This is a genomic window from Aeromonas media (assembly GCF_000819985.1).
Classification (GTDB): domain Bacteria; phylum Pseudomonadota; class Gammaproteobacteria; order Enterobacterales; family Aeromonadaceae; genus Aeromonas; species Aeromonas media.
Map to the genome: position 1 here is coordinate 1 of NZ_CDBZ01000220.1, position 56411 is coordinate 56411.

The window sequence follows — 56411 nt, forward strand, 5'->3', positions numbered from 1 at the left end:
ACGGAGGGTTGCATGGGGTTGCTGGCCGGAAGCGGCTAACAGGAGCTGGCTATCGGGGGAGGGGTATACCGGCGTGGGGCGCTGACAAGCCAGGAGGAGGGATCCTCCCCCTGGGGGCAGTATCAGTGATGTTGCTGACCACCATACCATTGGCACAGGTAGGCGGGCACCAGCATCTGTGGGGCCTGGTCAACATGGCACACCACCAGCGGCATGGCGGGAGCACCCTGGGCCTGAACCAGAGCCGGGACCATGGGTAGAACCAGGGCGACGAGCAGAAACAGCGATTTGATCTTCATGGTTATCTCCTTGGTGATAGAAAAACAGCGTGATCCTGATCACTTTCTGAGTTAAGGCGAACCGGGGAGCTGCGCAAGGTGGCGCAATAAATTCAACTAATGAAAAAACTTTAAAACCTGGATGCAATGGGCCTGGTGAGAAAAGCATCGTCAGGATGCGATCAGAATGCATATCCATATAAAGGAGATGTGATGAGGACCCTGATACGGAGGGCTGTCCGTGCGGGTTGGGGCCGATGCCATGATCTGGGACAAGAGATGGATTATTCAGGCGAAGGGATGCAGATGACTATTTATGTGGTGAGGGAAGGGAGCATTTATGAGGATAAATGCATGGATGAACGCATAAAATTCAAACAAAAAATAACACAAGCCCATGCATTTGATTTTATTGGTTATTTTTAATCTCTCATATCCATTTATAGATATCACACATGAATGAAAACGCTATCTTGATGAAATAAATACTGCCTTTGTTGCGTAATAATGCGGCTGGCATTAATGGGTAAATGTCATTTATGTAAACTCCATCATAAATTAACTCCTGATTTTATTCAGTCTCGAGTGAATGTGATCAATGTCCAAGTTTACGTTGATTGCTAGTTCTAACCTCTGTCACGAAAGGCAAGGGCAGGATAGAACACAAGCTGAGTACCCTACATAAAGAATATCCCGCCTTAGCCACGAGCCAGAATAGAAGGAATCTATTCAATCACTCGCAGGGACCACTGCTAGACGGAATATAATCATGAGCAAATTTTATGTAGGTTCTGAAGTTGGCCAATTGCGTCGTGTCATGTTGCATCGCCCCAACCTCAGTCTGAAGCGTCTGACCCCCTCCAACTGCCAGGATCTGCTGTTTGATGATGTCCTGTCGGTTGAACGTGCCGGTCAGGAGCACGACAAATTCGCTCAGGTACTGCGCGATCAGAATGTCGAAGTCTTCCTGCTGACCAACCTGCTGGCCGAGACCCTGGATGTACCGGAAGCCAAAACCTGGCTGCTGCAACATCAGGTGTCCGATTATCGCCTCGGTTCTTCCCTTGCCAATGACGTGCGCTGCTTCCTGGCTGACATGCCGCACCGCGAACTGGCCCGCATCCTCTCCGGTGGCCTGACCTACTCAGAGATGCCCTACAGTGGCGTCAACATGGTGGTCGGCATGCACGCCCCGACCGATTTCATCATAGAGCCGCTGCCCAACCACCTCTTCACCCGTGACACCTCCTGCTGGGTTTATGGCGGCGTCTCCATCAACCCCATGGCCAAGGCTGCCCGTCGCCGCGAGACCAACCATGTGAAGGCCATCTACCGCTGGCACCCGCAGTTTGCCGGTCAGGACTTCATCAAGTACTTCGGTGACGAGGATCGTGACTACGACAACTCCACCATCGAAGGGGGCGACGTTCTGGTCATCGGCCGTGGCGCCGTGCTGATCGGCATGTCCGAGCGCACCACGCCGCAAGGTGTCGAGCACCTGGCCCGCGGCCTGTTCAAGCACGGCCAGGCCAAGCAGGTCATCGCCATGCAACTGCCGAAACACCGTAGCTGCATGCACCTGGACACCGTTATGACCCACATGGACATAGACACCTTCTCCGTCTATCCGGAGGTCATCCGCAAGGATGTGAACTGCTGGAGCCTGACCCCGGGCGGCGCTACCGGCATGAACATCAAGGAAGAGGGCTACTTCGTGACCGCCATCGAGAAGGCGCTGGGGGTGGATCAGCTCAAGCTCATCACCACCGGCGGCGACACCTTCGAGGCCGAGCGCGAGCAGTGGAACGATGCGAACAACGTGCTGACCGTGCGCCCCGGCGTGGTCGTGGGTTACGAGCGCAACACCTACACCAACGAGAAATACGACAAGGCCGGTATCACAGTGCTGCCCATCCCGGGTGAAGAGCTGGGACGTGGCCGCGGCGGCGCCCGCTGCATGAGTTGCCCGATGGAACGTGACGGCATCTGACAAGACGGCGTGGCGCCGGCAGAGGCTGGCGCCACACACACCAAGACTCGAGAGTAACACTCATGAAAAAACCAACTGTCGTCGTCGCCCTGGGTGGCAATGCTCTGCTCCGTCGTGGAGAGCCGCTCGAAGCTGACATCCAGCGCAAGAACATCGCCACCGCCGCCAAGACCATCGCCCTGATCGCCGAGGAGTACAACGTGGTGCTGGTGCACGGCAACGGCCCGCAAGTCGGCCTGCTGGCCCTGCAAAACAGCGCCTACACCAAGGTCGCGCCCTATCCCCTGGATGTGCTGGGTGCCGAGTCCCAGGGCATGATCGGCTACATGCTGATCCAGGAGCTGAAAAACCTGATGCCGAGCCGCAACGTCACCGCGCTGCTGACTCAGGTACAGGTCGATCCCAAGGATCCCGCCTTCGCCAATCCGACCAAGTTCATCGGCCCCGTCTATGAGGAAGCGGAAGCCCGCATCCTGGCCGAAGAGAAGCACTGGGTGGTCAAGGCTGATGGCAAGTTCTTCCGCCGCGTGGTGCCGTCCCCGCTGCCCCAGCGCATCGTCGAAGGCGATGCCATCGAAACCCTGATCGCCCAGGGACACCTCATCATCTGTACCGGTGGTGGTGGCATTCCTGTGACCTGGGATGGCCAGTGCCTGACCGGCATCGAAGCCGTCATCGACAAGGACATGTCTGCCGCCTACCTGGCCAAGCAGATCAAGGCCGATGCCCTGCTGATCCTGACCGACGCCGATGCCGTCTACCTGGATTGGGGCAAGCCGACCCAGCACCCGCTGCGGGTGACCAGCCCGACCGAACTGGCTGGCGTCAAGTTCGATGCCGGCTCCATGGGACCGAAAGTCGAAGCCTCCTGTGAATTCGTCAAGGCGACCGGCGGCATGGTTGGCATCGGCTCTCTGGAAGATGGCCTCGCCATCCTCAAGGGTGAAGCCGGCACCAATATCGTCGCCACCCATACCGTGAATGCCTGAGTAACCGAACAACTTTGTAATGTGTACTGCGTAGTCAATGACACTGCCCAAATTGGTCTGAACAAATATAGAGAGAACTCATCATGGCTTTTAATCTGCGTAACCGTAACTTCCTGAAACTGCTGGACTTCACCCCGCGCGAAATCCAATACATGATCGATCTGGCCATCGACCTGAAGAAAGCCAAATACGGTGGCTATGAGCGTAAACACCTGACCGGCAAAAACATTGCCCTGATCTTCGAGAAGACCTCCACCCGTACCCGCTGCGCGTTTGAAGTGGCGGCCTTCGACCAAGGCGCCCAGGTCTCCTACCTCGGCCCAAGCGGTTCCCAGATCGGCCACAAGGAGTCCATGAAGGACACCGCCCGGGTGCTGGGCCGCATGTATGACGGCATCGAGTACCGTGGTTTCGGTCAGGAGATCGTCGAAGAGCTGGGCGCCCATGCCGGTGTACCGGTCTGGAACGGTCTGACCAACGAATTCCACCCGACCCAGATCCTGGCCGACTTCATGACCATGCTGGAGCACGGCAAGGGCAAGCGCCTGGATCAAATCAAGTTCGCCTACCTGGGTGATGCTCGCAACAACATGGGCAACTCCCTGATGGTCGGTGCCGCCAAGATGGGCATGGACATCCGCCTGGTTGCGCCGAAGGCCTTCTGGCCGGAAGAAGAGCTGGTCGCCAAGTGCCGCCAAATCGCCGAAGAGACCGGTGCGCGCATCCATCTGACCGAAGACGTGAAGGAGGGGGTGCTGGGTACCGACTTCCTCTACACCGACGTCTGGGTTTCCATGGGGGAAGCGAAAGAAGCCTGGGATCAGCGCGTCAAACTGATGACCCCCTATCAGATCAACATGGACGTCATCAACGCCACCAAGAACCCGGACGTGAAGTTCATGCACTGCCTGCCGGCGTTCCACAACGACGAGACCACCATGGGCAAGGAAGTGGCTGACAAATACGGCATGAAGGGTCTGGAAGTGACCGAGGACGTGTTCGAATCCGAGCACAGCATAGTATTCGACGAGGCCGAAAACCGGATGCACACCATCAAGGCAGTGATGGTTGCTACGCTGGGCGACTAAGGTCGCAGTAGTGGTGCCGGGGGGTAACCCCCGGCTTTTCGACCATGTGACAGCGGCATAATACCTCTAACCCTACGACCCGCAGATACATGGATACCGCACCACAGAAGGAAGCTGGACCATGACCAAATTCAAGTTCCCGTCAGCCTACACCATATTGTTTGTGCTGATCGCCCTGGTGGCCGCCCTGAGCTGGATAGTGCCGGCCGGCAAATACGACATGGTAATGAATGAAGCCCTCGGCAAGGAAGTGCCGGTGGCCGGTACCTACAAGCTGGTGGATGCCAATCCCCAGGGGATAGTCGACGTGCTGCTGGCACCCATCGACGGCCTCTACAACCACGACACCTATGAGGCAGGCGCCATCGACGTCTCCCTCTTCATCCTGATCATCGGCGGCTTCCTTGGCATTGTGACCAAGACAGGTGCCATCGATGCCGGTATCGAGCGCGTCACCGATCGTCTGCGTGGCCGCGAGGAGTGGATGATCCCGATCCTGATGGCGTTGTTCGCCGCAGGGGGCACCATCTACGGCATGGCGGAAGAGTCGCTGCCCTTCTACACCCTGCTGGTGCCCGTGATGATGGCCGCCCGCTTCGACCCTGTGGTCGCCGCCGCGACCGTATTGCTGGGTGCCGGTATCGGTACTCTGGGTTCTACCATCAACCCGTTCGCCACCGTGATTGCCGCCAACGCGGCCGGCATCTCCTTCACCGACGGCATCTGGCTGCGGGTCGCCATGCTGGTCGCCGGCTGGCTGCTGTGCGTCGCCTATGTCATGCGTTACGCCAAGATGGTGCGCAACAACCCCAGCAAGTCTCTGGTGGCCGACAAGTGGGAAGAGAACCGTGCCCACTTCCTCGGCAACAAGAGCGATCAGATGCTGGAGTTCACTCTTACCCGCAAGATAGTGCTGGGTATCTTCGTCGCCGCCTTCGCCGTGATGATCTACGGGGTGGCCGTGCTCGGCTGGTGGATGGCGCAGATCTCCGGCGTCTTCCTGGCCGCCGCCATCATCGTCGGCATCATCTCCCGCATGAGCGAGGAGGAGCTGACCTCCAACTTCATCGACGGTGCCCGTGACCTGCTCGGCGTGGCCCTCATCATCGGTATCGCTCGCGGTATCGTGGTGGTGATGGACAATGGCATGATCACCCACACCATCTTGAACAGTGCGGAAGGGATCGTCACCGGCCTCTCCACCGTGGTGTTCATCAACGTGATGTTCGTGCTGGAAGTGGTGCTCTCCTTCCTGGTGCCGTCCTCCTCCGGTCTGGCGGTGCTGACCATGCCGATCATGGCGCCGCTTGCCGACTTCGCCAACGTGGGCCGCGAGCTGGTGGTGACCGCTTACCAGTCCGCCTCCGGTCTGGTGAACCTGGTGACCCCGACCTCCGCCGTGGTCATGGGTGGCCTGGCGATTGCCAAGGTGCCCTATGTGCGCTGGCTGAAGTGGGTGGCGCCTCTGCTCGGCCTGCTGACCGTGCTGATCGTGGCCTGCCTGAGCCTGGGGGCCATGCTCTCCTGAGGATGGCAAGCAAGATGAAACGGGAGCCTGAAGGCTCCCGTTTTTTTATGGCCACAGGATGACAGGCAACAAAAAGGCGACCCAGGGGTCGCCTTGCTGCATGCGGGCTTGGCTTAGCGCGCCTGCTCCAGGGTGCGCACCACGGCGGCGTGGGCCTGACGGGTGCGGCTGATATGGCGCGGGGCTATCAGCACCACGTCGTTGCCGGCGACGGCCCCCAGGATCTCGGGATCGGCGTGGCGATCCAGCAGGCGGGCTACCACAGTCGCGGCCCCCGGGGTGGTGTGCACCAGCACCATCTGCTGGTTGTGCACCACGGCGCGCACCATGTCGTGCACGGATCGGGTGCTGCCGGCGGGCTCCAGCTGATCATCCACTAGCGTGTAGACCTTCTTGCCATTGGCATTCTGGGCCTTGGCGACGCCGAGACGGCGCAGCAGACGGGAGATGGTGGACTGGCTGATGTCGGCGAAGCCGCGCTCCGCCAGCTCGCGGCGGATCTCTTCCTGGGTGCTGTAGCAGTGCTGGCCGATGATCTGGCGGCAGGCATCGAGCTGGGCCAGGTCGGACTCCTGTTCCGGGGGGCGACTGAGGGTCTTGACCATGGCGACTTCCTTTGACGATGACAGATGGCTATGGCGCTCAGTCTGTCATGCTTGTTTTTCATAGCGAAAAACACTGATGACGAGCATTTCGGTAGGTGATGAGCGATGTCTAGCCGTTGCGAGATGGCAAATTATAACCAAAGGGGGAATAAGTGATGTGACAGGGGTCAAAAATGGGCCCCGCAGGGCCCGACAGAGTATCAATAGCGTTCGCTGACGATGTCCTGGGTGAAGGATTTCTCGCAGTATTTGCACTTCATGCGCACCGCGCCCTTCACTTCGCGCACCCGGAAGTAGCTGTCCACCGGCTCGTTGTGGGAGATGCAGTTGGAGTTGGGGCAGTGGAAGACCCCGGCGATGAACTCCGGCAGCTTCAGCTGGTGCTTCTTCACCACGGCGAAGTCTTCGATGATGTTGACGGTCGCGGTCGGGGCAAACAGCGCAAGCTGGTTGGCCTGCTGCTCGGTCAGCCGGGTGTTCTCTATCTTGATGAGATCCTTCTTGCCCAGGGCGCCGGATTTCAGGTTGAAGCCGACGGTGATCCGCTCCTGGGTCTCGATCAGCTGGAATAGCTTGAGGATCTTGATGCCCTGGCCGGCGGGGACGTGGTCGATGACGGAGCCGTGACGGATGGCTTCGACTTGCAGTTGGTTCTTCTCGGACATGATGTTCCCCTTTTCCCTTAGACGGTTTCGTTCAGTACCAGTGCCAGCAGCGCCTGGCGTGCATAGACTCCGTTCTCTGCCTGCTGGAAGTAGTAGGCGTGGGGAGTCTTGTCGACGGCGACCTCGATCTCGTCGACCCGGGGCAGGGGATGCAGGATCTTCATGGTGGGCTTGGCCCCTTCCAGAGTCGCCAGCTCCAGCACGAACTTGGCGGCCATGTGCTTGTACTCCGTCTCGTCGAAGCGCTCTTTCTGGACCCGGGTCATGTAGAGGATGTCCAGCTCCGGCATCACCTCTTCCATGGTCTCGTGGACGCTGAACTGAATGCCCTTCTCTTCCAGCTCTTCGCAGAGGTAGTCCGGCATCGCCAGGGCTTCCGGAGAGATGAAGAAGAAGCGGCAGTTGAACAGGCTCAGGGCCTGGGCCAGGGAGTGGACGGTGCGGCCATATTTCAGGTCACCGACGAAGGCCACGTTGAGACCGTCCAGCTTGCCTTGGGTCTCGTGGATGGAGAACAGGTCGAGCAGGGTCTGGGTCGGATGCTGGTTGGAGCCGTCACCGCCGTTGATGACAGGCACCCGGGAGAGCTCGGAGGCCAGACGGGCGGCGCCCTCCTTCGGGTGGCGCATCACCACGGCATCGGCATAGGAGCCGATGATCTTGATGGAGTCGGCCAGGGTCTCGCCCTTCTTGGCGCTGGTGTTGCCGCCGTCGGCGAAGCCGATGATGTTGCCGCCAAGGCGCTGTACCGCGGTCTCGAAGGAGAGACGAGTGCGGGTGGAGGCCTCGAAGAAGCAGCTGGCGACCAGCTTGTCTTTCAGCAGGCGGGTGTCGGGTTCGGCCTTCAACCGCTGTGCGGTGGCGACCACCAGTTCCATGTCGGACCGGGTCAGGTCCGAGATGGAGATGACGTGTTTGTTATAGAGTGGATTGGTCATCGTCTGCATTCCCTTTGACATCAATGAAGGTTTTTCTGGCACAAAAAAAAGCCCCTGAAACAGGGGCTCTTTTTAAAAACAACTGGGGATCTGTGGGTCGGAAACCGGAAACAACGGGGCCGCTCTGGTGCGCTCCACCCGTCTGCAAGGCTGCTTTTTTCATCAAAAACGGCATCGTCCTGTCCCGACCTTTTTCAAAACCGGACAGATTATAGGGCTGGTTTTTGAATTGTCAAAAATTTATTTCAGAGGCAGGATTTGCCGGTAAAAACGTTTGAGTGTCGCGAACGGGTCGACAAATCCAGACCTGGTGCTCAGGCTGCAGCGGCAGTCCATCCGTGGCCATGCTGCGCAGATAACCGAGTCGGTGGTGCCCCTCCAGCAGACAATATGGCTGCGGCAGGGGTTGGCCATCTGGGTAGCAGGCACCGGGCTCGGGGGCGAGCACTATGATGGGCTCGGACCAGGTGCCCCGGCTCAGCATGTCTTCACCGAGCCAGGAACGACGCACATAGCGGTTGCTGCGCAGCATCTCGCCCCAACGCTCGATCACCTCCATGTGGCGGGAGCCTATCTGGCTCACGACCTGGGTCGTCTCCCAGGCTTCGCACTCGAACCGGTGGCGGGCGAGGTCGATAAAGCTCCAGTTGGACTCAAAACCGCGCCAATGGCGGTAAATCCATTGTGTCAGCACATTTTGGGGGATGAAGGGCACCAGGGGGGAGACCCGCTCGAGATAGTCTGGCAGAGACTCGGTTTTGCGCTCATCCCGGAAGTTGAGGGGCGCAAGTTGTTGAAGCAGTCGGTAATTGAGCATGAGCGACCTCCCTGTTGCTGGTTTCACCCTACCCCCATTTATGCCCCATTCCTACCCCGGCGGGACTGCAAATACAGCAAGTTACCCCGGCTGGTTGCGGGAATTGCCATGATTTGCTCGTGAATTGTTCGATCGCATCGAAAGTGAGAAAAAAAGCCTTTACCTTTGATCCCGGCTTTGTATAATTCGCCTCGTTGTTGCAGGGGCGTAGTTCCAATTGGTAGAACAGCGGTCTCCAAAACCGATGGTTGCGGGTTCGAGTCCTGCCGCCCCTGCCATTTTCAGAAAGGCCAGCTCATTGAGCTGGCCTTTCGCATTTCTGTCATCCTCTTTACCCATCCTGGTGGCAGCGGCTGACTGCCCTCGCTGAGCTGCCTTCCCGTATATCCCTTGAGCCTCAACGGTTCGGCCCGATTGCGCTTCGCTAGCCGCTATTGCCGCTTTTTGCCCTGTTGTTTCTGGCAATCGTGCTGTCTGGCGCCCTGTGCTACACCACATGAGCTGCGCCTCACTGGCGCGCGTGCAAGCAACCGGGCGTTCCGACCGGCAACGGGGAACGCGAAGCGAGAGTGAGGAGAGGCATGATGAACAAGGCCGTTGAAACCCGCATGAACAGAGCCCGCCCCGGTGGCTGGGTGCCACAGGATCAGGCCCACATCCGGCGTTGGATAGCGCGACTGAAACACTATGTGACGCAGCAATCGGGACCGCTGGCCGCACCCATCGCCGAGTTGCGGGATCTGGTCAACGGCGATCCCCTGTTGCACGCCCAGGCCAATGCCATGTTCAGGGAGGCCTGGCGCCATGAGCACCTGACCCCGCTCGGCCAGATCGAGGTACAGAGCTTCGACGAGTTCCTGGCCTTGCTCAACGGCATCATGACCACGGCCCCCGAGGCCTATCAGGACATCCCCACTCACGAGCCCTCCGGCCTCATCGGCTTTCCCATCAACGCCCTGCTCGACTGGCCCATGGCGACCCGCTCCGGCTATCACTTCTTCGCCAACGCCCTGGTGAACCAGCAGTTCAAGAAGATCCTCGATTACTGGGCGCAGTTTCTGCAAAGTCCGGCCTCCCGCTATGTGCTGACCGAGCCGGTCAGTCGGCTGGACAGGGAGACCCTGATCGTCCCCTGGCTCGGCGAGGTGGCCAAGGCCGAGATGGTGCAGGTGGCCAGAGGGGCGTTCGGGGAGGGGTCTGACCCCACACCCGCTCGTTTCGAGCAGATCTTCCAGTGCGATCCGGCGGCCGAATACCAGGGTTTTGGCTGCTGGGATGACTTCTTCACCCGCACCTTCCGTCCCGGCGTGCGGCCGGTGTCGGCGCCGGAGGACGACGGCGTCATCGTCAGCGCCTGCGAGTCGGCGCCGCTGCAGGTGACGGGGGATGTGAGTCTCAGCGATCGCTTCTGGCTCAAGGGCCAACCCTACTCGCTGGACAACATGCTCGACTTTGACGAGAGCGCCCCCCTGTTCGACGGCTGCACTGTGTATCAGGCCTTTCTCAGCGCCTTGAGTTATCACCGCTGGCACAGCCCGGTGAGCGGGATCATTCGCAAGGTGCGCGTGGTCAATGGCACCTACTACCTGGAGAATCAGTTCGAGGGCTTCCTCGACAGTGACGGCGCCGATCCCAGCGCACCGAACAACTCCCAGCCGTTCCTCACCTCGGTAGCCACCCGGGCGCTGATCTTCATCGAGGCCGACAACCCCAAAATCGGCCTGATGTGCGTGGTGCCGGTGGGGATGGCGGAGGTGTCGAGTTGCGACGTCACGGTGAGGGTGGGGGACAGAGTGAAGAAGGGGGATCCGCTCGGCATGTTCCACTTCGGTGGCTCCACCCATTGCCTGCTGTTCCGCCCCGGGGTCGAGCTGGCATTTGACTTCCACGGCCAGCGGCCGGGGCTGGATGCCACCAACCTGAGGGTCAACACCGCCATCGCGCGGGTGAAATAGGAGTCCCCGTGCCGTAGCTGAAAGGAAGAGGCCGCCTCTGGGCGGCCTCCTTGCATTCAGGCCCGCTGCCGGAGCAGCAGATCCAGGTATGCGCCCTCGATCAGCTGGGAGTGCTCCACCCCGAGGCGTGCCATGATGTCGTGGGCCTCCCGCATCCCCGCCTCGAGCGGTTCGCATTCCTCCAGCACCACCTCCAGCTCGAGGAAGTGACCCAGCCCCTCCACCCGATCGAGGTGGATCCGGGTCCTGCCGACCAGGAAAAGGGTGCGCATCTTCCGTACCCTGCCGATCTGACCGCAGGCCAGACTGAGGGTCTCCCGCAGCCGGTCCGGCTCGCTGGTCGGGGTCAGGTGATAGAAGCTCTCCTTGGGCCCCTGCAGATCGGCACGGCGGTAGAAGATGAGCTCACCGCTGCAGGGGGAGAGGGTGCGCAGCTTGAGGCGGCCGGCGTCGCAGCGAAAGAAGGTGTCATCCTGCGCTATCTCGATGGGGCCACAGTCGGCGATGGCGGTCGCCTTGGGATGAAGGAGATCGATCCGCTCGATCCTGGCCTTGATCTCGATATTTCGGGGCATGGGGGTCTCCATTGGGGGCAAAAAAGAGTCCCAACCTATCACAAGCGTCACCCCGGGATAGCCTCCGCCGATGTCGGTTGGGGATCTCGTGATTTTCGTGACTTGCAGCACAACCCGTTGTCGAGGCACGAGAAATCAATCAGATTCACTAAAGTCCAGCGTGGATACCGCCGATACCTACTACCAAGATGGGGGTATTTTCAACCCCCTGCTACCACAAGGATTCGTTGTCATGACTCTCTCGTTGCGCGGCAAGTTGCTCGCGGCCAGCCTGGGGGTAGTGCTGCTGATGGCAGCCCTGCTCGGTATCGTCGCCTTCCACACCCTCAAATCACGCACTCTTGGCGCCATCCAGAGCGAGGCGGTCAACTACGGCCACGCCCACTCGGTGGCCATCGGCAACTGGTTGGCAGATCGTCGGCATGCGGTCAATGGCCTGACCGCGGTGATTGCCGACAATCCCGAGGCAACCCTGGTGCCACACCTGCTGCAGACCCGTACCTCCGGTGGCTTTGGCCTCACCTATTTTGGTTCGGTGCAGGGGGCCATGACTCGCCACGATCCCTCCCTCAACACCGCCAACTACGATCCCAGGGTGCGTCCCTGGTATCAGAATGCCACCAAGGCGGGCAAGCTCATCGTCACCGCGCCCTACGTCAGCGTGACCATGCAGCAGATGGTGGTGACCCTGGCCGAGCCGGTGAGCCATCAGGGTCAGGTGATCGGGGTGGCCGGTGCGGACCTCTCCCTGGATGACCTCATCGATGAGGTGCTGGCCATGAAGGTGCAAGGGGAGGGGTACGCCATGCTGCTCGACCGCTCCGGCCTGATCGTCGGTCACCCGCAGAAGGCGCTGGCCCTCAAGCAGGTGGCCGAGCTGGCCCCCGGCCTCACCGGGGCGACCCTGGATGGCTGGAGCCGGGACGGTGAGCTGCACGGCGCCACCATAGCGGGGCGCGACGTGCTGCTGTCGGTGCAGGGGGTGCCAGGCACCGACTGGCTGCTCGCCATGGTGATGTACAAGGATGTGCTGGAAGCGCCCTTCGCCAGTCTGCTGTGGCAGCTGGTGGGGCTGACTCTGGTGCTGCTGCTGGTGTTCAGCGCCCTGCTCATCGCCATCTTCAATTACCTGTTTGCCGATCTCGGCCGGGTGTCGAAGGCACTTGCCGACATCGCTCACGGCGAGGGGGATCTCACGGTGCAGATCGTGGCCCAAAGCAGGGACGAGGTGGGGCTGCTGGCCCAGAACTTCAACCTGTTCGTGGCCCGGTTGCACGGTATCGTCAGCCGGTTGCGGGACGTCACCGTCGAGCTGGCGGCCCAGTCCAGAACCCAGGCGGCGGGGGCAGAGGAGCGCAGCCAGCGAGTGCGCCAGCAGCAGGACGAGATCGTCATGGTGGCGACCGCGGTGACCGAGATGGCATCCGCCACTCAGGAGATCGCCGGCAACGCCGAGTTTGCCGCCACCACCTCGGGGGATGCGGTCAGGCTGGCCGTCGCCGGTCAGTCCCAGGTCGGTCAGAGCCAACGCAGCATCAGCGGCCTGGCAGGGGAGGTGGCTGATGCAAGCCAGACCATTCATGAGCTGGATGGACACGCCCATAAGATCAGCGGCATCCTGGCCACCATCAGCGGCATCGCCGAGCAGACCAATCTGCTGGCGCTGAACGCTGCCATCGAGGCGGCCCGGGCCGGTGAGCAGGGCCGCGGCTTTGCCGTGGTGGCGGACGAGGTGCGGGTGCTGTCGCGTCGTACTCACGACTCTACCGCCGAGATCCAGCAGATGATCGAGGCCCTGCAGCAGACCACCCGCCGCGCCGTGGGCGGCATGGAGACCAGTCGCCAGCTGGCAGGCACCAGCGTGGAGGATGCGGAGGCTGCCAACCAGAGTCTGGCGCGGATCAACGAGGCCATCGGTGCCATCAGCGACATGGCGACCCAGATAGCGGCGGCGGCGGAGGAGCAGACCTCGGTCACCGGCGAGATCAGCCGCAACACCGAGAACATCCGCCATGTCTCCCAGACGCTGGCAGAGCAGGCGAAAGTGGAGGCTGCTCAGGCCGCCGAGCTCAAGTCCCTGACCGAGCGGCTGGAGCAGGAGATAGGCCGCTTCCGGCTCTGATCCTCCCGACAAAAAAGGGCAGCCCGTGGGCTGCCCTTTTGCATTCTCGTGGGGTCAGGGGGTCTGCTTGACCCAGATCAGCCGGTCGGTGGCAAAACCCAGCCCCTTGGCCTTGGCGATCAACGCATCCACCTTCTCCTTTGGCGGGTTGGGGGAGCGGGAGAGGATCCACAGATAGTCATGGTTGTAGCTGGTCACCAGGGAGAGCTGGTAATCGGGGTCGAGGTCGATGACGTTGTAGCCGCCGTAGAAGGGGCCGAAGAAGCTCACCTTGAGCCGCGCCTCGTCAGGACTACCGACGAAGTAGGCTTTGCCCTCGGCCTCGCGCCAGCTGCCATCGCTCTGCAGGCCGCGGTTGAGCACCTTGACGCCGCCGTCGTCACGCAGGCTGTAGGTGGCGCTCACCCGCTCCAGCCCCCGCTCGAAGCTGTGGTCGAGACGGGCGATTTCGTACCAGGTGCCGAGGTAGCGATCGAGCTGGAAGCCGGTGACGGGGCGGATGCCGTCGGCGAGGCCGGTGCAGGCCGTCAGTAGCCAGGCGGTGAGCAGACAAAGCAGTGAACGCATGGGGGATCCCTCTCTTTTAGCCTTCGATGATGTGCAACTGGCCTTCCCGGAAGCGGGAGGCCTGATCCGTCGGCGTGCTGCCGAAGAAGCGCTTGTACTCCCGGCTGAACTGGGAGTTGCTCTCGTAGCCGACCCTGGCCGCCGCCGCCCCCGCCTTGATGCCGTCGTGCAGCATCATCATGCGCGCCTTGTGCAGGCGAAACGACTTGATGTATTGCAGGGGCGAGGTGGCGGTGACCGCCTTGAAGTGGTGGTGGAAGGCGGAGACGCTCATGTTCACCTCCCGGGCCAGCTCCTCCATGGTCAGGGTGTCGGCGTAGCGCGCCTCTATCATACGAAGCACCCGGGCTATCTGGCCCACATGGTTGTGACGATTGGCCAGCGCCTGCAGCGCCGGGCCGCCCCCCTCGTGCAGGGCGTAGAACAGCATCTCCCGCACCGTCTGCGGCCCCAGCACCCGGGCGTGGTGGGGCTTGTCCATCAGATCGATCAATCGCTCGGCGGCACAGAACATTTCTTCGGACAGGGGGACAGAGTGCACACCGCTCTTTTGCACAGCCGGGGCGGGCAGGGCATCCCCCAGTTCCAGCAGCAGTTCCTGCAGGGTGGCGACGTTGATCTCCAGGGAGAAGCCGATGAGGGGCTGCTCGGGGGAGGCGAAGCACTCGCACTCGCAGGGCAGCGGCAGTGTCATCAGCAGGTAGTGGCTGGGGTCGTAGCGAAACACCTGATCCGCCAGATAGCCCACCTTGTGTCCCTGCAGTATGACGATCATCCGGGGCTGGTAGAGCACAGGCGTGCGGCCGTGATACTCGGTGGTGTAGATAAGGTTCACCTGCTCAACCGGAGAAGCTGTGATGCCCGGGGTGGTGACGTGGCGGGCCAGCCTGGCGGCGAGATCGGCGTAACGGTTGGACATGGTCGCTCCGGGTGGATTCTGATGATTTGTAGAAATAGGCAAGCAATGTGCAGAATATTGCCTTGATGGTAGATGGTGTCTGTAGAAAAATGCAATCAACATTTTGCGGCCAGGCCGCCGGACTATCAGAAGAAGGCAATGTCGATGAACAACTTTACTCTCCATACCCCCACCAAGGTGCTGTTCGGCAAGGGCCAGGTGGCCCAGCTGCGCGGCCAGATCCCGGCCGACGCCCGTGTCCTCATCACCTATGGTGGCGGCAGCGTGGTGCGTAGCGGCCTGCTGGCGCAGATCCGCAGCGAACTGGCGGGCCTGACCCTGTTCGAGTTCGGCGGCATAGAGCCCAACCCGGCTTACGAGACCCTGATGGGGGCGGTCGAGCTGGCCCGTGCCGAGCAGATCGACTTCCTGCTCGCAGTCGGCGGTGGCTCCGTGCTCGATGGCACCAAGTTTATCGCCGCTGCCGCTCACTACGATCTGGCCAAAGAGCCCTGGCACATCCTCGAGACGGTCGGTGGCGAGGTGGCTTCCGCCATTCCCCTCGGCGCCGTGCTGACCCTGCCGGCCACCGGCTCCGAGATGAACATGGGGGCCGTCATCACCCGCAGGAGCAGCGGCGACAAGCAGCACTTCTTCTCCCCCTTCGTGATGCCGCGCTTCGCCGTGCTGGATCCCGTGCTCACCTATACACTGCCGGCCCGCCAGGTGGCGAACGGCGTGGTGGATGCCTTCATCCACACCCTGGAGCAGTACCTCACCTACCCGGTCAACGCCAAGGTGCAGGATCGCTTCGCCGAAGGCCTGCTGCTGACCCTGATCGAGGAGGGCCCCAAGGCGCTGGTGGAGCGGGAAAATTACGACATGCGCGCCAACATCATGTGGAGTGCCACCCTGGCGCTGAACGGCCTGATCGGGGCCGGTGTGCCCCAGGACTGGGCCACCCACATGCTGGGCCACGAGCTGACCGCCCTGCACGGCCTCGACCACGCCCAGACCCTGGCAGTGGTGCTGCCCGCCTTGCTCGATGCCAAGCGTGAGCAGAAACGCGCCAAGCTGCTGCAATACGCCGAGCGGGTCTGGGATCTGCGCAGCGGCAGCGAAGGGGAGCGCATCGACGGTGCCATCGCCGCCACCCGCGACTTCTTCGAGCGTATGGGGGTCAAGACCCGGCTGCGGGACTACGGTCTGGCCGACGCCAATATCGACACCCTGCTGGCCAAGCTCGAAGAGCACGGCATGACGGCGCTCGGGGAGCACGGCGACATCGACCTGGTGCAGAGCCGGCATATTTATGAAGCCGCCTGGTAAGAGGCTAGAGACCAGCTCCGGCCTTGTCCGGGGTTGAATCAGGGGGCCCGCTCCCGCCTTATGGCGGCGGCGCGGCCCCCGAGTCGTTACAAAACGGTTACTTTTTCCCCTTTCATCTCATCAGATGAGCCAACGGCATATTTCATAAGAACAAAAAACGCTAAGGTAGAGGCCCGGCAAAACATTTTTTTTGACTGGTTGGATCACTTTTTCCAGCGCATTTTGCTGGTATAAGCCACTAATTTGGTTTGTTTTTTTTAATCATGGTCCGGGATGGGCTGAATTCTGTACCCGCCCGCTCGGGGTCGTGGTTGTAATAAAACTCCAAAATTTGATACTAATCACCTTCGCGCCTGAAAAGCGGGGGCCTGACCATGACAGGAGGTTGAGGTAAAGCCTGCTGATTTTCATAACAAAGGGCCCGTGACCTGCACTTTGATCATGCCTTGTCCCCTCAGACATGAGAGACTGGGCAATGATTGTTTATTAACCATCAGGGAATAGTCATGCAGATTGGAATACCGAGAGAGAGTCTCGCCGGTGAGACCCGGGTCGCAGCGACCCCGGCCACCGTCGAGCAGCTGAAAAAGCTCGGCTTCGAGGTCGCCATCGAGGCCGGTGCCGGCCAGCTGGCCAGCTTCGATGATGCCGCCTTCGAGGCTGCCGGTGCCAGCGTGGTGCCGAGCGTCTGGCAAGCCGACCTTATCTTCAAGGTCAACGCGCCGACCGATGCCGAGATCGCACAAATTAAGGATGGTGCCACTCTGGTGAGCTTCATCTGGCCTGCCCAGAACCCCGAGCTGGTCAAGAAGCTGTCCGAGCGCAACATCAATGTGATGGCGATGGACATGGTGCCGCGGATCTCCCGTGCCCAGTCCCTCGACGCCCTCTCCTCCATGGCCAACATCGGTGGTTATCGCGCCGTGGTCGAAGCCGCCCACCAGTTCGGTCGCTTCTTCACCGGTCAGATCACCGCCGCCGGCAAAGTACCGCCCGCCAAGGTCTTGGTGATCGGTGCCGGTGTGGCCGGTCTGGCTGCCATCGGGACCGCCGGTTCCCTCGGCGCCATCGTGCGTGCATTCGACACCCGCCTGGAAGTTGCCGAGCAGATCGAGTCCATGGGTGGGGAATTCCTCAAGCTGGACTTCGGCGGCGAAGACGGCGCCTCCAGCGACGGTTATGCCAAGGTCATGTCCGATGAGTTCATCAAGGCCGAGATGGAGCTGTTTGCCCAGCAGGCCAAGGAAGTGGACATCATCATCACCACGGCCCTGATCCCCGGTCGCCCGGCGCCCAAGCTGATCACCAAGGAGATGGTCGACAGCATGAAGCCGGGTTCCGTCATCGTGGATCTGGCTGCCGCCACCGGCGGAAACTGTGAATATACCAAGCCGACCGAGCTGTTCGTGACCCCGAACGGTGTCAAGGTGATAGGTTACACCGATCTGCCTGGCCGTCTGCCCGCCCAATCCTCCCAGCTCTACGGTACCAACCTGGTCAACCTGATGAAGCTGATGTGCAAGGAGAAGGACGGCAACGTCGCCATCGACTTCGAAGACGTGGTACAGCGCAACATGACGGTGATCCAGGCCGGTGAAGTGACCTTCCCGCCCCCCGCCATCGCCGTGTCCGCCGCGCCGCAGAAGCCGGCCGCCGCCAAACCGGCAGCGAAGAAGGAAGAAGCCAAGCCCTCCAACAAGAAGTTCGTGTTCGGTGCCCTCGGCATCGCCGCCTTCGGTTGGGTAGCCGCGGTGGCACCTGCCGCCTTCCTCTCCCACTTCACCGTCTTCATCCTGGCCTGTGTGGTCGGTTACTACGTGGTGTGGAACGTCTCTCACGCCCTGCACACGCCGCTGATGTCGGTCACCAATGCCATCTCCGGCATTATCGTGGTCGGTGCCCTGCTGCAGATTGGGCAAGGGTCGACCCTGGTCACCGTATTGGCCTTTATCGCCGTGCTGATTGCCAGTATCAACATCTTCGGTGGCTTCACCGTCACTCAGCGCATGCTGAAGATGTTCCGTAAGGATTAAGGGGGTTTAACGTGTCTCAAGGACTGGTAACAGCATCCTATATCGTTGCCGCCGTGCTCTTCATCCTCAGTCTCGCGGGACTGTCGAAGCAAGAAACGGCCAAGCATGGCAACCTGTTCGGTATCGCGGGGATGGCCATCGCCCTGCTCGCGACCGTGTTCAACCCGGAAACCAGTGGTGTGCACTGGATCATCCTGGCCATGGTCATCGGTGGCGCCATCGGCGTGCGCCTGGCGCTCAAGGTCGAGATGACCGAGATGCCCGAGCTGGTGGCCGTGCTGCACAGCTTCGTGGGCATGGCGGCGGTGCTGGTCGGCTTCAACAGCTTCATCGACTTGCACCCCTCCGCACCGGCTGAGGTCGTCGTCTCCGTCGGCTCCAACCTGGATGCGACCCTGGCTGCGGCCCGGGCGGCGTTCGAGCAGGCGGCCAGCGTCGCCCAGGTCGAGCACCTGTCCGGCGCCATGTTGAACATCCACCTGGTGGAAGTCTTCCTGGGCGTCTTCATCGGTGCCGTGACCTTTACCGGTTCCGTGGTGGCGTTCGGCAAGCTGCGTGGCCTGATCTCTTCCAAGCCGCTGCAACTGCCGCACCGCCACAAGCTGAACCTGCTGGCTGTGGTCGTGTCGCTGGCGCTGATGATCCACTTCGTCAACGCCGGTGGCTCTACCTTCGCCCTGCTGCTGATGACTCTGATCGCCTTCGCCTTCGGTTGGCATCTGGTCGCCTCCATCGGCGGCGCCGACATGCCGGTGGTGGTCTCCATGCTGAACTCCTACTCCGGTTGGGCGGCAGCGGCGGCGGGCTTCATGCTCTCCAACGACCTGCTGATCGTGGTGGGTGCTCTGGTGGGTTCCTCCGGTGCCATCCTCTCTTACATCATGTGTAAAGCGATGAACCGCTCCTTCATCTCCGTCATCGCCGGTGGCTTCGGCTCCGACGGTGTGGCCTCCACGGCCGATCAGGAGATGGGCGAGTACCGCGAGACCAACGCCGAAGACGTGGCCGACATGCTGAAGAACGCCAGCTCCGTCATCATCACCCCGGGCTACGGCATGGCGGTGGCGCAGGCCCAGTACCCGGTTGCCGAGATCACCCACAAGCTGCGCGAGCGCGGCGTCAAGGTGCGCTTCGGTATCCACCCGGTGGCCGGTCGTCTGCCTGGTCACATGAACGTGCTGCTGGCGGAAGCCAAGGTCCCCTACGACATCGTGCTGGAAATGGACGAGATCAACGAGGACTTCAGCGATACCGACGTGGTGCTGGTGATTGGTGCGAACGACACCGTCAACCCGGCCGCCATGGAAGATCCGGGCAGTCCCATCGCCGGCATGCCGGTGCTGGAAGTGTGGAAGGCGCAGAACGTCATCGGCTTCAAGCGCTCCATGAACACTGGCTACGCCGGTGTCCAGAACCCGCTGTTCTTCAAGGAGAACACTCAGATGCTGTTTGGCGATGCCAAGGCCAGCGTCGAGGCCATCCTGAAGGCGCTCTAAGCGTCGATGGGATGAGACAAGAGGAGGCTTCGGCCTCCTTTTTTATTGCCCGCTTTTCACGGAGTAGGGCAAGACATTGATGGCAAAGGGCCTTGGCAGGATGGGGGGATCCGTTGCCGGCGGCAGGGCAGCAATCCGGTGACGTTACCCCCGCTGGAAGGCATAATGGCGGCAAAAGGCGAGGGGGCTCAATTTTATTTGAGGCTCGCGCCACTAGAATCAAATAAAGTGACATGGACGGGGTGGCCCGGCGGGCGGCCCTCCAGATAGCACCCATACCCCTATACGATGCCTGCGGCACAGTGAACCAGAGAAACCACAGATGAAAGCACAATGGACCGACTTTATTACTCTGCTCAAGCGTGAAGTGGTGCCGGCCCTGGGCTGCACCGAACCCATGTCGGTGGCGCTGGCCGCCGCCAACTGCCGCAAGCTGCTGGGGCAGGATCCGACCCGTATCAGCGTCTGGGTCAGCGGCAACCTGTTCAAGAACGGCATGGGGGTCGGGGTGCCCGGCACCGGCATGATTGGCCTGCCGGTCGCCGCCGCCGTCGGCATCACCGGGGGCAACCCGGATGCGGGTCTGGAGGTGCTCAAAACGCTCACCCCGCAGCAGGTGGAGGCTGCCAAGGCGCTGTTGCCCATCATCAAAGTGGATGTGAAGGACGTGCCTGACGTGCTCTACGCCGAGGTGCTGGCCGAGGCCGACGGCCACAGCGCCCGGGTGGTGATCTGCACGGATCACACCCGCATCGTACTGCTGGAAAAGGATGGCGAGGTGCTGATGGAGCAGGACAGTGCCCCCGGGGTGCAGATCCAGCCCGCGAAATCCGACAAGCCCGCCATGACGCTGCGGGAGATCGTGGCGTTTGCCCTTGAGGTGCCGCTGACCGAGATCGCGTTCATCCGCGAGGCGGCCAGCATGAACCAGGCGCTGGCGGATGAGGGCCTGCAGGGCTATGGCCTGCGCATCGGCAAGATCCTCACCGAACAGGTGGAGCGCAAGCTGCTCTCGGACGATCTGATGACCCTGGCCATGCGGTTGTCCTCCGCCGCCTCCGATGCGCGCATGGACGGTGCCATGCTGCCCGCCATGTCCAACTCGGGCTCGGGCAACCAGGGCATAGCCGCCACCATGCCGGTGGTGGCCGCCGCCCGCTTCCTCAAGGCCGACGACGAACAGCTGGCCCGGGCACTGGTGATGAGCCACCTGGTGGCTATCTACATCAAGGCCTACCAGAACAAGCTGTCGGCCCTGTGCGCTGCCAGCACAGCCGCCATGGGCTCGGGGGCCGCCATCACCTGGCTGCTGGGAGGCCAGTTCGAGCAGATCAGCCACTGCATCAACAACATGATTGGTGACGTCTCCGGCATCATCTGCGACGGTGCCGGCAGCGCCTGCTCTATGAAGGTGTCCACTTCCACCTCGGCGGCGGTCAAGTCGTCGCTGATGGCCATCAACAACCTGCACGTGCCCCAGAGCGAGGGTATCGTCTCCGATGACGTGGACCAGACCATAGCGAACCTGGGCCGGCTCTCGAAACAGGGGATGCTGGATACCGACATAGAGATCATCAACATCATGCGGGCCAAGCAACAGGGCAAGGCCGGATGATGAGGGGGGCGGCACTGGCCGCCCCCGGTTTTTACAGATATTGACGTCACCCCGAACGGGGGGCGTGCCGCCACGATGCGGCCAGTTTCGGGGCGAGGCGCAGGGTGCGCCCGTCCATCCATCTCGGGCCTCGCCCGTTTATTTTTGGGGAATATCATGACTCTTAGCGTTATCGGTAATCTGGCCATCCTGGTCATGTTGCTGCTGTTTCTCTACCGCTTGCAGCAGACCCACGTCAGCTTCACCCGTCGCGTCTTCTCGGGGCTCGGGCTCGGGGTCCTGTTCGGCTGGGCCTTGCAACTGCTGTACGGTGTCGGCTCCGAGGTGCTGGTCCAGACCGGCGACTACCTGGATCTGGTCGGTAGCGGTTACGTGAAACTGCTGCAGATGATCATCATCCCGCTCATCATGGTCTCCATCATAGGCGCCATTCTCAAGCTCTCCGGCGGCAGCGCCCTCGGCAAGATCAGCGCCCTGACCATAGGGGTGCTGATCTTCACCACCATGATCGCCGCCGGGGCGGGCATACTGATGTCCAACCTGTTCGGTCTGAGTGCCGAGGGGCTCACCGCTGGCGCCGCCGAGACGGCCCGTGGTGCGGCCCTGCAGACCAGCCTCGGCAGCGTCGAGAGCATGTCCCTCGCCAAGATGGTGCTGGAGTTCATCCCGGCCAACCCCTTCCTCGACATGACGGGTTCACGCAAGACCTCCACCATAGCCGTGGTGATCTTCTCCATCTTCATCGGCCTCTCTGCCACCGGCATCGCCCGCAAGCAGCCCGAGATCTTTGCCAGCTTCGAGCGCTTCATGCAGGTCGCCCACGCCATCGTCATGCGGATGGTGACCCTGGTGCTGCGCCTCACTCCTTATGGCGTGCTGGCGCTGATGGCCAAGGTGGTGTCCGGCTCCAACTACGCGGACATCATCAACCTGCTGAACTTTGTGCTGGCCTCTTACGGTGCCATCGCCATCATGTTCCTGGTGCATCTGCTGCTGGTGAGCCTGGTGGGCATCAACCCGCTGCGCTTCCTGAAGAAGATCATGCCGGTGCTGGCCTTCGCCTTCACCTCACGCACCAGTGCGGGCTCCATCCCCATGAACGTGCAGACCCAGACCCGGGCCCTCGGCATCCCGGCGGGCATCGCCAACTTCGCCGCCTCCTTCGGCGCCACCATAGGCCAGAACGGCTGTGCCGGCATCTACCCGGCCATGCTGGCGGTGATGATAGCCCCGACCGTGGGGGTCAATCCCCTGGATCCCGGCTTCATCATGACGCTCATCGCCATCATCACCGTCAGCTCCTTCGGGGTGGCCGGTGTGGGGGGCGGCGCCACCTTCGCGGCACTGATCGTGCTCTCCGCCCTGGACTTCCCGGTGGCCCTGGCGGGGCTGCTCATCTCCATCGAGCCCCTCATCGACATGGGCCGCACCGCCCTCAACGTCTCCGGCTCTATCACGGCTGGCACCCTCACCAGCCGGCTGATGGGACAGACCGACATGGCCGTCTTCAACGGCGATGCCGAGGTAAGCTTGGACGGGGAAGAGTCCGCGGTCTGACCGGGCCTCATCTTCTGATTTGTGTATGAAAAGGGGAGGCGAAGCCTCCCCTGTCGTGACTGGAGTCAAGCTATGCGTATTGTGATCATCGGTGGCGAAGCCGCCGGCATGAGTGCGGCGGCCAAGGCGCGCCGTCTGGCCAGGGACGCCGAGATTGTGGTGTATGAAGCCTCAGAGGTGATCTCCTTCGGCGCCTGTGGTCTGCCCTACTTCGTGGGGGACGATTTCCAGGAACCGCGCTACATGGCCGAATTTACCCCGGAGCAATTCGCCGCCAAGGGGATAGAGGTGAAGATTGGCCACAGGGTGCTGAGCGTCGATGCGGCCGCCCAGACCCTGGTCGTCGAGCACAAGGGCGACAGCTTTACCGATCGCTACGATCGGCTGATGATCGCCACCGGTGCCCGCGAACAGATGCCCCCCATCCCCGGCCTGCAGCAGCAGGGGGTGTTCGGCCTGCGCCGCATGAGCGATGGGTTGGCGCTCAAAACTGCTGTGCAGGATCCGCGCAGCAAGAAGGCGGTGGTGATCGGCTCCGGTTTTATCGGGCTGGAAGTGGTCGAGGCCCTGGTCCATCAGGGCAAGGAGGTACGCCTCATCGAGCTGGCCGAGCGGGTCATCCCTGAGGCGTTCGACAGCGAGATCACCCAGCACATCGAGACCGAACTGCGGGAGCAGGGGGTCTCCCTTCATCTCGGCGAGCGGGTCCAGGCCTTGTTGGGGGAGGGCCGGGTCAGCGGCGTGCGCACCGACCAGGGGGAGTACGAGGCCGATATCGTCGTGGTCTGCACCGGGGTCAGGCCCAACACCGAGTTCCTGGCCGACAGCGGCATATCTCGGCTCGGCAACGGCGCCATCAAGGTCGACCGTCAGGGGCGCAGCTCGCTGGCCAATGTCTGGGCGGCGGGGGATTGCGCCAGCGTCTGGCACAGCGTCAAGAAACAGCAGGTCTATGTGCCGCTCGCCACCATAGCCAACAAGCTGGGGCGCATGGTGGGAGAGAACCTGGCGGGGGCCGAACAGGAATTCCCGGGCACGCTGGGCTCGGCGGCACTCAAGGTGTTGGGGCTGGAGGCAGGCCGCACCGGTCTTTCCGAGCAGGAAGCCAAAGCGATGGGCATCGACTATCGCACCGTGGTGATCAAGGACAAGTGCCACACCAACTACTGCCCGGGTCAGTCCGACATCCACGTCAAGCTGGTCTATGAGGCGGGCAGCAAGCGGCTGCTGGGGGGCCAGATTCTGGGTCGCAAGGGGGCTGTCCACCGCATAGATGCGCTGGCGGTCGCCATCACCATGGGGGTGACCACGGATCAGCTCGGCATGCTGGACTTTGCCTACGCACCGCCCTTCTCCCGCACCTGGGACGTGCTCAACGTAGCGGGCAACGTGGCCAAGTAGCTGGGCAGTCATGGCGGCGCTTGCCTATGCGCTCTTTTTCCATGCTTGGGATGCACTCAACGTGGCGGGCAACGTCGCCAAGTAGCTGAATGAAGATGACGGCGCATACAGGGCGCCGCCATGGGGGTCGCACTCTGCAGGGAAATTGCAGCCATAAAAAAACCGATGCCTTGGCATCGGTTTTTTGTCCCCGTCATGCTCAGCCGCGGCCGAGGCGATTGTCCGGGTAGTTCTTGGCCAGCACTTCGCGGGCGTGGCGGGCCAGGGTCGGCATCTTCAGGGTATCGTAGGCGTTGACCATGATCTCCAGTGCCTTCTCTGTCTCCACTGTGTCGGGATAGGTCTCGACTACCAGCTTGGCGCGGTTGGCGGCGGCGATCAGGGCATCACGCTTCACGTAATACTCGGCCACCCCCAGATCGTAGCGGGCGAGGCGGGTCTTCAGACCGACCATGCGGGCACGTGCATCGGCCGCATACTGGCTGTTCGGGTAGTTCTGCAACAGGGTCTTGAAGTCCTGGAAGGCCTGACGGGCGTAGGAAGGATCCTTGTCGTCCCGATCGATGCCCAGAAAGTCCTGGAAGAAGTTGTAATCCGCCGCCATGTTGGTCAGGCCGCGCATGTAGAACACGTAATCGATGTTTTTATGCGCCGGGTTGAGGCGGATGAAGCGGTCGATATTGGCGATCGCCTGGGCGGTATCATCCTGCTTGTAGTAGGCGTAGATGAGATCGAGCTGCACCTGACTTGAGTAGGCACCGAACGGATAACGAGAGTCCAGGGCTTCCAGCAATTCGATGGCATTCAGGTAGTTGCCTGTGTCCAGTTTGAGACGGGCTTTCTGGTACAGGACTTCCGGCGGTTCGTCGGGAACCTTGGGTTTGGTGCTGGAACAGCCAGTGATCAGCGTAGCGACCAAGGCGAGCGACATCAGCAGGCGAGACTTCTTTCCCATCAACAACATCCGGTCCATTTCCACGAAATTGGCAAAGTATCCGTTATGCTTGGCTAAAAGAAAAGCTAGAATACCCGGATTATTTCGAATTGATACCCCCGCTCAAGAGACCATACATGAGCCAGCATATTGAACTGACAGGCGAATTTCAGGATCACCAATTCGGGCAGCGACTCGACCAGGCCCTGGCCGAATTGTTTCCAGACTACTCCCGCACCCGCATCAAGGAGTGGATTTTACAGGACAGAGTGACCCTGGATGGTCAGGTTGCCAATACCCCGCGCGAGAAAGTGGTGGCCGGGCAGCAGGTACATGTAGATGTCGAGTTGGAAGATGATACCCGCTGGGATGCCCAGAACATCGACCTCAACATCGTCTATGAAGATGAACACATTCTGGTGATCGACAAGCCGGCCGGTCTGGTGGTTCACCCGGGCGCCGGTACGCCGGACGGCACCATACTGAACGCCCTGCTGCACCGCTACCCCGGCATCGCCGAGGTACCCCGTGCCGGCATAGTGCACCGTCTGGATAAAGACACCACTGGCCTGATGGTGGTTGCCAAGACGATCCCGGCCCAGACCCATCTGGTGGAGGCGCTGCAGGCGCGTCAGATCACCCGTGAATACGAGGCCGTCGCCATAGGTCACATGACCGCTGGCGGCACTGTGGATGCCCCCATCGGTCGTCACCCGACCCAGCGTACCCACATGGCTGTGGTGCCGAATGGCCGTCCTTCCGTGACTCACTACCGGGTACACGAGAAGTTCCGTGGCCACACCCGTCTGCGTCTGCGTCTGGAAACCGGTCGTACCCACCAGATCCGTGTCCACATGGCGCATATCAAGCATCCGCTGGTGGGTGATCCCGCTTACGGTGGCCGTCTGCGCCTGCTGCGCAATGCGACCCCTGAGCTGACCCAGGCCCTGCGCAATTTCAACCGCCAGGCGCTGCACGCCACCATGCTGAAGCTGGCTCACCCCATCACCGGCGAAGTCATGGAGTGGCACTCTGCCACGCCGCAAGACATGCTGGACCTGATGGAAGTGCTGCGTGCCGATACGCTCGCCAACCCGGACGATTTAGTCTGGAGTTGATGCCAGGTCGGTACCGATGAGAGTGCTGCGTACAGTTATCACCCTGGCCAACCCGGACGATTTGGTCTGGAGTTGATGCAATAGGGCCTGCGTCGGTTTCTGCCGTCGTCTGGTCCGAAGAGATGACAAACGGGGTTCCCTTTCAGGAGCCCCGTTTTTATATCCGTGAATGGAAGGAGTCACAGATGAACTGGATTGAACCCGACTGGCCCGCTCCTGGCAATGTCAGGGCCCTGTCGACCACCCGGGATGGTGGCCTGAGCGAAGGGGTCTTCGCCGGTCTCAACCTGGGGGCCCATGTGTGGGACGAGCCTGCACGGGTCGAGGCCAACCGCGCCCGCCTGCAGCAGGCGGCGCAGATCCCCGGGCCCCTCAACTGGCTCAATCAGGTACACGGTACTGCCGTCCACTCCGTCAGTGACCAGTACGATGTTGCGCCGGATGCCGATGCGGCCTGCGCCCACGAGGCCGGGCAGGCCTGCATAGTGATGACAGCCGACTGCCTGCCGGTGCTGTTCTGCGATCGGGCCGGCACTGTGGTGGCTGCCGCTCATGCCGGCTGGCGTGGGCTGAAGGAGGGGGTACTGGAAGCCAGTATCGCCGCCATGGGCTGCGAACCGGGGGAGATCCTGGCCTGGCTCGGTCCCGCCATCGGCCCCACGGCCTTTGAAGTGGGGGGCGAGGTGCGCGATGCCTTTATGGCGGAACAGTCGGAAGCGGCTACGGCCTTCGTCCCTTCGTCCAATGAGGGGAAATGGTTGGCAGACATCTACCTGCTGGCCCGGCTGCGGCTGGCAAGAGCGGGCGTCACCGCCGTCTATGGCGGTGAATACTGCACCTTTAGCGACGGCGAGCAGTTCTACTCTTATCGTCGCAACGGTCAGACTGGCCGCATGGCCTCGATTATCTGGTTGGCTGAGTAAGTGTCTGGGGACGTTCCCCCATACAGAGAGCAGTTCTACTGCCCATGTCGTCGCGACGGCCAGACCGGCCGCATGGCCTCCATCATCTGGCTGGCGCCTTGACGAATCTCCCGCCCTGCATCTGGCAAGGGCGGGGATCCTGCCAGCGCCCTCGCTGCAGAAAAAATAACCAGGCTCGCCCCTTGAAATAGCCCGCACGGGCCTCATCTTTCATCTCAGAAAGTTATGTTGTTTGCCGCGCAAGCGGCGTGTCTGTTTCAAAGGGGGAGTGCAATGCGCCTCGATCGCCTGACCAGCAAATTCCAAGTCGCTATTTCCGATGCCCAGTCTCTCGCACTGGGTCGTGACCACCAATTCATCGAACCCGTCCATCTGATGACAGCCCTGCTCAATCAGGATGGCGGCTCCATCCGTCCGCTGCTGACCCTGACTGGGATGGACATCAACACCCTGCGCTCCCGTCTCGGCGAGGAGCTCGACCGCCTGCCCAAGGTGAGCGGCGTCGAGGGGGATGTGCAACTTTCCAACGGCCTCGGTCGCCTGCTCAATATTTGCGACAAGCTGGCCCAGCAGCGCAAGGATCAGTTCATCTCGTCCGAGCTGTTCGTGTTGGCGGCCCTCGACGAGAAGGGCAACCTGGGGGAGCTGCTGCGTGCCCAGGGCCTGACCAAGGAAAAACTCGAGCAGGCCATCGACAAGGTGCGTGGCGGCAAGAAGATCGATGATGCCAACGCCGAGGAGAACCGCCAGGCGCTGGAGAAGTACACCATCGATCTGACCGAGCGGGCCGAACTCGGCAAACTCGACCCGGTGATCGGCCGGGATGAAGAGATCCGCCGTACCATCCAGGTGCTGCAACGCCGCACCAAGAATAACCCGGTGCTGATCGGCGCCCCCGGCGTCGGCAAGACCGCCATCGTCGAGGGGCTGGCCCAGCGCATCATCAACGGTGAGGTGCCGGAAGGGCTCAAGAACAAGCGGGTGCTCTCTCTGGACATGGGGGCCCTGGTGGCCGGTGCCAAGTATCGCGGCGAGTTCGAGGAGCGGCTCAAGGCGGTGCTGAGCGATCTGGCCAAGGAGGAGGGCAACGTCATCCTCTTCGTGGACGAGCTGCACACCATGGTCGGCGCCGGCAAGGGCGAGGGGGCCATGGATGCGGGCAACATGCTCAAACCCGCCCTGGCGCGGGGTGAGCTGCACTGCGTCGGCGCCACCACGCTCGATGAATATCGGCAGTATGTGGAGAAGGATGCCGCCCTGGAGCGCCGCTTCCAGAAAGTGCTGGTGGAGGAGCCCTCGGTGGAGGATACCATCGCCATCCTGCGCGGCCTGAAGGAGCGCTATGAGTTGCACCACCATGTGCAGATCACAGACCCGGCGATTGTGGCGGCGGCCCAGCTGTCCCACCGCTACATCGCGGATCGCCAGCTGCCTGACAAGGCCATCGACCTCATCGACGAGGCGGCGGCCAGCATACGCTTGCAGATCGACTCCAAGCCGGAATCCCTGGACCGCCTTGAGCGGCGCATCATCCAGCTCAAGCTGGAGCAGCAGGCGCTGATGAAGGAGGATGACGACGCCAGCCGCAAGCGCCTCGATCTGCTCAATCACGAGCTGGCCGAGAAGGAGCGGGAATACAACGAGCTGGAAGAGGTGTGGAAGGCCGAGAAAGCCGCCCTTGCTGGTACCCAGCACATCAAGGCAGCGCTGGAGCAGGCCCGCCAGGATCTCGAGGTGGCCCGCCGTGCCGGGGATCTCGGTCGCATGTCCGAGCTGCAATATGGCCGCATCCCCGAGCTGGAGAAACAGCTGGATCTCGCCACCCAGGCGGAGATGCAGGAGACCAGCCTGCTGCGCAACCGGGTCACCGACGTGGAGATCGCAGACGTCTTGGCGCGCTGGACCGGCATTCCGGTGGCGCGGATGCTGGAAGGGGAGCGCGACAAGCTGCTGCGGATGGAAGATCAGCTGCACAGCCGGGTGATCGGCCAGGAAGAGGCGGTGGACGCCGTCTCCAATGCCATCCGCCGCTCCCGGGCCGGGTTGTCCGATCCGAACCGCCCCATCGGCTCCTTCCTGTTCCTGGGGCCCACCGGGGTGGGCAAGACAGAGCTGTGCAAGGCGTTGGCGGAGTTCCTGTTCGATACCCAGGACGCCATGGTGCGGATCGACATGTCCGAGTTCATGGAGAAGCACAGCGTGGCTCGTCTGGTGGGGGCGCCTCCGGGATACGTGGGCTACGAGGAGGGGGGTTATCTCACCGAGGCGGTACGCCGTCGCCCCTACTCGGTGATCCTGCTGGACGAGGTTGAGAAGGCGCACCCGGATGTGTTCAACATACTGCTGCAGGTGCTGGACGATGGCCGCCTGACCGATGGTCAGGGCCGCACCGTCGATTTTCGCAACACGGTCGTCATCATGACCTCCAACCTCGGCTCGGATCTGATCCAGGAGCACTACGCCGAGAAGGACTACGAGGAGATGAAGGCTCTGTTGATGGAGTTGCTGACCCGCAGTTTCCGGCCGGAGTTCATCAACCGGATCGACGAGACTGTGGTGTTCCACCCGCTGGGCGAGGATCACATCAAGTCCATCGCCCGCATCCAGCTCAAGAGCCTGATGGGCCGTCTGGAGTCCCAGGGCTTCGAGGTGGAGGTGAGCGAGGAGCTGCTGACCAAGCTGGTCCACGCCGGTTTCGACCCTGTCTACGGGGCGCGCCCCCTCAAGCGGGCCATTCAGCAGAAGGTGGAGAACCCGCTGGCCCAGGCCCTGCTCAGCGGTCGGGTCATCCCCGGCAAGAAGCTGCTGCTGGGAGCCGACAGCAACGGCCTGACCATGACCCAGTAACCGATCTCGTGTCGGTGCCCACAACGCCAGCCCTCGGGCTGGCGTTGTCATATCTGGTGGCGGTGATTCGGAGGCAAAAAAAACGGCAATCCGAAGATTGCCGGGAGGAATGTATTCGATGCGACCTGGCGTGGGTTGAGCGGGTCGCAGGGGCAAGCCCCGGTTTCGCAGCGGATCATCAGGGATGACTACGCGGCTTACAGCCTGTCCGGACTGCGCTCTTTCAGTCCGCATGGCCACACACCTTCTGCATCCGGCATGGGTTGCCGGATGCCATCAATCTGCTTACAGCATGCCCGGAATGGCAGCCTTCATGTCGGATGGCCAGACACCGACTTGTACCTGCCCGATATGCTCTTTTTGCAGCAACAGCATGGCCAGACGGGATTGACCGATGCCGCCGCCTATGGTCTGCGGCATGCGCGCGGCCAGCAGATCCTGGTGCCAGTCATACTGCAGGCGATCCTCGTCACCTGTGATAGCCAGCTGGCGGCGCAGCGCCTCGGCGTCCACCCGGATCCCCATGGAGGAGATCTCGAAGCTGTCTTCCAGCACCGGGTTCCACACCAGGATGTCGCCGTTCAGACCCGCCAGCCCCAGTTCGCTCTCGCTGCTCCAGTCGTCGTAGTCCGGGGCGCGCACGTCGTGGCGTTCGCCGTGGGAGAGGGCACCGCCGATGCCGATGAGGAAGACAGCCCCCAGCTCCTTGGCGATGGCGCGCTCGCGTCCCTTGGCATCGAGATCCGGGTAGCGGGTCAGCAGCTCTTCGCTGTGCAGGAACTGGATCTCGGTCGGCAGGAAGGGGGTCAGCGCGTGTTCGGCGCAGACTGCACGCTCGGTGGCCTTGATGGCGGCCCAGATGCCGCGCACGGTTTCCTGCAGGTAGGCCAGATCGCGGCGCTCGCTCGGCATCACCTTCTCCCAGTCCCACTGATCCACGTAGACGGAGTGGATGGGGGTCAGCCTGTCTTCGTCCGGACGCAGCGCCTTCATGTGGGTGTAGATGCCTTCGCCCGGGCCGAAACCGAAGCGACCGAGGGTCTGGCGCTTCCATTTGGCCAGCGAATGCACCACTTCGTAGCTGTGCTCAGGCAGGGTCTTCACCTTGACCTGCACTGCATTCTCGTGGCCAGAGAGGTTGTCTTGAGTGCCATCACCGACCCTGCTCAGGATGGGGGCTTGCACCTCCATCAGACCCAGCTGCTGGGCGAGTTGGCGGGAGAACATCTCTTTGACGAAGCTGATCTGTTGCTGGCTGCGAATGTAGTGCTGTTTCATGCTGAATACCTGTCTTGAACCCGTTGGATGTGAAGATTCTTCAACAGATTGCCAACTAAATTCAATATTTGATAATAGAAATAGGCTTTGTGTATTTTTTTGTTCAAAATATCAGGGTTGTTACTGAGATATCATCAACGGGAGTGCGAAAAAGTGTCGGAAAATTATCGGATCGATAATCTCGATCAGGCCATCCTCACCGCCCTGATGGAGAATGCGCGCATTCCCTATGCCGAGCTTGCCAAACAACTGGCGGTCAGCCCGGGCACCATCCATGTGCGGGTGGAGAAGATGAAGCAGGCGGGCATCATCGAGGGGACGCGGGTGCAGGTGAACCCCAAGAAGCTGGGTTACGATGTCTGCTGCTTTATCGGGATCAATCTCAAGAGCGCCAAGGATTACCCCTCGGCCCTGGCCAAGCTGCAGGCGCTGGACGAAGTGGTGGAGGCCTACTACACCACGGGTCACTACAGCATCTTCATGAAGGTGATGACCCGCTCCATCGACGAGTTGCAGACGGTGCTGATCCACAAGATCCAGACCATAGACGAGATCCAGTCCACCGAGACGTTGATTTCACTGCAAAATCCCATCCTGCGGGACGTGAAGCCCTGAGTAGCGCCTTCCACAAGGGCCCCTGATTTTGCTGTAGCTTCTGATATGGAGCGATGTGAAGCCCTGTTCTCGCCGCCGGCTCCGGCATGGCGGGCTCAGGGCTCGAGGTAGGGGATGCCGTACTTGTCGTAGAGGGCCTTGAGACGGCCGTCGCGCTTCATGTGCAGCAGCTCTGCATCATAGGCTGCCATCAGCGCCGGGGTGTCGGCATCGGCCCGGGCCTTGCACCACACATGGTAGTAGGGGCTGCTCTTGAGCGGCTTGGGCAGGTAGTCGAGCTTGCCCTCAAGCCCCTCTTCCCTTATCTGGGCGAAGGCGGTGACCAGAGACATGGGGACCACATCGATGCGCCCGGCGATCAGCTTGCGCAGTTGCAGCTGGTTGATGGGGATCACCTGGAAGCGATAGGCCGGATCGGCCATGGCTGCCGTCAGTTCCGGGGTGTAGGAGAAGTCTTTGGTGACGCCGATGCGCCAGGGCTTTAGATCGGCCAGGGTGCGGTAGCGGATCTTCCCCAGGTCATCCTTGCGCACGAAGAAGTGCCAGCTGTGGCGGATATGGGCCTGTTCGGGGTAGAGCAGGTAGGACTCCCGCTCCGGCTTGTAGGAGTGGCTCAACAGCAGGTCATAGACGCCGCCCTCGGCATTGCGGGTGAGCCTGGCGCCGGAGTCGAGTAGCTCTATCCTGATGGGGACCTTGAGGCCGCCGAAGATGGTGGTGACCAGATCCACATCCAGGCCCCGTGGCTGGCCGCTGTGATCCAGCCATTTCAGAGGGGGTTCCAGGATGCCGCCAATGACCAGCTCTCTGGCCGACAGCCAGCAGGGCAGCAGCAAGCAGAGCACGAGCAAGCTTCGCAAATCACATCTCCTGAACACTCGGGGCGGGTTCACGATCCACGGGGTATAGTGACCGGCAGATATCTCACTAGAGACGACCCCGGATGGCAAACCCTGAAATAGAAAGTGAACTGGATGGCATCGACAGGCTTTCTGTCTGTCTCTATCGTCTCTGACTGAGTCTGACAGCTTTGCTGCTGTTGTGTCGAGGGGCAGGTGTGCTGGGGTGGCTGGTGCCGTTGTCGCCGTCTCAGTGGCTGACCATGCTGGTGGTGGCGAGCGGTCTGTGTGGATTCTGTCTGCACCTATATGACAAGCGGGTGCGGTTTTTACTGCAGGGGCTGGCTTGGGGCGGGTTGATGCTGGCCGCCAGTGGTGCCCCCGCCATCCTGGTGCTGGGGGCGGCCCTGGCCACCCTTAGTGGCCTGGCGTTCAAGGAACAATTCTGTTTCGCCATCCCGGGCATCAGGCTTCTGCCACTGTTGTTGCCCTTGCTGTGGTTGCTGGAGTGGACCCGCGTTGCCTGGGCTGCGGCCCTGGTTGCCCTGGCGAGCGGCCTGCTGCTCGGCCTGCTCAGTCTGGCCAAGTGGCGCATGCCGCTGCATTTCGATATCGGCGATCGGGGACGCTACCAGCTCTAGGTGGCCTGACACTGCTTCATCTGCGCGTTGAGGGCCTGCATCACCTGCCGGCGGTTGATGATGCCGACCACCTTGTCCCCTTCCCGCACCGGATAGATCTTGGGCTTGGCCCCGGTCATCTGGCGGGCCAGATCCAGGATGCTGTCGTCCGGGCTGACGAACAGCGGGGTACGGCTCATCAGATCCTCCACCCGGGTACGGCTGTCGCAGTGGTAGCTGCCGGTGAGCAGACTCGGGATGCAGTCCTGCTCGGAGAGAAATCCGATCAGTCGTTTCTGGTCGTCCAGCACCGGCAGGCCGCTCGAGTCTGCCTGATGGAGCCTGTCGAGTGCCTCGGCCAGGCCGAGTTGCGGGCTGAGGGAGTGGGTCAGGCGGCTCATGTGATCGCGGATCTGCAGCATGTGTGTGGCTCCAAAAGGGTTAAAGTGGTGTCACTATGTCCGCTGGACGGTGCTCGGGGCCAATGGCTTGTACCGTTGAGATTGATAGGCAGGGCCCCGGGCCGGCAAGCAACGACAAAAGGAGAGGGTATGCGTGCATTGGTAACGGGCTGCGGCCGTCGGCTGGGGTTCTATTTATGCGAGCAGCTGGTGGCCGCTGGCTGGCAGGTGACGGGCAGCTATCGCAGCGAGCGAGCCGAGCTGGCCCACCTGCGGGCCCTGGGCGTTGAGCTGGTGCAGGCGGATTTTGCCGTGGAAGGGGAGGTCGCACGGCTTGCCACGGCACTGGGTGCCCATGATGATCTGGCGTTGATCATCCACAACGCCTCGGCCTTCGAGCCAGAGGCTGACGAGCCGGCGGCACAACTGGAACAGTTCGAGCAGTTTTACCGGGTGCACATGGCGGCGCCATTTCAGCTGAATCGCGCGCTGGCACCCCAGCTGGCGCGCCAGCACAACGCCAGCATCATCCATATCACCGACATCTACATTCACGCCCCGGCGCCCCAGTTCGCCGCTTATGTGGCCACCAAGGCCGGCGCCCATTCGCTGGCCATGAGCTTTGCCCGGGAGCTGGCACCTGCGGTGCGGGTCAACACCATAGAACCCGGCCCCATCCTGTTTCTCGATGAGCATGGCGATGCCTGGCGCCAGCAGGTGCTGGCCCGGACGCCGTTGGCGAGGGAGGGGGGGCTGGAACCCATCTGGCAGGCCGTCACGCTCTTGATGGCAAACGACTATATGACGGGAGCCAGCATCCGGGTGGATGGTGGTCGGGCCCTCGCCGTCATCTAGACGTTATGAGCGCGTCGTTGAATGAAGCGATGACGGGAGTCTGATCGGGCTCCCGTCGTGGTGATCCAGCAGGGCGACTAGTGGTGGCGAATGGTTGCCTGATGGGCAGGCATGTCCGGGGGCACGGCGGACAGCTCCTGGCGCTCATCGACCGGCTGTCGGAGGGCGACGGGCTGCTGGCCGAAGGCCTGCTGTGCAAACACCTTGCTGGTGCGCAGACGCAGCGTCACCTTGTGGGCGCCAACCCGTCCCCCCTCATACATCTCGGCCAGCAGATCCCCGAGATAGGCATCCACCCCGACCCCGGCGAAGGCATCCCTCTCGTGGCTGGCCAGGATGTCGATGTCGAGGGGTCTGTCCGTCACCTTGCACAGGGGATTGCCGCGATCCCGCCCATGGGCCAGCTCCATGGTCACGAATTCGGCCTTCAGCTGGGCGGCGGAGAGCTCGCTCTGGACGACGAACAGGCAGTTGAGAAAGTCATGGTGCGAGCGCATCCCCACCGGTGTGGTCTGGATCACCGAGCTCAGACGCAGCTGGCCGAAGCGGGCCAGCAGCTCTTCCACGGCCTTGCTGACATGCTGGGCAGGGTCGAGATTGGATCCAATGCTGCAGAGGTAAAACATGGTTGCCATTCCTTGGGTTGGGCTCGTCTGAAATATATACGCAGCTCACGGTTATCTGATTCACTATGAATTAACATATTGTTATCTGTTGTGATCCAACTCTGATTGGCAGAAAGGAGGTTTGCATGAGTGTGGAGATGAAATGGGCGCTGTTGACCGCCTCAGGAGCCTTGGCCGTGATCCTGATCATCTGCCTGGCATCCGTCGGTCTGGCGTAAATCCGAGTTCCGAGTGCAATCAAACCGGCCCCCTGGCCGGTTTTGCTTTTTCATGGAGTGCGGATATGCTGGCCCCCCCATGACGAATCGAGACAGCAGAAGATGACCAAGGTTCGGCCTCGTTCCCTGCTCCAGGTGGTATTGATGGGCTTCGTGCTGGTGTTGATGCCCCTGGGGGGCATGATCTGGCACGACAGTCAGGCGCTCTCCCATCTGGGGCAACTGACCAGCGACGAGATGGAACGTGCGGTGCGGGATACCCGCCGGGCTACCCTGCTCACCGCCCAGGCCATCGATCTGGAGCGCACCTTGCGCCGCTATGCGGTGCTGGGGGACGAGCGCATTCTCGGCAGTTATCAGCAGCAGTTGGCCCGTTATCGCGAGCTGCTCGCCACTCATCGGCAATCCATCCCGGATGCCGCCGTCTACTCCGATCTCGAGGCCACCCTGGCCTGGTTGGATGGCTTGCAGGATCTGCGCAAGGCCAGGATGGAGGCGACCAGTCCCAATTTCACCCAGTTCAATGAACTCAACCAGCAGCTGGAAGTGGTCACCCGCAGTCAGGTTGACGAGCATGTGGCGGGGATGCGGGCGGCCATCGCCGAGCTGAGGAAGGAGATCTGGTGGGTCAGTGGCTTCGTGGTGGGACTCAGTCTGTTGCTGGTACTGCTGTTTACCTACCTCATCATCCACCCCGTGCGTCAGATTGAGTCGCGGATCCTGAGCCTGGGGGCCGGTGTCGAGCCGGACACGCGCCCGGTGGATGGCCCTGCCGAACTGGTGTTGCTGGGAGAGCGGATCGGCTGGCTGCACGACAAGCTCAAGGAGCTGGAACAGCAGAAGTACCAGTTCCTGCGCCATGTCTCCCACGAGTTGAAGACGCCCCTCGCCGTGCTGCGGGAGGGGGCGGATCTGCTCTCCGAGCAACTGGTGGGGCCGCTCAATGGGGATCAGCAGGAGATCTGCCAGATGCTGGAGGAGAACAGCCGCCGGCTGCAGACCCTGATCGAGCGGCTGCTCGACTTCAATCGCCTCAGCCAGCAGGAGGTGTTCAGCCTGATGGCGGTGCCGCTGGCCCCCCTGTTGTCAGAATTGTCTGCAGAGTACCGGCTGGCGCTGGAATCCAAACAAATCAGTGTACACTGGCCGCCCGAGCCCATCAGCTTGCAGGCAGAGCCTTATCGCCTGCGACTCATCCTCGACAACCTGTTTTCCAACGCGGTCAGTTATGGCGCCAAGGGTGGCCAGATCTGGATCCGTGCCGGCCAGGATGCCAATGGCGGCTGGCTGGAGGTGGCCAATGAAGGGCCCGTCATCCCGCTGGACGAACGGGAACGGATCTTCGAGCCGTTCGAGCAGGGCAGCATAGTGCGCCAGGGGTTGTTGAAAGGATCCGGGATGGGCCTCTCCATTGCCCGCGAGTCGGCGATGAGCCTGGGGGGCGAGCTTAAATTAATTGAGGATGAACAGGCTGATGTCTGTTTCCGGTTGGATCTTAAGTGAAATTCAAGATGAAACGATTCGTTGTACCCGTATTGATGATGAGCCTGCTCGCAGGCTGCTCCCTGCTGCCATCGCGCAGCCTGACAGAGCCCTCGGAGCAGGTCCTCGCCAAGCGGATGGAGTTCGCCAATAAAGAGATGCAGGTGCGCCTGCAGTACTCGGACTGGTTGCTGGCCAGCCGTCCCCAGCAGCGGATACAGGAGCGCGAACGGCTGGCCGGAGCCACCGATCTCGAGAGCCGGGTCAGCCTGGCCATGGTCAACACCCATCCGTCCGAGTCGGTGGCGAGTCGCCGGGCCGGGCTGGACAAGCTCAAGGCTCTGCTGCCCGAGCTCGGCCTGGATGCCCAGGCCTTTCTGCGCAGCTGGATAGCCCTCGGCGAGGAGCTGCTGGCCCGTGACAGTCGCCGCGACGATCAGAGCCAGGAGGTGCAGCGTCTGCGCCGCCAGATCGAGCAGCTCTCCGCCATCGATGAACAACTCAACCAGCGCAAGCTCAATGGGGGCGCCCAGCCATGATGCGCCGAGGGCATGCCGGGCAGGGGAGAACAACAAGTCTTCACGGTAAAGGGGTGAGAGCATGAGTCGCATTCTGCTGGTGGACGATGATGCCAGCCTGCTCAAGCTGATGAGCATGCGCCTGCGCAGTCAGGGTTACGAGGTGGATACCGCCGACAGCGCCGAGGGGGCGCTGGACAGGCTGCGTCAACAACGGGCCGATCTGGTGCTGAGCGACCTGCGGATGGGGGGCATGGACGGACTGGCGCTGTTCGAGCGGATCCAGTCCCAGTGGCTCGGCATGCCGGTCATCATCATGACCGCCCACGGCACCATTCCCGACGCCATCCAGGCGACCCGCTCCGGGGTGTTCAGCTTTCTCACCAAGCCCATCGACAAGGACGAGCTGCTCGTCACCATAGAGCACGCCCTGAGCCTGACCCGTCCGAAACAGCAGCATGAGTGGCAGTCCCTCATCCAGACCCGCAACCCCCAGATGGAGCAGTTGCTGATCCAGGCGAGCAGCATCGCCGCCATGGAGGTGCCCGTGCTGATCATGGGGCCGTCAGGTTCCGGCAAGGGGGTAATGACCCAGGCGCTGCATCAGGCAAGCAGCCGCCGTGACCAGCCGCTGCACACCATCAACTGCGCTGCCTTGCCGTGGGCGGCGCTGGATCTGCAGCTGTTTGGCGAGGATGGGCAGTCCGGCCTGTTCGAGCAGGCCAAGGGGGCGACCCTGTTTCTCGACGAGATAGGGAATCTGTCGGAGTCGCTGCAGGCCAAGTTGCTGCAGGTGCTGGCGGAATATGGTCAGGGCACCCCCGAGGTGCGGGTCATCAGCTCCAGCCACCAGGATCTGGTCACCGCCATGGAGGAGGGGCGTTTTCGGGAAGATCTCTTCTACCGCCTCAATGTGGCCAACATCACCCTGCCACCCCTCAGCGCCCGCAGCGAGGACATCCCCCTGCTGGCGCGCCAGGCGCTGGACGACTATCGCAGTCGCCACGACAACTGCGCCGCCCTCGGCTTTTCGCCGGAGGCGCTGGCCCTGCTGGCGGCGGCAGCCTGGCCCGGCAATGTCCGTCAGCTCCAAGGGGTGGTGGAACAGCTTGCCAGCCTCTGCTGCAGCCCGGTGATCGGCGCCGCCATGGTGGAGTCGGCCCTGAGCGGTGGTGTCGGCGGCATACCCTCGTTCAACGAGGCGCGCGCCGAGTTCGAGAAGGAGTATCTGATCCGCCTGCTGCGCACCACGGAGGGGAATGTGACCCTGGCGGCCAACATGGCGGGAAGAAACCGTACCGATTTTTACAAGCTGTTGAATCGGCACGGTATCGAGGCGGCCAACTTCAAGCTGAAGAGCTGATCCCAAGGGCAAAATGAAAACGGCCTGACCACTGTGGTGGTCAGGCCGTTTTGCCATGTCGCGCCGGGTTTCAGGAGCGGGCGGGATCGGCCGCGTTCGCCGTGGCCTGGGTCTTGCTGGATAGCCAGAGACCGCTTGCCTTCATCAGATAGCCAAAGAGCGCGCCTATCACCAGGGAGGGCAGGATGAGCCGCCACTCTCCCGCCGCCCCGAAGGTGGCGCAGCAACCGGCGAAGGTGCCCGGAATGTACCCCAGCCACTGCTGCCTGGCCTGCACGCACATCAGGGTCGCCACCACCCCCGTCATCAGATAGCCCGCCATGCCCGCACCCCACCAACCTTCGCCGTGGATCAGCAGCAGTGCCCACAGCATGCCGGTGGCGTTGCACAGCAGGGTCTGCAGCAGCGCCTTGTAACCGCCGCTCGAGGCGAAATAGCTGGTACAACCGAGGAAGCCGACCCAGGAGATGAGGCCGAGGGCGGCGGCCAGTCCGCCCCAGACGGCGGAGAGGATCCCGGTCGTGATGGCGATGGCGATCAATGGGCTCATGGCATGACTCTCAGTGGTTGAATCCGGAAAAGGAGGCAGCCTACCCTTCGGCAAGGGGGCGGCAAGCAGGGGCCGGATTGTGTGTGATCTCCGTCACTCTTTTCAACTCGGGAATACGCTTGCGCTCGCGAAAAAAATTCACTGGAGGCGTCCTTGGCCTTAGCCCATAGTTAGAGGCCCTGTCCCGCTCATGGAGTGAGTCTGATGGCGCCAAACGTGATCGTCCCCCTGCTGGTATTCATTCTGCTGTTCCTGGTCGGCACCATGGCCAAGGCGCTGCCTCTTTACCAGCCCATGTAAATTTGTGTGAAATAAAACTCGGCCGGGGCGGGTCTTATGGTTGTCAGCCTCATCGCCCCGGGAGTTTTCCATGTTGATCAAGCGCCGTTCCTCTCATCACCTCACCGAACAGAATGTCACGCCGGAAGCCGTCTATCAGGATCGCCGACTCATTCTGAAAGGGTTGGGACTGAGTGCCGCCACCCTGGCGTTTCCCACCCAGGCCAGCCTGCTGGATCTCTTCTCCGCCGAGGAGTCGACCCCGGCGCCTGCCACCAAACCACTCAATTACAAGGCTGCGACCCGGCCGGACGGATTGACCCTGACGCCGCTGGAGAAGGCGACCAGTCACAACAACTTCTATGAGCTCGGCACCGACAAGGGGGATCCGGCCCGCAATGGCCATTACCTCAAGCCCGAGCCCTGGACGCTCAAGGTCGAGGGGGAGGTGGCCAACCCCTTTACCCTGGATGTGTGGGATCTCATCAACAAGAGTACCCTGGAGGAGCGCATCTACCGGCTGCGCTGCGTGGAGGCCTGGTCCATGGTGCTGCCCTGGAGCGGCATCCCGCTGGCGGATCTGATCCGCCGGGCCGAGCCCAACAGTCGCGCCAAGTTCGTGGCGTTCGAGACCCTCTATGATCCCGAGCAGCTGCCGGGACAGGCCTCTCGCTCCCTCGGCGGCGGCATCGATTACCCCTATGTGGAGGGCTTGCGCCTCGACGAGGCGATGCACCCGCTCGCCTTCCTGGCGATGGGGCTCTACGGCAAGACCCTGCCCGCCCAGAACGGGGCGCCCATCCGGCTGGTGGTGCCCTGGAAGTACGGCTTCAAGAGCATCAAGAGCATCGTCTCCATCCGCCTGGTGGAGGAGATGCCTCCCACCACCTGGAACCTGCTGGCGCCGAACGAATATGGTTTCTATGCCAACGTCAATCCGCAAGTGGATCACCCGCGCTGGAGCCAGGCGAGCGAGCGCTTCATCGGCGAGGGGGGCATCTTCGGCGCCAAGCGCCAGCCGACCCTGATGTTCAACGGCTATGGCGACGAGGTGGCGTCCCTCTATCAGGGGATGGATCTGCGCAAATGGTATTGAGACGGGGAGCCGACGCATGACAATGAGACTGACGACGCGCCATATCACCCTGTTGCGGGCCCTGGTGCATCTGGGGGCGCTGGGGTGCCTGCTCTGGCTGGGCTATGCCGTGCCGGCCGGGTTGCTGGGGGGGGATCCGGTACAGGGGCTGACCCACTACCTCGGCAAGGGGGCCCTGCACCTGCTGCTGCTGACCCTGCTGGTGTCGCCGCTGGCCAAACGCTGGCGCCAGGGTCAGCTTATCAAGCTGCGCCGTCCCCTCGGGCTCTGGTGCGCGGCTTGGGCCGGCTTGCACTTCATGGTGTGGCTGGGGCTGGATCTGCAGTTTGACTGGGGGCTGATCGGCGGCGAGCTGGTGAAGCGCAGTTACATAGTGGTAGGCATGGTGGCGCTGCTGTTGCTGATTGCGCTCAGCATCACCTCGATCCCGGCTCTGCTGCGGCGCATGGGGCCCAGCTGGCAGAAGCTGCACAACTGGATCTATGCGGTGGCCCTGCTGGTGCCGGTGCACTACTGGTGGTCGGTCAAGAGTGGCTGGCAGGAGCCGTTCATCTACCTGTTGCTGGCCTGCGTCCTGCTGGTGCCGCGTCGCGACAAGCTGCTGCGTCCCTGGCGCCGACCTCCGCAACCGGTCGGGAGGGCGGCGCAACAGCCGTCACGCCCATAGCAAAAGAGGCCTAATCGGCCTCTTTTTTCGTGATCTCTCCGCTGTAGGCATCGACCTGCAGCTGCACTCGCCTATCGTTGGCGTCCAGGGTTTCCACCTCGAATTTGTCCCCTTCCAGCTCGACTTCCCGAATGTCGTGATACCCTTGTGCCAGCAACAGCTTGACCAGGGCCGGCATGTCGAGACGCGCCTGAGCCGCCCAGCCAAGGGTGGAAAAAAGGCAGAGGATCAGCAGGATACTGCGTGGGATCATATTCATTCCGGATTCATGGCTGGCACACTATAAACGGCATTATGTTAGGTTTTGAGAGATGAATCACCCATGAATAGCGCGCTGCCCCTGCTGGGATTGCTGCTGCCGATGCTGGTCCAGTCGGCCCAGCCGAACGAGGCCTTGCTGCAACAGGCGGTCAGCGAGGGGCGGATCCGGCCTTTTCATGAGCTGATGGAGGTGGCTTCCCGCCTGCCGGTGCGCGTACTGCGTGTCGATCTGGGGGAGGAGGACGGGGTCTGGCTCTACGAGCTTCGGCTCATCGACGACGAGAACAGCGTCATCAAGGTAGGCTATCGCGCCGACAACCTGGAGATGGTGTGGCTCAAGGGCCATCACCTGGAACGCCTGTTCGAGCCTCGCCCGCCCCCGGAAGAGGAGTGATCAACCGGATGTTCCCCGCCCTGATGATTCGTCCCCCAATCGCCGCCGGTACAGGCGCAACTCTGCTTTGGATACCCATTTATGCGAATTCTGATAGTTGAAGATGAAAAGATCCTGGCAGGCCAGCTGGCGGAACAGCTGCGCCTGTCCGGTTTTGTGACCGATCTCTGCCACGATGGCAACGAGGCGGGTTTTCTCGGCGAGACCGAGCCCTATGATGCCATCATTCTGGATCTCGGCCTGCCGGGTCGCGATGGTCTGAGCGTGCTCAAGGAGTGGCGCAGCAAGGGGATGGACACCCCTGTGCTGGTGCTGACCGCCCGCGGTCAGTTGCACGAGAAGATTGAGGGGCTCAACGCCGGGGCCGATGACTACCTCACCAAGCCGTTCCAGGTCGCCGAGCTGGTGGCACGGGTACAGGCGCTGGTGCGCCGGGCGGCGGGCAACGCCAGCTCCATCCTGGAGATTGGCGGGGTACGGCTCGACATGGCGGCGTCTCAGGTATGGTACGAAGGAACCCCCATCAAGCTCACCGCCCACGAGTTCCGGGTGCTGGGTTACCTGATGCAGCACAGGGGCAAGGTGGTGTCGCGCAGCGAGCTGATCGACCACATCTATGCCCAGGATTTTGATCGCGACTCCAACACGGTCGAGGTGTTCATCGGCCGGATCCGCAAGAAGACCCACGCCGATCTGATCGAGACGGTGCGCGGTCTCGGCTACCGGATCAACGAATGACGCTATCGCAACCGATGACAGGGTGGACTGAATGAGACTGGTGCGTACCCTGCGGGGACGGCTGGTGGTCATCGCCCTCGTCTGGTGCGGGCTCTTCCTGTTTGCCACAGGTTTCAGCCTGCAGACCATGATGCGCAACTACTGGCAGGAGGCGGAAGCCGACGGCCTGCGGTTGCAGCTCTACGATCTGCTCTCCCGTCTCGAGATCCAGACCGATGGCCTGCCCGTCGTCACCGAGCCCATGGCGGACCCCCGTTTCCGCCAGCCCTATTCCGGCTATTACTGGCAGCTTGAGCTGGGGGATGCCGTGGTCAGCCGATCCCGCTCCCTGTGGGATGTGCACCTGAGCGCCCACGGCCTGAAATCGGCCTTCGGGGATCCGGATCTCTTCGTCGGCAAGGGGCCCAACAAGGAGCCCCTGCTGATCATGACCCGCACGGTGCTGCTGCCGGGCTCTGACAAGGTGTTTACCCTGGTGATGGCCAAGGACAGCAGTGCCCTGACCCAGACCCTGAAGAAGACCCGGATCAGCCTCTTCCTCGGTCTCGGCTTCGCGGCCGCCGGCCTGGTGCTGGGCTTCATGTTCCAGATCGTCTACGGCCTGCGGCCGCTCCACCTGCTGCGCCGCGAGCTGGGCCGGGTCCATCAGGGCCATCAGGAGGGGTTCAGGCTGCGCTATCCGCTGGAGATCCAGCCGCTGGTGGAAGACATCAACCGCCTGCTGCACCACTACGGTGAGCTGCTGCAGCGGGCCCGCTCCCACACCGGCAATCTGGCTCACGCCCTCAAGACGCCGCTCAGCATCATGCGCAATCAGGTGGCCCAGCTGCCCCCGGAGGATCAGGCCGCCATCGGCGAGCAGCTCGATAAGATCCAGCGCCACATCGATTATCACCTTGGCAAGGCGCGGGTCACCGGGGCCGCCAAGATCCTCGGGGTCTCGACCCCGGTGCGGGCACGGGTGGAGTACATCTGCCGCGCCTTCTCCCGGCTCTACCCGGGCAAGACGGTGGATCTGCAGGTGCCAGCCAACCTGGCGGTCGGGGTGGAGGAGCAGGACTTCGACGAGATGGTGGGTAACCTGCTGGAGAACGCCTTCAAATGGTCGGCCAGCGAGCTGCGCATCTCCAGCGCCGAGCTGGGGGGCTGGATCACCCTGCGTATCGAGGATGACGGTCCCGGCATGAGCGAGGATCAGATAGCCAAGGCGGTGCTGCGCGGGGTGCGCCTCGACGAGAAGGTGCCGGGCTCCGGGCTCGGCCTCAACATAGTGTCAGACCTGGCCGAAGCCTATCGTGGCAGCCTCATCATGGGGCGCGCCGAGCTGGGCGGGCTGGCCGCCTCGCTCTCCCTGCCCAAGGTGGCCAGGGTCGACGGTTAGCGCCCCAATGGGCGGTTTGGTTCCATCTTGGGACGCTCGGGCCTGTCTCGTCCTCCGAGGTAGCATGGGGGACGCACCAGGCATAAGATATGGTCCTTATTTCAAGCGGTAGGAAGGGTAGCAATGACTGACGATCCATGGGCGCTGTGCCATCTCGATGATTCGTTCGATGCCTCCGTGCTGGGTACCAAGGGGGCCCAGATCCAGTGGTTTGAGGACAGGGAGTCCCTGATCGAGTTCTTGCTGGAGGACTTTGTCGATCTGTTGGCCGATGTGGGCGAACTGGATGAGGATCAGACCGAGAGCGCCCGCGAGCGCTTCACCCTGCTGGTGGAGCAGAGTCAGGACGATCGCACCCTGATGGATGCCATCAACGATCTCGCCTCGGGCCTGCGCCGCATCGCCTGGCTGGGGCCGCTCTCGGAACTGGCCGAAATCAGCGACGACTTCGCGAGTGGTCTGCGTGCCTTCTTCTGGACCCAGTATGATGGGGACGAGGATGACCCCGAGGCTTGGGTGCCGGAAGATCTCTGGCCACAGTTGGTGGAGTGTGCTGAAGAGTACATGGTGGAGGGCGATTTCTAAGCCACGTCACCGGTCACCCAGGGTGGAATGTGCAGTTGAAGGACTCACTATCAGCAATAAAAAACGGCGCCTCGAGGGCGCCGTTTTGGTTGGTCAATCGATCACTCAGGCGTTGACCGGTACCTCATGGGCGGTGTTGACGAGATCTGGCCCGCTGTATTTCTCGATCTGCAATTGGGCCATGTGGCCGCAGTTGCCTTGCGCCAGGCTGGAAGAGCCCTCGTCGAAGGTCAGGCAGTTGACGTTGCCGTTCTTGCAGATGGCGCCCACCTCGCCCGGTTTGGCCGGATCGAACCAGGCTCCTTCGCAGATCCGCACCACGCCGGGGCGAATGTCTTTCGAGAGCAGCGCCCCCACCAGGATCTGACCGCGCTCGTTGAAGGCGCGCACCAGATCCCCGTCCTGAATGCCGCGGGTCCTAGCGTCGTCCGGGTGGATCAGGATGGCCTCTCGATCGGCGATGGCGAACTTGTCCCGCAGCGGGGTGTTGTCCAGCTGGGAGTGCAGCCGCTGGGTCGGGTGTGAGGTGTTGAGCGACAGCGGATAACGCGCCGCCACCTCGCTCTTCACCCACTCCTTGGGCTCATACCACCTGGGGTGACCGGCACAGTCGGCATAACCCATACCGGCCACCGTGTTGGAGAAGATCTCTATCTTGCCGGACGGGGTACCGAGCGGGTTGAGCAGCGGGTTCTCGCGAAAATCGGCGTGACGGATCCACTGGCGGTTCGCCTCGGGGATCGGGAAACGGATGTAGTTGTTGGACTCCCAGAACATGCTGAACGGTGGCAGCGCTACCCGGGCACCCCGGGCCTGGGCGGCCATGCCGTCGTACATCTGCTTGAGCCACAGCATCTCGTCCTTGCCCTCGGTATAGGCCTCTTGCAGGCCCAGCTTGGCGGCGATGGCGCTGAAGATGTCGAAGTCGTTGCGGGCTTCATGCTGGGGCGGCACGCATTGGTGCATGGGGAACACATAGCGCTGGGAGTAGTCGCCCCCCATCTCCAGATCGTTGCGCTCGTAGCTGGTGGTGACCGGCAGCACTATGTCGGCGTGCTTGGCGGTGGCGGTCCAGTAGGGTTCGTGAACGATCACGGTCTGCGGCTTGCGCCAGGCCTGGAGCAGGTTGTTGGTGTCTTGATGGTGGTGGAAGGGGTTGCCGCCCGCCACATAGACCAGCTTGATGTCCGGATAGGTCACCTTGCGACCGTTGAAGTCGATGGTCTTGCCCGGATTGGCGAGACAGTCGGCGATGCGGGCCACCGGAATGGGGGCCGGGCTGTTCTTGGGCGCGTTGCCGGCGGAGATACCCGCCAGGATCCCTCCCTTGGCGGTGGGGCTGCCACCGGAAGAGTAGTGGTAGCTGAAGCCGTAACCGCCGCCCGGCAGGCCGATCTGGCCCAGCATGGCCGCCAGGGTGACCAGCATCCAGTTTGGCTGCTCCCCGTGGTGCTGCCGCTGCATACCCCAGCCGGCCATGATCATGGTGCGCTTGGCCGCCATGTCCAGGGCCAGCTGGCGAATCACCTTGGCCTTGACGCCGCAGACGCTGCTCGCCCACTCGGCGCTCTTCGGCTGGCCGTCTTCCTTGCCGAGCAGATAGGTCAGGAACTTGTCGAAGCCAACGGCGTATCGATCGAGGAAGGCCTGATCGTGCTTCTTCTCGCTATAGAGGGTGTGGGCCACCCCCAGCATCATGGCCACGTCTGTGTAGGCGTTGGGCGCAATCCACTCGGCGTTGGCCAGCTTGGCGGTCTCGTTGTAGACGGGATCGATGCTGATGACCCGGGTGCCTTTCTCTTTCAGTGCCTTGAAGCCTGCCTGACCCTCGTGATCCGGCATGTTCCAGCTGTTCTTCAGGGTGACCTGAGCGTTGACCCCCCAGAGCACCACCAGTTCGGCGTGTTCGACCACGTTGGGCCAGGCGGTCTGCTGTTCGTATACCTCGATGGAGCCCATCACGTGGGACATGATCACCTGGGCCGCGCCTGTGGAGTAGTCACCGGCATAGCCGGTGAAACCGCCACTGAGGTTCATCAATCTATGTAGCAGGGTGCGGCTGTTGTGGAACATGCCCACACTCTTCCAGCCGTAAGAACCGGCGTGGATCGCCTGCGGGCCGACGTCACGCTGGACCCGCTGGATCTCGCCGGCCACCAGGTCGATGGCTTGTTCCCAGCTCACTCGCACCCATTCGTCGGCGCCGCGCAGCTCGGGTTTGGCGCCCGGGCCGTGCTCCAGCCAGCTCTTGCGCACCATGGGGTACTTGATACGGTTCTTGGCATGGACCTGGAAGGGCGCCATGTCGATGAGGTCATTCGGTGCCGGATCGTCGGCCACCGGCTGGACCCGCACCATGCGGCCATCGGCGACTATGGCCTCGAAGGCTCCCCAGTGGGCGCCGGTCAGTATGCCCTTCTGGGCGGGGACCAGGGGGGGGAACTGCTCCAGTGCCGTGCTGATGGCCTGGGCCAGGGCGTGCTTCGGGAACAGGGCACCAAGCAGGGGCAGGGCGGCGCAGGCTCCCAGGCCCTTGAGCAGGCTGCGGCGGGACAGATTGGTCTGTTGATCATTGAAAAAAGTCATATCGAATTCCTCTGTTCCAGCCTTAGTGTGCCGCGCTCATGTCACTGGCGTGTTTCTGCACGTATTGGGTCAGCATGCGCGCCTGCTCCGGGGTGAGGGAGGTGCGGGACTCCATGCCCTTGATGACGCCGATCCACTGGTTGGCATTGAAGTGATCCAGCGCGGTCAGGCCGTGGCAGCCGGTACAGTTGTTGGACATCAGGGTGGAGGCGTATTGCCACAGCTTGCCCTGATCGCCGATGAGCTGGGCCTGATCCACCCAGGCGGTCAGCTTGACCTGATGCCAGGTGAGGTTGGTGGCGCCGTCGGTCTCGCTCTTGCAGGTGATCAGTGCCTGCTTGGCTGCATCGCCGACCAGCACGCTCAGGATGCGCTTGCCGGGGGCGGCGTAGAACACCTCGCTCACGCCGTCCTGCTGCCAGCCCTCGATCTGCACCTGGGCGCGGCCGTTGTCGTTGGCCAGGACCTCGACCTGGGTCGACGGCATCAGGGTACCCTCGTCCGTGGTGGCCTTGGCATCAAGGAACAGGGGCGTGGTGGCGATGGCGTAACGGGTGGTGACGCTGGCCGGAGTCTGGGCGGCGGCGGCGGCCAGTTCGCTCGCGCCGGCGGCTGCCAGCTCGCTCATGTCGGGCATGATGTGGGCGACACCGCGGTGACAGTCGATGCAGGTCTGCCCCTCCTTGATGGCGACTGGGTGTTCGGTACGGGCGTTGGGGCGCTGGGCCAGAATGTCCATGGCGGCGTAGCTGTGACAGCTGCGGCAGGTGGCGGAGTCATTGGCCTTGAGCTGATCCCAGACCGTCTGGGCCATGCGCAGTTTGTGGGCTTCGTATTTTTCGGGAGTGTCGAGCGTGCCGATCGCCTCGTGATAGATGTCCTTCACGGCGCGGATCTTGGTCCAGAGGTAGGAGGCTGGCTCATTGGGAATGTGGCAGTCGGCGCACTCTGCGCGGATCCCCTTCACGTTCTGGAAGTGGACGCTGCCCTGATACTCGGCGAGCGGTGTCTGCATGGAGTGGCAGGAGACGCAAAATTCGGTGGAGCTGGTCTTGTGCAGCACTGTGACTGTCACTCCCAGTGCCGCGACGCCCAGCAGGGCTCCGAGCAGCAGGAGCCAGAACCAGGTCTTTCTCAACATTTTTCCAAGCATGGCGGCAGTGTCCTTCGAATCGGATATTACCAATATAGTAGTAGTCTTGAGACTCGAGAGGTTGACCTCAGTCATGGTTTATATTTTGAGATGGTGCAACTTATGGATTTAAATTTCGCTTCATGTTCATTCTGTGAATTTAAATCAAAACCCAATCTTGAGATGAGCCTAGATCCGCACTGAACCAGGCTCAGGCGGGGCAAGGTTGAACGCCAGTCCAGGCCCTGGCGTGCTCCTGTCATATGGCCCGCCGCAGGATTTGGGGTTTGTGGAGGGAGCAATGTATACTGTTCGCATATACAGTATTCAGGTGTCTCCGTCATGCGACTCTTTATCGCCGAAAAGCCCAGCCTTGGCCGTGCCATCGCCGATGTTCTACCCAAGCCTCACAAGAAGGGTGAGGGTTTCATCGAGACGGCGCAGGGAGACGTGGTGACCTGGTGTATCGGCCACCTGCTGGAGCAGGCGGAGCCCGATGCTTATGACACCACCTACAAGCAGTGGCGGATGGAGCACCTTCCCATCGTGCCCGCCCAGTGGCAGCTGGTGGCCAAGCCCAAGACCAAGAGCCAGCTTGCCGTGATCAAGCGGCTCATCAAGCAGGCCGACTGCGTGGTCAATGCCGGTGACCCGGACAGGGAAGGGCAACTGCTGGTGGACGAGGTGATCGACTTCCTCGGCTATCCCAAGACCAAGCCGGTGCAGCGCTGCCTCATCAGTGATCTCAATCCCCCCGCGGTGCGCCGCGCCCTCGACAAGCTGCGGGACAACAAGGAGTTCGTGCCGCTGGCGGTGTCGGCGCTGGCCCGCAGCCGCGCAGACTGGCTCTATGGCATCAACATGACCCGCGCCTATACCCTGCTTGGGCGCAAGGCCGGCTGCAGCGAGCTGCTATCGGTCGGTCGGGTGCAGACGCCGCTGCTGGGGCTGGTGGTGCGGCGGGATCTCGAGATAGACGCCTTCGTGCCCAAACCCTTCTACGAGGTACTGGCCCATGTGATGACGGAGCGCAACGAAAGGTTCAGCGCCAAGTGGCTGCCTTCCGAGGCCTGTGCGCCCTGGCAGGACGAGGAGGGACGGGTGCTCAACCGGGCACTGGCCGCCAAGGTAGTGGAGCGGATCCAGGGCCAGCCAGCCCAGGTGGAGGAGGTGGAAGAGCAAGCCCGGAAACAGGCGGCGCCACTGCCTTACAACCTCTCCAGCCTGCAGATAGATGCCGCCAAGCGGTTTGGCATGGATGCCAAACGGGTGCTGGATGTCTGCCAGAGCCTCTACGAGCGCCACAAGCTCATCACCTACCCCAGATCCGACAGCCGCTATCTGCCAAGCGATCACTTCAATCGGGCGCCTCAGGTGCGGGATGCCATCGCCGCCACGGCGCCGACGTTGGCCAAGGCGGTGAGCGAGGCGGACGGCAAGATCCGCAGCAAGGCGTGGAATGACGGCAAGGTGGATGCCCATCACGCCATCATCCCCACCGAGAAACATGGCAACCTGGCCAGCCTCTCCGCCGACGAGGGCAAGCTCTATGGCCTGGTCGCCCGCCAGTACCTGCTGCAGTTCTATCCCCCGTTCGAGTACAACGACAGCCGGGTGTTGCTGCGTATCGCGGGCGGCCTGTTCCAGGCCAAGGCGAGGCGCATCCTCAAGGCGGGCTGGAAGGCGCTGCTCGGGGTCGAAGAGGACGATGAGGAGGAGGCCGGCACCCTGCCTGCGCTGCGAAAAGGGGAGCAACTGTCGTGCGAGCGGGGCGAGCTGCTGGAGAAGATGACCCAGGCACCCAAGGCATTCACCGATGCCACCCTGCTGGCTGCCATGACGGGCATAGCCCGTCATGTGCAGGATCCCGAGATCCGCAAGATCCTGCGCGAGACCGATGGCCTGGGCACCGAGGCGACCCGGGCTGGCATCATAGACCTGCTGTTCAAGCGGCGCTTCCTGGTGCGGCAGGGCAAGAGCATCAAGGCGACCCCGACCGGACGGGCCCTGATCCTGGCGCTGCCCGCCACCGCCACCACGCCGGACATGACGGCGCTGTGGGAGCAACACCTGGGTCGGATCGCCGAGCGTCAAACCGGTTACCAGCAATTTATGGGGCCGCTGACGGATCAGTTGAATGCCTTGATCGATGGTGCCAGACAGGATTCGGGAGCCAGCTTCAGCGCCCTGCCCAGGGAGGCACCGGGGGCCAGCAAGCGGCGCTTCAGCCGCAAGAGTTCGGCGGCCAGTGGTAAAGGTGCGGCGCCCCGCAAGGGGACGGGCAAGCGCCCGGCCAGAAGCAAGGCGGCATGAGCGATCTGAGCGCTTGGCGGTTAGTTGCGGCGGTAAAGAGAGAGGGGCCATTGGCCCCTCTCTCTATCTGGCGGCAATCAGCCGGTGTAGACGTTCTCTTCCGGGTAGCGGATCCGGGTCTCGCTCGGTCTGGAGAGCATGATGGCCAGGGTCAGCGGACCGAGACGGCCGCAGATCATTACCAGCACCAGGATGAGCTTGCCCGGCTCGCTCAGGGAGGCGGTGATGCCGGTCGAGAGGCCGACGGTGGCAAAGGCCGAGACGGTTTCGAACATGATCTTGTCGAAGGGTTGCGACTCCGTGAGCATCAACAGGAACATGGCCAGCATCAATACCATGACGCTGACGATGATGATGGCGAGTGAACGGGTCACTATCTGGGGCGACAGGGTACGGCCAAACGCGGTGACATGGGGTCGTTTGGTCAGAAAGGCCCTGGTGGCCAGCAACACCACGGCGAAGGTGGTGACCTTGATACCGCCCCCCGTCGAGGTGGCACCGGCACCGATGAACATCAACATCATCATGAACAGCAGGGAGGCCGGCACCATCTGGCCGATGTCCACCGTGTTGAAGCCGGCCGTGCGCGCCGTGGCCGACTGGAAAAAGGCCGCCAGCAGTTGGCCACCGGGCCCGGCGTTGCCGAGCGTGGCGGGATTGTTGTGCTCCAGCAGCCAGAACATCAGGGTGCCCAGCAGCAGCAGGGCGGGGGTCATCAGCAGCATCAGCTTGCTGTGCAGCTTCAGCTTGCGCCAGCGATGGTTGCGCACAAGATCGACGATGACGGTGAAACCTATCCCGCCGAGGATGAGCAGGGCCGGTATGGTCAGGCTGATGATGGGGTCGTCTCTGTAGTCGATGAGGTTGTTGGCAAACAGCGAGAAGCCGGCGTTGTTGAAGGCCGAGACCGCATGGAAAAAGCTGACGTAGAGACCATGGCCCCAGCCCATCTCCGGTACCCAGCGAATGGCCATGATGGCGGTGCCGATCAGTTGGGCTATCAGGGCGAATAGCACGATGCGCTTCACCAGCTGGATGATGTTGACCGATCCCTCCTGGCCCAACGCCTCCTTCGCCAGTATTTGCTGGCGCAGGCCGACCCGCTTGCTGAACATGGCGATGAGCAGCAGTGTCATGGTCATCTGACCGAGGCCCCCTATCTCCATCAGTATCAGCAGTATGATCTGCCCTTGAAGAGTAAAGGCGGTGCCGGTATCCACTACCCCGAGACCGGTCACACTGATGGCCGAGGTCGCGGTGAACAGGGCATTGATGAAGGTGACCTCGCCCTTGTGACTCGAGGGCTGCACCAGAAACAGGGTTCCGATCAGGAGGATGATGAGAAAGCTGCCCAGGATCAGCCTGGCTTCACTCCAGCGGGACTCGTTATCCCGATGCAGGGCAAAGGCGTAGTTGCTGCGCCAGTTGATCATAGGGTGTCGAGCCAGTGATCGATGGCGTGCTTGTTGCCGGCGAGGATCAGGATGTCACCGAGTTGCAGCTCCATCTTGCCGGTCAGCACGTTGTGCAATACCTCGCCGCGCTTGATGGCCAGCAACTGGAAGTCGTTCTGTTGCAGCAGATTGAGATCGGCCAGGGTGCGACCATTCTGTTGCAGGCCGATCACGAACTCGGTCAGCACCATCTCGTGCCCCAGCTCCAGGTAGTCAAACAGGCGGTTGTCCAGCATGCTCTGGGCGACCCGGCGGCCCATGTCCCACTCCGGGTTGATCACCTTGTCGGCCCCCACCTTCTGCAGGATCTTGGCGTGGAACTTGTCGCGCGCCTTGACCCACACCTTCTTCACTCCCGCTTCTTTCAGCACCAGCGTGGTGAGAATGCTGGTCTCGAGGTTGTCGCCGATGGCCACGAAGACGATGTCGAAGTTGGCCAGTCCCAGCTCGGCGACCGTGGCCTCATCGGTGGCATCGGCGACGATGACGTGGTTGCACAGGGTTGCGATCTGACGGGTCTTGCTCTCGTCGATATCGATGGCCAGCACCTCGGCATTCTGCAACTGCAGCTCTTCACACAGTGCGCTGCCGAACAGGCCGAGGCCGATGACGGCGAATTGATTGTTCATTCATGCTTCCTCAACGGACTGAAGGGGCTACTCTACTCCAGCGGTTTGAGTCCGAACAGTACCCGGGTTTTTCGTCCCGGGGATCTGGGGTAAACTGCGCCCTTGCCCTTGTCGGAACACGCAGATGAAACTCACTCCCCATGCCCCCCTGTCGGCCCTCAATACCCTGGGCTTGGACGCACACTGCCTCTGGCTTGCCGAAGTAGCCAAGTTGGATGATCTCTGCCAGTTGCGGGCCAATCGGGAGTTGAGTGCCCTGCCACGCCTGGTGCTGGGTGGTGGGAGCAACATCTTGTTCTGCAATGATTTTTCCGGTCTGGTTGTGCTCAACCGAATGAAAGGCATCGAACTGCAGGATGATGGCAGCCACTGGTTGCTGCACGTGGCGGCGGGGGAGGAGTGGCACCAGCTGGTGTGCCATGCCCTGCAACAGGGTTGGCACGGGCTGGAGAATCTGGCGCTGATCCCGGGTACCGTCGGTGCGGCCCCGGTGCAGAACATAGGCGCCTACGGGGTCGAGCTGGCCCATTTCTGTGCCTATGTGGAGGCATTCAACTGGCAGAGCGGCGAGGTGGAGCGCATCGCGGCGGCCAACTGCCGGTTCGGCTATCGCGACAGCATCTTCAAGCACGATTATCAGGACTCCCACTTCATCACCGCCGTTGGCTTGCGCCTGCCCAAGGCCTGGCAGCCAGTGGCGGGTTATGGTCCCCTGGCGGCCCTCGGTGAGCACCCTAGTGCACAGGCCATCTTCGACACCGTCTGTGCCACCCGCATGGCCAAGCTGCCGGATCCGGCCGTGCTCGGCAATGCCGGTAGCTTCTTCAAGAACCCCGTGGTGACGACGGCGCAGGCCGACCAGCTCAAGCAGCAATTCCCGCACATTCCCAGCTACCCGGCCGGGGAGGGGCAAGCCAAGCTGGCGGCGGGCTGGCTCATCGATCAGTGCGGGCTCAAGGGCTTTGCCATCGGCCGTGCCGCCGTGCATCAGGAGCAGGCGCTGGTGCTGGTCAACCTCGGGGGCGCCAGCGCCATGGAGCTCATCGCCCTTGCGGCCCATGTGCGTGACAGCGTGGAGCACAAGTTCGGCGTGGTGTTGGAGCACGAGGTACGTTTCATGGGGCTCACCGGCGAGACCTGGCTGGACGAGGTGCTGGCATGACCCTCACCCCCGTCAGACAGACCCTGATCACCTTGCTGAGCGACGGCCAGTTTCATTCCGGCGAACAGCTGGGGGAGCAGCTTGGCATCAGCCGGGCGGCGGTGAGCAAGCACATGACCGCCCTCAAGGAGCTCGGGCTGGATCTGTTCAGCCTGACCGGCAAGGGGTACCGCCTGGCAGTTCCCATGGCACTCTATGACGAGGCGCAGCTGCAGGCCCTGGCCCCCATGGCGCCGGTGCACTGCTTCTCGGTGATCGACTCCACCAACCAGTATCTGTTTGAGCGGGTCAACCAGCTGAGCTCCGGCGAAAGTTGCCTGGCGGAGTGCCAGACCGCCGGTCGAGGGCGCCGTGGCAAGCCCTGGGTCTCCCCCTTCGGCTGTCAGCTGATCCTCAGCATGTACTGGCGGCTCGAGCAGGGCATGGCGGCGGCCATGGGGCTGAGTCTGGCGGTGGGGGTTGCCGTAGTGGAGGCGCTGGAATCCCTCGGTTACCCCGGGGTGGAGCTCAAGTGGCCGAACGACCTCTATTACCAGGGCCGCAAGCTGGCGGGCATACTGGTAGAGATGAGCGGCAGCGCCGGCGCCAGCTGCCATCTGGTGATCGGCATTGGCCTCAATCTGGCGATGCCGAGTCAGCAGGGAGAGAAGATCGATCAGGCCTGGTCAGAGCTGCGCCATGTTCAGCCCGAACTGGTGGATCGCAACCAGTTGGCGGCCTGCGTACTCCTGCATCTGCAAGCGGCCATGCAGACTTTCGAGCAGAGTGGTCTGGCGAGCTTCGTCGAAAGCTGGAATCGGCTCGACTACTTTACCGGCCAACCGGTGAAGTTGCTGATGGGGGAGCAGGTGATCCGCGGCATAGCCCGGGGCATCGACGATCGCGGTGCCCTGCGGCTGGAGACGGACGAGGGGATCAAGGTCTATCTGGGAGGGGAGATCTCCCTGCGCCGGGGGGATTGAGCGAGATCAGCTCATGAGAATCCAATAGAAGAGGGGGCCTGCGGGCCCCCTCTTCGTTATCCGTCGGTCGCTGCGATTACTTGCGCAGCTTGATCTGCTCAATGGCGTGCTCCTGTCCCTTGGTCAGGATCAGGTTGGCTCGCTCCCGGGTCGGCAAGATGTTCTCTTGCAGATTCAGATAGTTGATGTCTTGCCATATGTTGCTGGCAATCTCGGTCGCCTCGCTTTCCGCCAGCTTGGCATAGTGGTGGAAGTAGGAGTCCGGATCCGAGAAGGCGCCGCTGCGGAACTTGAGGAAGCGATCGATGTACCAGGCGCGCAGCAGCTCGGCGTCGGCGTCCACATAGATGGAGAAGTCGACAAAATCCGACACGAAGACTCTGTGGGGATCCTGGGGGTAATCCATGCCGCTCTGCAGCACGTTGAGCCCCTCCAGGATCAGGATGTCCGGCTGTTCCACCACTTTCTTCTCATCGGGCAGGATGTCGTAGATAAGGTGAGAATAGACGGGGGCCTCGACCTTCTCATGGCCCGCTCGGATGTTGGCGACAAACTCCACCAGATGGCGGATGTCGTAGGATTCCGGAAAACCCTTGCGGCGCATCAGCCCACGCTCTTCCAGCTCCTTGTTGGGATAAAGGAAGCCATCCGTGGTAACCAGTTCTACCCGCGGATGTTCGGGCCAGCGTTCCAGCAATGCTTGCAGGATGCGGGCCGTGGTGCTCTTTCCCCCTGCCACGCTGCCGGCGATGCTGATGATGTAGGTGCCCTTGCCACGGGACTGACCGAGAAACTGCTCCAGCACCCGACTGCGGCGCTGCTTGGCCTTGACGTAGAGATTGAGCAAACGGGAAAGGGGCAGATAGATCTCTTCCACCTCGCGCAATGACACCTTCTCGTTGATGCCACGCAGGGTGTGCAGGTCCGTCTCTGTCAGGGTCAGGGGGACCGCATCGCGCAATAACGCCCATTGTTCGCGGGTGAATTGCAAATAGGGGTTATGCTCTGTCGTCATGGTGTCATCACTGTTTCTTGGGCAGGGCGACCATACACCAAGGGATCGGGAGCGACAAGGGACGCGTCCGGTTGGGGCGGTGGCGGAGCGTTTTTTTGCATAGATCCCGGCAATAATGCACATT

At 62.1% G+C, this 56411-nt stretch carries 51 protein-coding genes, 1 tRNA gene and 1 pseudogene; 33 read left to right on the top strand and 20 right to left on the bottom strand.

The genetic code is table 11. The features are described from left to right. Positions 1-122 precede the first annotated feature (122 nt). Positions 123-299, bottom strand: a complete 177-nt coding sequence (locus tag BN1127_RS22270) for a hypothetical protein (protein ID WP_005333052.1) — start codon at positions 297-299, stop codon at positions 123-125. A 192-nt stretch (positions 300-491) separates the two neighbouring features. Between BN1127_RS22270 and BN1127_RS19705 the strand changes: the two genes are divergently transcribed. The 5 genes from BN1127_RS19705 (at position 492) to BN1127_RS19725 (ending at position 5873) form a co-directional block, all read left to right on the top strand. Continuing rightward, entirely contained in the window at positions 492-704 is a 213-nt protein-coding gene (locus BN1127_RS19705) for a hypothetical protein (RefSeq protein ID WP_042650573.1), read from the top strand. 343 nt (positions 705-1047) lie between these two features. After that, positions 1048-2268: an arginine deiminase gene (gene arcA / locus BN1127_RS19710; RefSeq protein WP_042650574.1), complete on the top strand. Its 1221-nt coding sequence runs from the start codon at positions 1048-1050 to the stop codon at positions 2266-2268. Between the two features lie 62 nt (positions 2269-2330). Further along, positions 2331-3257 (top strand): carbamate kinase, encoded by a 927-nt coding sequence (gene arcC / locus BN1127_RS19715; protein WP_042650575.1) that lies wholly within the window; start codon positions 2331-2333, stop codon positions 3255-3257. Positions 3258-3340: 83 nt separating this feature from the next. After that, positions 3341-4345 carry an ornithine carbamoyltransferase gene (gene argF, locus BN1127_RS19720; protein WP_042650576.1) on the top strand — a complete coding sequence of 335 codons (1005 nt, stop codon included), beginning with the start codon at positions 3341-3343 and terminating at the stop codon, positions 4343-4345. A 121-nt stretch (positions 4346-4466) separates the two neighbouring features. Then, positions 4467-5873 (top strand): YfcC family protein, encoded by a 1407-nt coding sequence (locus tag BN1127_RS19725; protein WP_042650577.1) that lies wholly within the window; start codon positions 4467-4469, stop codon positions 5871-5873. A 113-nt stretch (positions 5874-5986) separates the two neighbouring features. On the opposite strand, the gene BN1127_RS19730 is transcribed toward BN1127_RS19725, so the two are convergent. The 4 genes from BN1127_RS19730 to BN1127_RS19745 form a co-directional block, all read right to left on the bottom strand. Then, complete coding sequence (locus BN1127_RS19730) at positions 5987-6478, bottom strand: arginine repressor (RefSeq protein WP_005324454.1); 492 nt, start codon at positions 6476-6478, stop codon at positions 5987-5989. Between the two features lie 200 nt (positions 6479-6678). Further along, the gene (pyrI, locus tag BN1127_RS19735) at positions 6679-7143 is read right to left on the bottom strand and encodes an aspartate carbamoyltransferase regulatory subunit (protein WP_005324452.1); all 465 of its coding nucleotides are present in this window, start codon (positions 7141-7143) and stop codon (positions 6679-6681) included. 17 nt (positions 7144-7160) lie between these two features. Then, positions 7161-8081 (bottom strand): aspartate carbamoyltransferase, encoded by a 921-nt coding sequence (pyrB, locus tag BN1127_RS19740; RefSeq protein ID WP_042650578.1) that lies wholly within the window; start codon positions 8079-8081, stop codon positions 7161-7163. 232 nt (positions 8082-8313) lie between these two features. After that, a complete protein-coding gene (locus tag BN1127_RS19745) occupies positions 8314-8898 on the bottom strand; it encodes a hypothetical protein (protein ID WP_042650579.1) in 585 nt (194 codons plus the stop codon). A gap of 201 nt (positions 8899-9099) precedes the next feature. Here BN1127_RS19745 and BN1127_RS19750 point away from each other — a divergent pair. Both BN1127_RS19750 and BN1127_RS19755 read left to right on the top strand, forming a co-directional pair. Continuing rightward, a tRNA-Trp gene (locus BN1127_RS19750) sits at positions 9100-9176 on the top strand. Positions 9177-9482: 306 nt separating this feature from the next. Next, entirely contained in the window at positions 9483-10853 is a 1371-nt protein-coding gene (locus BN1127_RS19755; protein WP_042650580.1) for a phosphatidylserine decarboxylase family protein, read from the top strand. 56 nt (positions 10854-10909) lie between these two features. On the opposite strand, the gene BN1127_RS19760 is transcribed toward BN1127_RS19755, so the two are convergent. Continuing rightward, positions 10910-11428 (bottom strand): class IV adenylate cyclase, encoded by a 519-nt coding sequence (locus tag BN1127_RS19760; protein WP_042650581.1) that lies wholly within the window; start codon positions 11426-11428, stop codon positions 10910-10912. Between the two features lie 232 nt (positions 11429-11660). Between BN1127_RS19760 and BN1127_RS19765 the strand changes: the two genes are divergently transcribed. Beyond that, a complete protein-coding gene (locus tag BN1127_RS19765) occupies positions 11661-13550 on the top strand; it encodes a methyl-accepting chemotaxis protein (RefSeq protein WP_042650582.1) in 1890 nt (629 codons plus the stop codon). A gap of 54 nt (positions 13551-13604) precedes the next feature. Here the strand turns inward: BN1127_RS19765 and BN1127_RS19770 are convergent, their stop codons facing one another. Together BN1127_RS19770 and BN1127_RS19775 are read right to left on the bottom strand one after the other, a co-directional pair. Then, entirely contained in the window at positions 13605-14117 is a 513-nt protein-coding gene (locus BN1127_RS19770) for a lipocalin family protein (protein ID WP_042650583.1), read from the bottom strand. Between the two features lie 16 nt (positions 14118-14133). Continuing rightward, positions 14134-15036 carry an AraC family transcriptional regulator gene (locus tag BN1127_RS19775; protein WP_042650584.1) on the bottom strand — a complete coding sequence of 301 codons (903 nt, stop codon included), beginning with the start codon at positions 15034-15036 and terminating at the stop codon, positions 14134-14136. 144 nt (positions 15037-15180) lie between these two features. Between BN1127_RS19775 and yqhD the strand changes: the two genes are divergently transcribed. The 6 genes from yqhD to BN1127_RS19805 all read left to right on the top strand — a co-directional run bounded on the left by yqhD (position 15181) and on the right by BN1127_RS19805 (position 24446). Then, positions 15181-16344 carry an alcohol dehydrogenase gene (yqhD, locus tag BN1127_RS19780; protein ID WP_042650585.1) on the top strand — a complete coding sequence of 388 codons (1164 nt, stop codon included), beginning with the start codon at positions 15181-15183 and terminating at the stop codon, positions 16342-16344. 506 nt (positions 16345-16850) lie between these two features. Next, positions 16851-18377 (top strand): Re/Si-specific NAD(P)(+) transhydrogenase subunit alpha, encoded by a 1527-nt coding sequence (gene pntA / locus BN1127_RS19785; RefSeq protein WP_042650586.1) that lies wholly within the window; start codon positions 16851-16853, stop codon positions 18375-18377. A gap of 11 nt (positions 18378-18388) precedes the next feature. Further along, positions 18389-19873 carry a Re/Si-specific NAD(P)(+) transhydrogenase subunit beta gene (gene pntB, locus BN1127_RS19790; protein WP_041206563.1) on the top strand — a complete coding sequence of 495 codons (1485 nt, stop codon included), beginning with the start codon at positions 18389-18391 and terminating at the stop codon, positions 19871-19873. 322 nt (positions 19874-20195) lie between these two features. Next, the gene (locus BN1127_RS19795) at positions 20196-21488 is read left to right on the top strand and encodes an L-cysteine desulfidase family protein (protein ID WP_042650587.1); all 1293 of its coding nucleotides are present in this window, start codon (positions 20196-20198) and stop codon (positions 21486-21488) included. A gap of 156 nt (positions 21489-21644) precedes the next feature. Next, the gene (locus tag BN1127_RS19800; protein WP_042650588.1) at positions 21645-23045 is read left to right on the top strand and encodes an L-cystine transporter; all 1401 of its coding nucleotides are present in this window, start codon (positions 21645-21647) and stop codon (positions 23043-23045) included. Between the two features lie 72 nt (positions 23046-23117). Next, entirely contained in the window at positions 23118-24446 is a 1329-nt protein-coding gene (locus tag BN1127_RS19805; protein ID WP_042650589.1) for a CoA-disulfide reductase, read from the top strand. Between the two features lie 199 nt (positions 24447-24645). Here the strand turns inward: BN1127_RS19805 and BN1127_RS19810 are convergent, their stop codons facing one another. Then, positions 24646-25401 (bottom strand): outer membrane protein assembly factor BamD, encoded by a 756-nt coding sequence (locus BN1127_RS19810; protein ID WP_041207111.1) that lies wholly within the window; start codon positions 25399-25401, stop codon positions 24646-24648. A gap of 116 nt (positions 25402-25517) precedes the next feature. On the opposite strand from BN1127_RS19810, the gene rluD reads away from it, so the two are divergent. The 3 genes from rluD to clpB all read left to right on the top strand — a co-directional run bounded on the left by rluD (position 25518) and on the right by clpB (position 30268). Then, positions 25518-26498: a 23S rRNA pseudouridine(1911/1915/1917) synthase RluD gene (rluD, locus tag BN1127_RS19815; protein ID WP_042650590.1), complete on the top strand. Its 981-nt coding sequence runs from the start codon at positions 25518-25520 to the stop codon at positions 26496-26498. Positions 26499-26683: 185 nt separating this feature from the next. Then, on the top strand, positions 26684-27421 hold the full coding sequence (pgeF, locus tag BN1127_RS19820; RefSeq protein ID WP_042650591.1) for a peptidoglycan editing factor PgeF: 738 nt from the start codon (positions 26684-26686) through the stop codon (positions 27419-27421). A 273-nt stretch (positions 27422-27694) separates the two neighbouring features. Then, positions 27695-30268 (top strand): ATP-dependent chaperone ClpB, encoded by a 2574-nt coding sequence (gene clpB, locus BN1127_RS19825; RefSeq protein WP_042650592.1) that lies wholly within the window; start codon positions 27695-27697, stop codon positions 30266-30268. A gap of 285 nt (positions 30269-30553) precedes the next feature. Here the strand turns inward: clpB and asnA are convergent, their stop codons facing one another. Further along, positions 30554-31546 carry an aspartate--ammonia ligase gene (gene asnA / locus BN1127_RS19830; RefSeq protein WP_042650593.1) on the bottom strand — a complete coding sequence of 331 codons (993 nt, stop codon included), beginning with the start codon at positions 31544-31546 and terminating at the stop codon, positions 30554-30556. A gap of 153 nt (positions 31547-31699) precedes the next feature. Here asnA and asnC point away from each other — a divergent pair, with 153 nt between their 5' ends. After that, entirely contained in the window at positions 31700-32161 is a 462-nt protein-coding gene (asnC, locus tag BN1127_RS19835) for a transcriptional regulator AsnC (RefSeq protein ID WP_041211931.1), read from the top strand. A gap of 95 nt (positions 32162-32256) precedes the next feature. Here asnC and BN1127_RS19840 read toward each other — a convergent pair whose 3' ends face one another. Further along, positions 32257-33021 (bottom strand): substrate-binding periplasmic protein, encoded by a 765-nt coding sequence (locus BN1127_RS19840; RefSeq protein WP_042650594.1) that lies wholly within the window; start codon positions 33019-33021, stop codon positions 32257-32259. Between the two features lie 83 nt (positions 33022-33104). Here BN1127_RS19840 and BN1127_RS19845 point away from each other — a divergent pair. Then, positions 33105-33641, top strand: a pseudogene (locus tag BN1127_RS19845) (DUF2301 domain-containing membrane protein). Here BN1127_RS19845 and BN1127_RS19850 read toward each other — a convergent pair. Next, positions 33638-34042 (bottom strand): CBS domain-containing protein, encoded by a 405-nt coding sequence (locus tag BN1127_RS19850; RefSeq protein WP_042650595.1) that lies wholly within the window; start codon positions 34040-34042, stop codon positions 33638-33640. The pseudogene BN1127_RS19845 and the gene BN1127_RS19850 overlap by 4 nt on opposite strands. A 129-nt stretch (positions 34043-34171) precedes the next feature. Between BN1127_RS19850 and BN1127_RS19855 the strand changes: the two genes are divergently transcribed. Then, positions 34172-34876, top strand: coding sequence for an SDR family oxidoreductase (locus BN1127_RS19855; RefSeq protein WP_042650596.1), 705 nt, complete (start codon positions 34172-34174; stop codon positions 34874-34876). A 77-nt stretch (positions 34877-34953) separates the two neighbouring features. Here the strand turns inward: BN1127_RS19855 and BN1127_RS19860 are convergent, their stop codons facing one another. Continuing rightward, positions 34954-35502 carry a 2-amino-4-hydroxy-6-hydroxymethyldihydropteridine diphosphokinase gene (locus BN1127_RS19860; RefSeq protein ID WP_042650597.1) on the bottom strand — a complete coding sequence of 183 codons (549 nt, stop codon included), beginning with the start codon at positions 35500-35502 and terminating at the stop codon, positions 34954-34956. A 125-nt stretch (positions 35503-35627) separates the two neighbouring features. Between BN1127_RS19860 and cydH the strand changes: the two genes are divergently transcribed. The 4 genes from cydH to BN1127_RS19875 all read left to right on the top strand — a co-directional run bounded on the left by cydH (position 35628) and on the right by BN1127_RS19875 (position 39083). Further along, the gene (gene cydH, locus BN1127_RS22275; RefSeq protein WP_106885551.1) at positions 35628-35720 is read left to right on the top strand and encodes a cytochrome bd-I oxidase subunit CydH; all 93 of its coding nucleotides are present in this window, start codon (positions 35628-35630) and stop codon (positions 35718-35720) included. Positions 35721-35822: 102 nt separating this feature from the next. Next, entirely contained in the window at positions 35823-37223 is a 1401-nt protein-coding gene (locus tag BN1127_RS19865) for a sensor histidine kinase (RefSeq protein WP_041206551.1), read from the top strand. 8 nt (positions 37224-37231) lie between these two features. Continuing rightward, entirely contained in the window at positions 37232-37741 is a 510-nt protein-coding gene (locus tag BN1127_RS19870; protein ID WP_041207108.1) for a hypothetical protein, read from the top strand. Between the two features lie 61 nt (positions 37742-37802). Further along, positions 37803-39083, top strand: a complete 1281-nt coding sequence (locus BN1127_RS19875; protein ID WP_042650598.1) for a sigma 54-interacting transcriptional regulator — start codon at positions 37803-37805, stop codon at positions 39081-39083. A gap of 70 nt (positions 39084-39153) precedes the next feature. Here the strand turns inward: BN1127_RS19875 and BN1127_RS19880 are convergent, their stop codons facing one another. Further along, positions 39154-39633 carry a DUF1097 domain-containing protein gene (locus BN1127_RS19880; protein WP_041206550.1) on the bottom strand — a complete coding sequence of 160 codons (480 nt, stop codon included), beginning with the start codon at positions 39631-39633 and terminating at the stop codon, positions 39154-39156. A 370-nt stretch (positions 39634-40003) separates the two neighbouring features. Between BN1127_RS19880 and msrP the strand changes: the two genes are divergently transcribed. Both msrP and msrQ read left to right on the top strand, forming a co-directional pair. Beyond that, positions 40004-41008, top strand: coding sequence for a protein-methionine-sulfoxide reductase catalytic subunit MsrP (gene msrP, locus BN1127_RS19885; RefSeq protein ID WP_042650599.1), 1005 nt, complete (start codon positions 40004-40006; stop codon positions 41006-41008). A 16-nt stretch (positions 41009-41024) separates the two neighbouring features. Further along, positions 41025-41675, top strand: a complete 651-nt coding sequence (gene msrQ / locus BN1127_RS19890) for a protein-methionine-sulfoxide reductase heme-binding subunit MsrQ (RefSeq protein WP_042650600.1) — start codon at positions 41025-41027, stop codon at positions 41673-41675. 10 nt (positions 41676-41685) lie between these two features. On the opposite strand, the gene BN1127_RS19895 is transcribed toward msrQ, so the two are convergent. After that, positions 41686-41934, bottom strand: a complete 249-nt coding sequence (locus BN1127_RS19895; RefSeq protein WP_042650601.1) for a PepSY domain-containing protein — start codon at positions 41932-41934, stop codon at positions 41686-41688. Positions 41935-41997: 63 nt separating this feature from the next. On the opposite strand from BN1127_RS19895, the gene BN1127_RS19900 reads away from it, so the two are divergent. From BN1127_RS19900 to BN1127_RS19915, 4 genes are all read left to right on the top strand, one after another. Beyond that, positions 41998-42330 (top strand): PepSY domain-containing protein, encoded by a 333-nt coding sequence (locus BN1127_RS19900; RefSeq protein ID WP_042650602.1) that lies wholly within the window; start codon positions 41998-42000, stop codon positions 42328-42330. An 81-nt stretch (positions 42331-42411) separates the two neighbouring features. After that, positions 42412-43068, top strand: coding sequence for an AHA_4052 family stress response regulator transcription factor (locus BN1127_RS19905; protein ID WP_005332666.1), 657 nt, complete (start codon positions 42412-42414; stop codon positions 43066-43068). 31 nt (positions 43069-43099) lie between these two features. Next, complete coding sequence (locus BN1127_RS19910) at positions 43100-44449, top strand: sensor histidine kinase (protein WP_042650603.1); 1350 nt, start codon at positions 43100-43102, stop codon at positions 44447-44449. A 123-nt stretch (positions 44450-44572) separates the two neighbouring features. Continuing rightward, positions 44573-45034: a hypothetical protein gene (locus BN1127_RS19915; protein WP_005332664.1), complete on the top strand. Its 462-nt coding sequence runs from the start codon at positions 44573-44575 to the stop codon at positions 45032-45034. 105 nt (positions 45035-45139) lie between these two features. Here the strand turns inward: BN1127_RS19915 and torA are convergent, their stop codons facing one another. Together torA and BN1127_RS19925 are read right to left on the bottom strand one after the other, a co-directional pair. Continuing rightward, on the bottom strand, positions 45140-47620 hold the full coding sequence (torA, locus tag BN1127_RS19920; RefSeq protein ID WP_042650604.1) for a trimethylamine-N-oxide reductase TorA: 2481 nt from the start codon (positions 47618-47620) through the stop codon (positions 45140-45142). Between the two features lie 22 nt (positions 47621-47642). Then, a complete protein-coding gene (locus BN1127_RS19925) occupies positions 47643-48773 on the bottom strand; it encodes a NapC/NirT family cytochrome c (protein WP_042650605.1) in 1131 nt (376 codons plus the stop codon). A gap of 321 nt (positions 48774-49094) precedes the next feature. Between BN1127_RS19925 and BN1127_RS19930 the strand changes: the two genes are divergently transcribed. Beyond that, positions 49095-51065: a DNA topoisomerase III gene (locus BN1127_RS19930; RefSeq protein ID WP_042650606.1), complete on the top strand. Its 1971-nt coding sequence runs from the start codon at positions 49095-49097 to the stop codon at positions 51063-51065. 77 nt (positions 51066-51142) lie between these two features. On the opposite strand, the gene BN1127_RS19935 is transcribed toward BN1127_RS19930, so the two are convergent. Then, a complete protein-coding gene (locus BN1127_RS19935) occupies positions 51143-52498 on the bottom strand; it encodes a TrkH family potassium uptake protein (protein ID WP_042650607.1) in 1356 nt (451 codons plus the stop codon). Next, positions 52495-53148, bottom strand: coding sequence for a potassium channel family protein (locus BN1127_RS19940; RefSeq protein WP_042650608.1), 654 nt, complete (start codon positions 53146-53148; stop codon positions 52495-52497). Before BN1127_RS19940 ends, BN1127_RS19935 begins: the two co-directional genes overlap by 4 nt. A 124-nt stretch (positions 53149-53272) precedes the next feature. On the opposite strand from BN1127_RS19940, the gene murB reads away from it, so the two are divergent. Then, on the top strand, positions 53273-54310 hold the full coding sequence (gene murB, locus BN1127_RS19945; protein ID WP_042650609.1) for a UDP-N-acetylmuramate dehydrogenase: 1038 nt from the start codon (positions 53273-53275) through the stop codon (positions 54308-54310). Continuing rightward, positions 54307-55272: a bifunctional biotin--[acetyl-CoA-carboxylase] ligase/biotin operon repressor BirA gene (birA, locus tag BN1127_RS19950; RefSeq protein WP_042650610.1), complete on the top strand. Its 966-nt coding sequence runs from the start codon at positions 54307-54309 to the stop codon at positions 55270-55272. Before murB ends, birA begins: the two co-directional genes overlap by 4 nt. A 76-nt stretch (positions 55273-55348) precedes the next feature. On the opposite strand, the gene coaA is transcribed toward birA, so the two are convergent. Then, the gene (coaA, locus tag BN1127_RS19955) at positions 55349-56287 is read right to left on the bottom strand and encodes a type I pantothenate kinase (RefSeq protein WP_041206545.1); all 939 of its coding nucleotides are present in this window, start codon (positions 56285-56287) and stop codon (positions 55349-55351) included. Between the last annotated feature and the right edge of the window lie 124 nt (positions 56288-56411).

Coding starts and splice junctions, on each gene's coding strand:
- BN1127_RS22270 (WP_005333052.1), bottom strand. CDS start 299: ATGAAGATCAAATCGCTGTTTCTGCTCGTCGCCCTGGTTCTACCCATG.
- BN1127_RS19705 (WP_042650573.1), top strand. CDS start 492: ATGAGGACCCTGATACGGAGGGCTGTCCGTGCGGGTTGGGGCCGATGC.
- arcA (WP_042650574.1), top strand. CDS start 1,048: ATGAGCAAATTTTATGTAGGTTCTGAAGTTGGCCAATTGCGTCGTGTC.
- arcC (WP_042650575.1), top strand. CDS start 2,331: ATGAAAAAACCAACTGTCGTCGTCGCCCTGGGTGGCAATGCTCTGCTC.
- argF (WP_042650576.1), top strand. CDS start 3,341: ATGGCTTTTAATCTGCGTAACCGTAACTTCCTGAAACTGCTGGACTTC.
- BN1127_RS19725 (WP_042650577.1), top strand. CDS start 4,467: ATGACCAAATTCAAGTTCCCGTCAGCCTACACCATATTGTTTGTGCTG.
- BN1127_RS19730 (WP_005324454.1), bottom strand. CDS start 6,478: ATGGTCAAGACCCTCAGTCGCCCCCCGGAACAGGAGTCCGACCTGGCC.
- pyrI (WP_005324452.1), bottom strand. CDS start 7,143: ATGTCCGAGAAGAACCAACTGCAAGTCGAAGCCATCCGTCACGGCTCC.
- pyrB (WP_042650578.1), bottom strand. CDS start 8,081: ATGACCAATCCACTCTATAACAAACACGTCATCTCCATCTCGGACCTG.
- BN1127_RS19745 (WP_042650579.1), bottom strand. CDS start 8,898: ATGCTCAATTACCGACTGCTTCAACAACTTGCGCCCCTCAACTTCCGG.
- BN1127_RS19755 (WP_042650580.1), top strand. CDS start 9,483: ATGAACAAGGCCGTTGAAACCCGCATGAACAGAGCCCGCCCCGGTGGC.
- BN1127_RS19760 (WP_042650581.1), bottom strand. CDS start 11,428: ATGCCCCGAAATATCGAGATCAAGGCCAGGATCGAGCGGATCGATCTC.
- BN1127_RS19765 (WP_042650582.1), top strand. CDS start 11,661: ATGACTCTCTCGTTGCGCGGCAAGTTGCTCGCGGCCAGCCTGGGGGTA.
- BN1127_RS19770 (WP_042650583.1), bottom strand. CDS start 14,117: ATGCGTTCACTGCTTTGTCTGCTCACCGCCTGGCTACTGACGGCCTGC.
- BN1127_RS19775 (WP_042650584.1), bottom strand. CDS start 15,036: ATGTCCAACCGTTACGCCGATCTCGCCGCCAGGCTGGCCCGCCACGTC.
- yqhD (WP_042650585.1), top strand. CDS start 15,181: ATGAACAACTTTACTCTCCATACCCCCACCAAGGTGCTGTTCGGCAAG.
- pntA (WP_042650586.1), top strand. CDS start 16,851: ATGCAGATTGGAATACCGAGAGAGAGTCTCGCCGGTGAGACCCGGGTC.
- BN1127_RS19795 (WP_042650587.1), top strand. CDS start 20,196: ATGAAAGCACAATGGACCGACTTTATTACTCTGCTCAAGCGTGAAGTG.
- BN1127_RS19800 (WP_042650588.1), top strand. CDS start 21,645: ATGACTCTTAGCGTTATCGGTAATCTGGCCATCCTGGTCATGTTGCTG.
- BN1127_RS19805 (WP_042650589.1), top strand. CDS start 23,118: ATGCGTATTGTGATCATCGGTGGCGAAGCCGCCGGCATGAGTGCGGCG.
- BN1127_RS19810 (WP_041207111.1), bottom strand. CDS start 25,401: ATGGGAAAGAAGTCTCGCCTGCTGATGTCGCTCGCCTTGGTCGCTACG.
- rluD (WP_042650590.1), top strand. CDS start 25,518: ATGAGCCAGCATATTGAACTGACAGGCGAATTTCAGGATCACCAATTC.
- pgeF (WP_042650591.1), top strand. CDS start 26,684: ATGAACTGGATTGAACCCGACTGGCCCGCTCCTGGCAATGTCAGGGCC.
- clpB (WP_042650592.1), top strand. CDS start 27,695: ATGCGCCTCGATCGCCTGACCAGCAAATTCCAAGTCGCTATTTCCGAT.
- asnA (WP_042650593.1), bottom strand. CDS start 31,546: ATGAAACAGCACTACATTCGCAGCCAGCAACAGATCAGCTTCGTCAAA.
- BN1127_RS19850 (WP_042650595.1), bottom strand. CDS start 34,042: ATGCTGCAGATCCGCGATCACATGAGCCGCCTGACCCACTCCCTCAGC.
- BN1127_RS19855 (WP_042650596.1), top strand. CDS start 34,172: ATGCGTGCATTGGTAACGGGCTGCGGCCGTCGGCTGGGGTTCTATTTA.
- BN1127_RS19860 (WP_042650597.1), bottom strand. CDS start 35,502: ATGTTTTACCTCTGCAGCATTGGATCCAATCTCGACCCTGCCCAGCAT.
- cydH (WP_106885551.1), top strand. CDS start 35,628: ATGAGTGTGGAGATGAAATGGGCGCTGTTGACCGCCTCAGGAGCCTTG.
- BN1127_RS19865 (WP_041206551.1), top strand. CDS start 35,823: ATGACCAAGGTTCGGCCTCGTTCCCTGCTCCAGGTGGTATTGATGGGC.
- BN1127_RS19870 (WP_041207108.1), top strand. CDS start 37,232: ATGAAACGATTCGTTGTACCCGTATTGATGATGAGCCTGCTCGCAGGC.
- BN1127_RS19875 (WP_042650598.1), top strand. CDS start 37,803: ATGAGTCGCATTCTGCTGGTGGACGATGATGCCAGCCTGCTCAAGCTG.
- BN1127_RS19880 (WP_041206550.1), bottom strand. CDS start 39,633: ATGAGCCCATTGATCGCCATCGCCATCACGACCGGGATCCTCTCCGCC.
- msrP (WP_042650599.1), top strand. CDS start 40,004: ATGTTGATCAAGCGCCGTTCCTCTCATCACCTCACCGAACAGAATGTC.
- msrQ (WP_042650600.1), top strand. CDS start 41,025: ATGACAATGAGACTGACGACGCGCCATATCACCCTGTTGCGGGCCCTG.
- BN1127_RS19895 (WP_042650601.1), bottom strand. CDS start 41,934: ATGAATATGATCCCACGCAGTATCCTGCTGATCCTCTGCCTTTTTTCC.
- BN1127_RS19900 (WP_042650602.1), top strand. CDS start 41,998: ATGAATAGCGCGCTGCCCCTGCTGGGATTGCTGCTGCCGATGCTGGTC.
- BN1127_RS19905 (WP_005332666.1), top strand. CDS start 42,412: ATGCGAATTCTGATAGTTGAAGATGAAAAGATCCTGGCAGGCCAGCTG.
- BN1127_RS19910 (WP_042650603.1), top strand. CDS start 43,100: ATGAGACTGGTGCGTACCCTGCGGGGACGGCTGGTGGTCATCGCCCTC.
- BN1127_RS19915 (WP_005332664.1), top strand. CDS start 44,573: ATGACTGACGATCCATGGGCGCTGTGCCATCTCGATGATTCGTTCGAT.
- torA (WP_042650604.1), bottom strand. CDS start 47,620: ATGACTTTTTTCAATGATCAACAGACCAATCTGTCCCGCCGCAGCCTG.
- BN1127_RS19925 (WP_042650605.1), bottom strand. CDS start 48,773: ATGCTTGGAAAAATGTTGAGAAAGACCTGGTTCTGGCTCCTGCTGCTC.
- BN1127_RS19930 (WP_042650606.1), top strand. CDS start 49,095: ATGCGACTCTTTATCGCCGAAAAGCCCAGCCTTGGCCGTGCCATCGCC.
- BN1127_RS19935 (WP_042650607.1), bottom strand. CDS start 52,498: ATGATCAACTGGCGCAGCAACTACGCCTTTGCCCTGCATCGGGATAAC.
- BN1127_RS19940 (WP_042650608.1), bottom strand. CDS start 53,148: ATGAACAATCAATTCGCCGTCATCGGCCTCGGCCTGTTCGGCAGCGCA.
- murB (WP_042650609.1), top strand. CDS start 53,273: ATGAAACTCACTCCCCATGCCCCCCTGTCGGCCCTCAATACCCTGGGC.
- birA (WP_042650610.1), top strand. CDS start 54,307: ATGACCCTCACCCCCGTCAGACAGACCCTGATCACCTTGCTGAGCGAC.
- coaA (WP_041206545.1), bottom strand. CDS start 56,287: ATGACGACAGAGCATAACCCCTATTTGCAATTCACCCGCGAACAATGG.